This is a genomic window from Campylobacter sp. US50a, assembly GCF_004379015.1.
GTDB lineage: Bacteria > Campylobacterota > Campylobacteria > Campylobacterales > Campylobacteraceae > Campylobacter_D > Campylobacter_D jejuni.
Genome location: NZ_RYYJ01000009.1, coordinates 1 through 56,883, shown reverse-complemented (window position 1 = coordinate 56,883; position 56,883 = coordinate 1). Strand labels below are relative to the sequence as shown.

Sequence of the window (56,883 nt, the reverse complement as noted above, 5' to 3'; positions counted from 1 at the left end):
TATGCTGAGGATAATCGCAAAGAATACGCTAAAAATGAGACTATGATAGAGCTTTTTACAGGACTTAAATTTAACTATAAAAGACTTTTTTTACATTATGGATATTTTAATATTTGGCTCATTTTATTTGAGCAAATGATAGTTATAGTGCCATTTTTAATCATGGCACCAGGGCTTTTTGCTGGAGCTATAGGACTTGGTATTGTAATGCAGATTAACAATGCTTTTGATCAAGTGCGAAGCTCTTTTAGTGTTTTTATCACAAACTGGACAACTATCACTCAACTTAGAAGTATACATAAGCGTTTAAAAGAATTTGAGAAAAACATAGCTTATAAAAAACATTAGTGCCTATAAAAATATCTAAATTTAATAAAAACAAGTAAAGCAATAAAAAGCAAAGAGGCTGTGAATATACACAAAAATTCCCAGCCAAAACTTTCATAATAAAAACTTGGCAATACAGAACCTATAGCACCCCCACTGTAATAAAATGCTAAGTATAGCCCATTTGCCAATCCTTTTTTATTGGTAGATGAATTTAAAAGTCCTGAAAATATACAATGACTAATAAACATTCCGCTACAAAACACAAACATGGCAAAAAATGTGAAGTAAAAATTATTTATTAACATACAAAAACAACCTGTAATAAAAACAACAAAACCAAAAATGGCTGTGCGAATTTTTGAACCAAAAAAAGCTATAGTTTTTCCTATAAGTAGGGAGCTAATAACTCCTGTTAAAAAGCCCAAATAAACAAGTCCAATTTGTGTTTGTGTGATATTGGCTACACTTTCTTTTAAATGGAAGGGTAAAAAACTTACTATGCTTTGAAAGGAAAAAAAGATGATAAAAACACAGGATAAAATCACTATAAATTTAACCTCTTTGATAAAAGGTAAAAAATCTTTTAGTGAAATTTGCGTATTTAAATTGGTGCAGTGTTCTTTAAAAAATAAAAACAAAAAACCAGAACAAAGCATTAAAATAGCAAAAAAATTTAAAGCAAAATGCCAAGAAAAAAGATCACTTAAAAAGCTCCCAAACACTCTACCGACAAAACCTCCAAAAGTTGTAGCACCTACATAAATTGCTATATTTTTTTGTATATTTTCATTTTCTAAACGACTAAGTAAGGTAAGAAGTGCTGTAAGTATAGCAGGTATGCAAAGAGCTTGTAAAAATCTAAAGAAAAGAAAAAAATAAAAATTATTGCTTAAATTTCCGATGATTCCAAAAAATGCACACATAAACAAAGAAAAAATAAGAATTTTTTTTAAAGAAAAAATTTCAAGCAAATATCCATAAATTAAAGGAGCTACAGCCAAAGGAATGAGTGTGATACTAATCACCCAAGAAATTTGATGCAAACTCACATTAAAATAACTAGAAAGTAAAGGAGTTATAGGTTGTGGAGCATAAACGATAGCTAAGGTTAATAGGGCACAAAAAATAATTAAAATTTTTAGTATTTTCATAATTTTAATTAAACTATAACAAAAATTAAAGTTTAATTAAAAGAGTCTTTAAGCAAAAATTTTACTTTTAATTGTGTATAATAAGGTTTAATAATATTTTATTTCTTAAGGAGCTTCATTGGACCCCAGTCAGGTTTTGGATTTAAACCAAACTTCTACAGCATCTTTTGATGCAGGATATTCTATACTTATGGTTGTTGTTGCACTTGCTCTAGTGTTTTTAAATGGTTTTTTTGTTTTGTCTGAATTTAGTATTGTTAAAGTACGTCGTTCCAAGCTTGAAGAGATGGTAAAAGAAAAAAAAGCTGGTGCTAAGAAAGCTTTGGAGGTTACTTCAAGACTTGATACTTATCTTAGTGCTTGTCAATTAGGAATCACTTTAAGTTCTCTAGCTCTTGGTTGGATAGGTGAACCCGCTATTGCAAAAATGCTAGAAATTCCGCTTATTAATCTTGGTTTTAGCACTGTTATTATCCATACTATAGCTTTTATTATTGCTTTTAGCATTATTACTCTTTTACATGTGGTTTTAGGAGAACTTGTGCCAAAAAGTATAGCTATTGCAGTTGCGGATAAAGCGGTTTTATTTATAGCTAGACCGCTTCATTGGTTTTGGATACTCTTTTTGCCTTGTATTAAAATTTTCGATTTTTTAGCAGCTATAAGTTTGAAACTTTTTGGAATAAAACCTGCTAAAGAAAGCGAACTAACTCATAGCGAAGAAGAAATTAAAATCATAGCAAGTGAGAGTCAAAAAGGTGGAGTTTTAGATGAATTTGAAACAGAGATCATACGCAATGCTGTTGATTTTTCAGATACTGTTGCTAAAGAGATTATGACTCCTAGAAAAGATATGATTTGTCTAAATAAACAAAAAAGTTACGAAGAAAATATGCAAATCATTTGTGAACATAAACATACTCGCTTTCCTTATATTGACGGTTCTAAAGATACTATTTTAGGGATGATACACATACGAGATATAATACAAAATGAATTAAGCCATAAAAGTCAAAATTTAGATACTTTTGTTAAACCTTTGATTTTGGTTCCTGAAAATATCAGCATTTCAAAAGTACTTGTAATGATGAATAAAGAACGCTCTCATACTGCATTAGTAGTTGATGAGTATGGTGGAACTGCTGGAATTTTAACCATGGAAGATATCATGGAAGAAATTATTGGCGAAATTAAAAGCGAGCATGAAGAAGACAGCTATAAAAAACTTGCTGAAAATATTTATGAATTTCAAGGACGATGCGATATAGAAACTGTTGAAGAAATGCTTGTAATAAACTATGATGAGGATTTAGAACAGGTTACTATAGGTGGATATGTATTTAATCTTTTAGGACGCTTGCCTATAGTAGGAGATCGCATTGAAGATGAACTTTGTTACTATGAAGTTAAAAAAATGGATGGGAATTCTATAGAGCGTGTTAAGGTAGTTAAAAAAACAAATAAAGATGAAGAATAAGCCTCTTTAGGCTTATTTCTTTTTGTAAATTTGGTTTTTAATTTCAATACACTCAAAACCTTTTTTATCTAGTGTAACTACGCGTAAATATCCACCATCATCTATTTTACCCTCGCATAAAAATACTCTTTTGGCTATTTTCATAGGAAGTTTTTCTTTATTTCTGTGTCCAAAGATTTGATAAAGATTGTCCGAGGTGAAATTACAAAATTGATTTGCCACTTTTTGACTGTCTTCATATCCACCTACACCATAAATAAAATCATGGCTTGGTATAAAACTTATTTTTTCAGGTTTGGAGGGTATAAAATTTACTCCTCCATGTGAACAAAATATGAATTTATTTTGGAATTTGTAGTATAAACATTCTTTTAGATGAGGATAGAGTTTTCTAGCATCTCTTGGAGTAAGTTTTTCTTTTCTAAAATCCTTTAAAGTATTTTCATTAAATTCTTTGGAATTTGACAATTCTCCATTAGCCCATTTTATAAGATGTCTTTCGTGATTTCCTTCTAATAAGCATACATTTTCTTTTTCGCAAATTTTTAAAAGAAATTTTATTACTTTGCCATTTTCTATACCTCTGTTGATATAATCTCCCAAAAATATATAAAATTCATCTTCTTTGATTGTTTTAATGTATTCTTTTAAAACACTATAACAACCTTGTAAATCTCCTATATGATGAATTTTTTTATATTTACTTAAATTTGGCATTTGGTAAAGACATTTTTTCCAATCGCTCGAGTCTAAAATTGGGTATTTTTTTGGATTTTTTTTGAGCAAATCTTGAGTTTTTTCCAAAAGAGCATAAGGGATGATATATCCATTTTTTTTAGCTTCTAAAAGATTTTTTTCTTGACATTGTTTTAAAGAGCTATCAAAAACAATAACATACATTTTATAGCGATATTGTTTAGCTAAGTCTTTGTAAATTTTTAATGTTTCATTGTAAGCGTTTATGATGCAAAACTCACCTTTTTGCATACGCATTTCTAGAAGTTTAAGTAAAATTTTACTCAAATCTTCATCATTTTTAACATTTAAAATTTTATATTCACTGACTATATTTTTAACGCTTCCTGATAAAAGACGCAAAGCATTTAAATCAAGTGTATAATTTTGAAGTTTATTATTTTTGATAAATTCTTCTTGTCCTGCGTAATAATTCCCTCTTAAAACAAGTAAGATTCGCACATTTTTTGCCTAGATTTTCTTTAAAAATTCAGTTTTTAAAACAATAACGCCAAATTTATCTACTCTAGCTTCAATTTCATTTTCTTTAGAAGTGAGCTTAATATTTTTTATAGTAGTTCCACGTTTTAAAGTTGTACTTGCACCTTTAACCTTAAGATCTTTTATTACACTCACGCTATCACCTGCGTTAAGTTCTGTTCCATTAGCGTCTTTAGCCATTTTTTTCCTTTCTTTGATCTAAAATATTTAAAATTTGCACCACTAAAGCAAAAGCCATAGCAGTATAAATATATGCCTTATCAATATGAATATCAAAACTTTCAGCAACTAAAACTACGCCTATTAGCACCAAAAAAGCTAAGGCTAAAATTTTAATGCTTGGATATTTTTCAACAAAATCTGCTATAGGTTTAGAAGCAAAAAGCATCACAGCTACTGCGATAATAACAGCGATAATCATGATGGTTACATCTTGAGCAATTCCTACCGCGGTAATAACACTATCAAGTGAAAATACTATATCAATCACAGCAATTTCAGCTACAACTATCCAAAGTTTATTGCTTGCTTTAAAATGACTTTGGCTTTCTTCTTGATGAGAAATTTGCTCTTTAATTTCTTTAATAGACTTTACAATCAAGAAAAGCCCACCTAGTAAAAGAACTAGATCTCTACCTGAAATTTCATTGCCCAATACACTAAACAAAGGTGTTACAAGTTTCATCACCCAAAAAAGAGACAAAAGAAGTAAAATTCTTGTAATCATTGCAAAAGCTAAACCTAAGATACGTCCTTTATCACGATGTTCAGGGGGTAGTTTACTTACTAAAATAGCTAAAAAAATGATATTATCTATCCCTAGTACAATTTCAAGAGCACTTAAAGTAGCTAAAGTAATCCAAGCATCAATACTAAATATCCATTCAAACATAAATTTCCTTGAAAATTTTAAAATTTTTTTAAAGCGATATTTTATAGTTTTAAAGCAAATACCTTTAATTCTTTAAGAAAAAATTTCAATCACACTTAAGGGTAAAATTTCATGTTCTAGGCTATGAATTTTTTCTTCAAATTCTTCAAAACTCAAATTTCTTTTTTCAAAAGCTTTTTGAGCTATAATCATTCCACCATCAAGTTCTTCATTGACCCAATGCACACTCACGCCAGCCACTTTCATATCACTTTCATAGCTTTCTTTAATCGCATGTGCTCCTTTAAAAAGTGGCAATAAAGAAGGATGAAGGTTGATCGCTTTAATATTTTTTGTAAAAACAGGACTTAAAATTCTCATAAAACCTGCTAATACAGTAAGATTTGCTCCACTTTCTTTGATTTTTTGTACTAAAATCGTATCAAATTCTTCACGAGTATTATAAGCCTTATGATCAACAATCACAGTATCAAGACCAAATTTTTTTGCCCTTTGTATACCAAAAGCATCTTTTTTATTGCAAAGGCAAAGTACTACTTCATAGGTATTTTCTCCTATAGTTTTTTTATGAAGTTTTTCTAAAATATTTTCTAAATTACTTCCATTTCCACTAAAAAGTACAGCTAATTTTACAAGCATTTTAATCCTTTGATAAGTTTTAAAGCATCAAAGCTATTTTTATTAAATTTATATTTCTTTGCAACAAGTCCATGGGCTAAAGTAGCATTTTTTGCTGCTTCTAAAGCACTAAAACCAAAACCTAAATGCGCAGCAATCATTCCACTTAAAACATCTCCACTCCCACCTTTAGCTAAGGCTTGATTTCCTAAATTTACAACAAATAATTTTTCTTTTTGTGCAATAATAGGATTTGCTCCTTTTAAAACAAGAACACAATCATAATTTTGTGAAAATTTTCTAGCGTAGAAAAAGCGATTTTTTTGCAATGTTTCTATATTTAAATCCTCATCAAAGCATATTTTATAAAGTCTTATAAATTCTTTTGGATGAGGGGTTATAACGACATCTTTTCTGTTTAAATACCAAAGCAAAGCTTCACTTAAAAAGCAGTTTGCATCCAAGATCAAAGGAGTGTTTTGCAAAATTTCATCTTTTAGAAAATCCAAATTTTCAAGCCCCATACCTAAAGCAATAGCACTTGCATTATTTTCAATTTTTTCTTTTAATATCAAAAGGGGCGAGAAGCTTTTTTGTGCTACTAAAGAAACAAGACCTGCTCCAAAATTTAAGGCTCCAAGTCCTGCTAAAGTTCCAGCGCTTGCATTGGCAACTATATAAATATGGCCAAAATTTCCTTTATTAGCGTTGATTTTTCTATCTATAGTTTTTAAATCTTTTTTTTCAAGCAAAAAAACTTGAGAATTAGGGTAAAATTTCTTAGAGCTAATGCCTAAATTGGCTATTTTAATCCTTCCTACAAATTCCTTAGCAAAATCTTCAAGTAAAATTTCCTTTAAGGCTCCCATGCAAAGTGTAATATTAGCTTTAAAACAAGGATAAAATCCCAAATTTGTAGGCATATCACAAGCTATTTTTAAAGCCTTGCTTTGATTAACTTTTTGAATTATTAAACTTGTTTTTTCATCTAAGCAACGATTTAAGCCTGTGCCTAAAATACAATCAATGATAATATGAAATTTTTTAAAATCAGGTTCTTTTTTACAAAATTTAAAAGCATAATTTTGTAAAATTTGCTCTTGTTTTTTAAAAAGCGTATTTTCTTTAAAGCCTACTTTATAAGCTTTAGCGTGTTTTAAATTTCTTAAAGCCACCAAGCCATCTGAAGCGTTGTTACCCCCACCTAATAAAAAAAGTATTTTTACTTTTTTAATCTTGCGTTGAATGCAGATTTTTTTAGCTTCTTTTTTAATTAGTTTGGCTAAATTTAATCCCGCATTTTCCATTAAAATAAGCTCATCTAAGCCTTTATTTATAGCATTTTGTTCTAAAATGTTTATATTATCAATAATAGCTTTCATAATCTTTTTTCACCAAAAAATATATATTTTTTTCTCTTTCTTCTTCAAATTTTTTCATTTTAGGTAAAAATTTCTGGATCAAAGCACGAAAATTCTTAAAACCATAATTTTGCGGATGAAAATCCGAGTATTTGCGGTTCATATTAGTGCGTATTAGTGCGTATTCGGCACGCCCCTTTTCATCGATGAGCTGTTCGGTGATATTGATTAAAGCTCTTAAATAATCCTTACTTAAAATATCTTCTTTTTTACTCTCATCTTTATCTAAATAAAAAAATTCACTAAAGGCATTTACATAGGATTTTATAGATTTTTCAAGCCCCATTCCTATAACCTGTTTTTTATTTTCTCTTAATTTTTGAATGAGTGAAGTATAATCGCTATCGCTTGAAACAATAACAAAAATATCTATGTTTTTTTCATAAAATATGGACATGATTTCAGTGATTAAATACATATCGCTTGAGTTTTTGTTGGCTGCAAAATTAAATTGTTGCATAGCAATTAAAGAATATTCAGCAATTTGCTCTCTCCAACCTTGTATATTTTTTTGAGTCCAATCTCCATAAATGCGTTTAATGATAACCTCTCCATAATCTGAAGCGATATCAAAAATACTTTTAGCGTATTTTGCAGGGATATTTTCTGCATCTATAAAGATAGCTATACTTTTATTTTCCATTTTAATTCCTTGCTCTAAAGCTTAAAGCTTCTAAAATATGGGTTTTGTTAATATTAAGACTTTGTTCTAAATCCGCTATACTTCTTGAAACTTTTAAAATTTTATTGAGTGATCGCAAAGAAAGATTATAACGTGAAATTGCTAAATCTAGTGTATCTTTGGCATCTTTTTCCAATACACAAAAACGACTTAAATCTTCATCTTTTAATTTCCCATTAAATTCTTTTTGCCCCCGTTTTTTACCAAAAATAAAAGCTTGTAAAATTTTTTCACTCATTTCTTTAGAACTTATACTCGTTTTATCATCCTTGCTGATCTCATCCATAGCTACATAAAGATCAATCCTATCCATAATAGGAGCTGAAATGTGATTTTTGTATTTTTTAATCTCATTTTCACTACAAACACAAGAAAGATTTTTAGAAAATAAATTTCCGCAAGGACAAGGATTTTGGGCAGCTATAAAGCTAAATTTTGTTTCATAAGTGATTTTAGAATTTACTCTTGAAATATGAATTTTATGATCCTCTAAAGGCTCTCTTAAACTCTCTATGATTTGCTTGTTAAAATGTGGAAATTCATCAAAAAACAATACTCCACCATTTGCAAGTGCGACTTCTCCAATTCTAGCATTTTTTGTTCCTCCGCCAAAAATACTTGCTCTTGTAGAAGTATGATGAGGATGACGAAAAGCACGAATTTTAGTAAATTCACAATCTTTTGAATCTAAAGACATATAAGCATTTTGCATTAAAATTTCACTTAAACTTTGAGGAGGCATGATATAAACAAGGCGTTTAGCACACATACTTTTACCACTTCCTGGACTTCCTTCAAATAAGATATTGTGCATACCTAAAGCAGCTATCATACAAGCTCTTTTAGCTTTTTCCTGCCCTTTGATGTCTTTAAAATCAAGTTTAAAATCCATATTTTGTAAAAAAATTTCATTTTCTATTTGCAAAGGGTTTGTAAATAAAGGATGATTGTGCGAGAAGTGAAAATTTTCATAATTTTTTTCTTTAAAAAACTCTATTGCTTCATTTAAATTTTCAAGTCCATAAACCTCCAAATTTGGTATCATGGAAGCTTTTTGAGCTATGCTTTTTGGAACAACGATTTTAGCTTTTTTAATTTTAGCAGAGAGAAACAAAAGCAAAGAAAAAAGCTCGTTAGTGCTTTTAATACTTCCATCAAGTCCTAATTCTCCTACTACAAAAAAGTCATCTAATTCTTCATTTTGCAAAAGGATTAATAAAGCAATGGCCAAATCAAAATGAGATCCCTTTTTTGGGATGCCTGAAGGACTAAGATTGATAGTAATTTTTTTAGCAGGAAAAGCAAAATCACAACTTAAAAGCGTGGCTTTGATGCGTTCGATACTTTCCTTAATCGCTACACTTGCAAGTCCTACTATGCTTAAATTTGGCAAACCTCTTGTAAAAGTGGATTCTACCTCTATAATGTCTAAGCCTTCATGAAAGCTTATGCACTTTAGTTTTTTCATTTCTCTTTTTTATGATTTTTCTTCTTTTTCTTAAATTCTTTATCGAATTTTTGACGCTTAGCAAAAGAAATTTTTTCTATAAATAAATGTCCATTTAAATGATCATTTTCGTGTTGAATGGCCACAGCTAAAAAACCTTTTGCTTCAAGTTCTTTAAATTCTCCAAAGCGATCTTGATATTTAAGTAAGATATGATTATAGCGTTTTACTTCTTCGAAAAAATCTGGCACACTCAAACACCCTTCTGTGCAAGTGATCATTTCTTCATCTAAAGGAATAATTTCAGGATTAATAATCTCTAGCAAATCTTCTTTTTTTTGTTCATCATTTTCATCAAAAATATTCACAAGTAAAGCACGCAAAGGAATATCCACTTGAATAGCTGCTAAACCTACTCCATTACTTGCTATCATAGTTTCATACATATCATCAAGCAAGGTGTGAAGTTCTGCATCAAATTTATTTACAATTTCAGAGTTTAAAAAAAGTCTAGGATTAGGATAAGTGATAATTTTTCTAACCATTAAAAAACCTTTGTTTTAAATGATCTCCAAAGAAATCATTTAAAACTTTTTTCCAAAACCTTATCAATCAGTCCATATTCTTTAGCTTCTTGTGCTGACATGAAAAAATCTCTTTCTGTATCTTTTGCTATTTTTGTAACTTTTTGCTTAGTATTTTTTGCCAAAATATCATTAAGTATAGTTTTAAGTCTTAAAATTTCTTTAGCTTGAATTTCAATATCTGTGGCTTGACCTCTAGCTCCACCTAAAGGTTGATGAATCATAATGCGTGAATTAGGCAAAGCAAAACGCTTTCCTTCTGCGCCACAACTAAGCAAAAATGCTCCCATAGAAGCAGCTTGTCCTATGCAAATCGTACAAACATCAGGTTTGATATAGTTCATAGTATCATAAATACTAAAACCACTTGTAATGACACCACCTGGAGAATTAATATAAAGATAAATATCTTTTGTAGGATCTTCAGCTTCTAAAAAAAGAAGTTGTGCTACGATAGAAGCAGCAAGTTCATCATGAATTTCGCCACTTAGCATAATAATTCTATCTTTTAAAAGGCGTGAATAAATGTCATAACTTCTTTCACCACGACTGGATTTTTCAATAACATAAGGAATAAACATTATTTATCTTCTTTCTCTTTTTTGCTCGCTTTTTCCGATTTTTCTGTTTTTGGCATAAAAATATCATTAAAAAGTTTTTCTTCAATTAAAGCCATTTTCACAGCAGGTAAAGCTCCTTGTTTTTTATAGTTTTCTAAATGCTCTTTTGGATTCATACCATAGCGATATGCTTCAAAATAAATCGCTTGAATCAATTCTTGATCATTTACTTCAATCTTACGCAATTTTGCAAGCTCATCAATAATAAAAGTAAGTTTTACACTTTTTTGCGCTTCTTCTTTAAAAGAATCACGTTTTTCTTGGTATTTTTCTTTACTTGCTTTAAGCTCTTCGATTTCTTTTTCACTAAAAGTATTAAAAGCTGCACGCATTTGCATATCAGTTTCTTGTTCTACTATGCCTTTAGGTAAATCAAAATTATATTTTTCAATCAAAGTATCTGCAAATTTACCTTTTAATTCGTCATTTACAAGTTTAAAAAGCTTTTCATTTTTGATTTGCTCTTTTAATTTTTCATCTAAAACTTCAACACTAGCTTTTTCTTCTCCTGGTAAAAGTTTTTTAAGCATTTCTTCATCAAGTTCTGGAATTTTAAGCTCTTGAATTTCATGTAGTTTTACTTTAAATACGGCATCTTTACCCGCTAAATGCGCTGCACCGTATTCTTTAGGGAAAGTTACTTTGATATCTTTTTCTTCACCTATTTTCATTCCTACCATACCATCTTCAAAACCTGGAATAAATTGCTTAGAACCAATTTCTAAAACATAATTTTCAGCTTTACCACCTTCAAAAGCTTTATCATCTACAAAACCTTCAAAATCAAATTTTGCAAAATCACCTTCTTTTAAAGCTCTTTTTGTTTTTATAGCTTCAGGAGTAGCAAAACGCTTTAAAAGTTCATCTTTTTTCTCATCAATTTCTTTTTTACCTACTTTTGGAGTTTGGTATTCAGGAATGAGTTTTTCATAACCCTCAAGTTTGATTTCAGGTTTAAAAGAAAGTATTAACTCAGCAATAATTTCTCCATCTTTACGATCAAATTTTTCAAAATATGGCTCACCTACAAGCTCTTTACTTTCTTTTTTAAGTTCTTGTAAAGCACTATTTACAGCAGATTTAAAAAGATTTTGTTCCGCGTCTTGAGTGAGTTCTCTTTCATATCTTTTAAGTACAGCACTTACAGGAACTTTTCCTGGTCTAAACCCATCCATTTTTACACTTTTAGAAGCTTTTTTTGCTAAATTTTCTACTTCACTTTTGATCATTCCTGAAGGAATTTTTACACTAGCAGTCGCATTAACAGAATCTAGTTGCTTTGCCTTTACTTCCATAGTTTTTTTCCTTATAAAATAAAATTTGCTTTCAATGATAGCAAATTTTTCCTTATTGCTTGCATAAAATTTTAAAGTAATTTATGATAAAATTGCAATATTACATTATTATTAAAATATAAAAATATTTTTGGAGAAAAATTTGCAAAAAAAATTTGAAGATTGTGTTAAAACTATGCTTGAAATTATAGGAGAAAATCCAAATCGTGAAGGACTGATTAAAACACCAAATCGTGTTTTTAAAGCTTATGAATTTCTTACTAGTGGTTATACGCAAAATGTCAAAGAAATTTTAAATGACGCTTTATTTGAAAGCTCTAATAATGAAATGGTTTTAGTGCGTGATATAGAATTTTATAGTCTTTGCGAACATCATCTTTTACCTTTTTTTGGGCGTGCTCATGTAGCCTATATCCCTAATAAAAAAGTAGTAGGTTTAAGCAAAATTCCACGCCTTGTAGAGGTGTTTGCAAGAAGACTTCAAATTCAAGAACAACTTACCGAACAAATCGCACAAGCTTTAATGGAAAATGTCGATGCAAAAGGTGTGGGTGTAGTCATAGAAGCAAGACATATGTGTGTTGAAATGCGTGGAGTGCAAAAAGCTAATTCCACCACTACAACTTCAGCTTTGCGTGGAATTTTCTTGAAAAATGAAAAAACCAGAGAGGAATTTTTTTCTCTCATAAACTCTGCTAAACAGGTAAGATTTTAATGAATCTTGAAAAACTACGCTCCAAACTTGGTAAAGAAAATTTAAGTGCTATCTTTGGAGAGATTACAAAAATTTCTGCTACGAGTATAGAAATTCGTGGGCTTAAAACAGGGGTTGGAGATATAGTAAAGCTAGTTTCTAATGAAAATGAAAATTTAAACACTCTAGCTATGGTCGTAGAAATCAAAGAACAATTTAGCTATTTAAGCCCTTTTTCTTTTATAGAAGGTTTTAAAATAGGCGATCGTGCTTTCATAAGTGATGCAGGTATGCAAATAGGCGTTAGCGATGAACTTTTAGGCAGAGTAGTAGATCCTTTTATGCGTCCAAAAGATGGTAAAGGAGCTATAGAAGTAAGTAAATATATGCCTATAATGCGTGCACCTATTGATGCGATGAAAAGAGGGCTTATAGAAGAAGTTTTTCCCGTGGGTGTTAAAACCATAGACGCACTTTTAACTTGTGGTGTAGGGCAAAAACTTGGTATTTTTGCAGGAAGCGGGGTAGGAAAATCCACTCTTATGGGAATGATAGTTAAAAATTCCAAAGCTCCTATAAAGGTAGTGGCGCTCATAGGAGAAAGGGGGCGTGAAATTCCTGAATTTATACAAAAAAATTTAGGCGGAAAGCTCGATGATACAGTGATTATTGTTGCTACAAGTGATGATAGTGCTTTGATGCGTAAATACGGTGCTTTTTGCGCAATGAGTGTGGCAGAATACTTTAAAGAACAGGGCAAAGATGTACTTTTTATCATGGATAGTGTAACGCGTTTTGCTATGGCACAAAGAGAAATTGGACTAGCTCTTGGAGAGCCTCCTACAACCAAAGGTTATCCGCCAAGTGTTTTAAGTCTTTTGCCTCAACTCATGGAAAGAACGGGTAAAGAAGAAGGTAAAGGCACTATAACAGCCTTTTTTACCGTTTTAGTGGATGGTGATGATATGAGCGATCCAATCGCCGATCAAAGTCGTTCTATCTTAGATGGACACATTGTTTTAAGCCGTGAATTAACAGACTTTGGAATTTATCCTCCTATTAATATACAAAACTCTGCTTCAAGGGTGATGAGTGACATTATAAGTCCTGAACATAAACTTTGGGCAAGAAAATTTAAGCGTTTAAACTCGCTTTTAAAAGAAAATGAAGTATTGCTTCGCATCGGTGCTTATCAGAAAGGAAGTGATAAAGAACTTGATGAAGCTATTTCTAAAAAAGAATTTATGCAAAAATTCTTAGGACAAAATCCTGAAGAAAGCTTCGAATTTAATCAAACTTTAGAGCTTTTAAGTCAAATTGATACACCAAATACTCCTTTGCCACCAACTCAAAATATAAATGTAGGAAGTGCAAGTGCAACCTTGCCTAATCCTAATTTAAAATAAAATTATTTAATAAAATAATCTCCATCAAAACTGATTAAAGAATATTTCCTTTCATCGCCTATGCTTTGGGTTAATTCTTCTATGCTTAAAAAACTTAGCGTATCAGCTTCTACATATTCACGCACTTCTTCAGCATTTTTATTTGCACTGATAAGTTCTTCAAAAGTTGGAGTATCTATGCCATAAGTATCAGGAAATTTGATCTCAGGACAAGCTATAGCAAGATGGATTTTGCTCGCTCCTGCAGCACGCAGTAAAGAAATTATTTTTTTAGAAGTAGTGCCACGCACCAAGCTATCATCAATGACTACAATTTCTTTGCCTTCTAAAACTTTACGCATAGGGTTAAGCTTTAGTTTTACTTTTAAATTTCTAAGCTCTTGAGTTGGCTCTATAAAGGTTCTTCCTACATAATGATTTCTTACTATTGCCATTTCAAGAGGGATTTGTAAATATTGCGCAAAACCTATAGCTGCACTTACTCCACTATCTGGCACAGGCACGACAAAGTCTGCTTTATAAACAAATTTTTTAGCTAAAGCTTCGCCCATTTTTTTACGCACTTCATACACGCTTTTACCTTCTACTATGCTATCAGGTCTAGCAAAATAAATGTATTCAAAAGCACAAATTCTAGGAGTTTGAGAAAAAAGTTCTATACTTTCAAATTTATCATTTCCCTGAGTAAAAATAAGCATTTCCCCTGGTTTAACATCACGAATAAATTCAGCCTCTATAAGATCAAAAGCACAAGTTTCACTAGCAACTATATAGCCTCCATCTTTTAAACGTCCTAAAGATAAAGGACGTACTCCATGAGGATCTCTTACAACATAAAGTTTATCTTTGCTTGCTAAAACAAAACAATAAGCCCCTATACATTCTTTTAAACTCTCAATAAATCTATCTTTTAAGCTTTCTTGCTTACTTCTTGCGATAAGATGGACAACATTTTCTGTATCCATATTGGTTTGAAAAATAGCCCCATCTTGAATAAGTCTTGATCTTACTTCTTCTTTATTAACTAAATTTCCATTATGCGCTAAAGCAATATCACCTAAAACCGAAGTAGCTGCTATGGGCTGAGCATCATTTAAACTTGAATTTCCTGCTGTAGAATAGCGATTATGCCCTATAGCGATTTCACCTTCTAAAGTTTTTAGATTATCAGGATTAAAAATTTGACTCACTTCACCTTTAGCTTTAATAGTCTTAATATTTTTACCATTGCTTACACTAATACCACTTGCTTCTTGCCCACGGTGTTGCATAGCAAAAAGCGCATAATACGCATAAGTGCTAGCATTTTTTGAATTGATAACTCCTACAACTGCACACATTTTAAATTCCTAAAAAATCATTGATTGAATACATTTTTGCTTCTTGCTTACTAAGCCAAATAGCGATTTTAATCGCACCTTTAGCAAAAGTCGCCCTTGAAGTAGCGGTATGATTAAGTTCTAAAAATTCCCCATCTTCATAAAAACCTACTGTATGGCGTCCTACTATATCGCCACCCCTTAAACTCATCACAGAAATTTCATCTTTGCTTCTTTCACCTATAATGCCATCTCTTCCACTTACTCTTACTTTTTCAAGTTCTAAATTTCTAGCTTTTGCTACACTTTGGGCTAAAGTCATAGCTGTACCACTTGGTGCATCTTTTTTATGGCGATGATGCATTTCTAAAATTTCTATATCAAAATTTCTTAGCATTTGACTGGCTTTACTAGCAAGATAGTTTAAAACCGCAACACCTAAAGACATATTGGTCGCATAAAAAATCGGCATCACTTCACTAGCACTTTGCATCAAATGTAAAATTTTCTCATCAAGTCCTGTTGTACCTATTACCAAAGGTTTAGGCATAGTTCTTGCATAATTTAAAAGCTCATGAGTTCCACTTGGGGAAGAAAAATCAATAATCACATCGCTTTTTTCAAAAAGCTCTTCTAAATTTCCACCCTTATCATAAAGTATCGAAATTTGTGCTTGCGTTTCGCTTTTTAAACATTCTTCAATTTGTTTTCCCATGCGTCCTTTAGCGCCATAAATTCCTATTTTAATCATCTTTTTCCTTGAAAATAAAATATTGATTTTAGCATTTATTTTGTAAATTTTAAATAATAAAATTAAGCTTTATAATTTTTTAATTTATATAAATTATCTAACAATTTTGCTTCTTCTCCTAAGCCCTTGCTATGATAAAATTTTAAATTTTTACTAAGATATTTTTGCTCTACCCAGCCACCAAAATCATGTGGATAAAGATAGTCTTGTTTTTCTTGATGATTGTTGTTAAGATAATTAGGTATTTCTAAAGCTTCATTATTTTTTACATAGTTTAAAGCTTCATTGATAGCTTTGTAGCTTGCATTGGATTTGATTGTGCTTGCTAAATAAACTACGCATTGGGCTAGGATAATTCTTGCTTCAGGATAACCTATATTTTTAACAGCTTCCAGAGTCGAAACTGCTAAATTTAAAGCATTTGGATCGGCATTTCCGACATCTTCACTTGAAAAAATCACCAAACGCCTAGCGATAAAATCCGCACTTTCTCCTGCATCAATAAGTCTTGCAAGATAATAAATAGCTGCATCAACGTCACTTCCACGTAAACTTTTTATCATTGCACTTGCTAAGATATAATGTGTATCTTTTGAGCTAACACCCTCACTATTTATGGTGTTGCGAAGTTTTTTAAGATTTTCAAGACTGATATGTTTTTCATCTAAAACCAAGACAAATTCAAGCAAATTTAGCATAGCTCTTGCATCAGCACTTTTAAGTAGAAAATCTTTAGCTTCTTTATCAATATTAAATTTCATTTTTTCTTGTACACGCAAGAGTAAAGTTTCAAGTTCCTTTGCCCCTAAAGATTTAAATTCAAAAAGCATGGAACGGCTTCTTATACCAGAACTTAAAACAAAATAGGGATTTTCAGTGCTTGCGCCGATTAAAATTAAACGGTAATTTTCCATAGGAATTAAAAGCATTTCTTGTTGGGTTTTGCTAAGGCGGTGAATTTCATCAATAAAAATTAAAGGTTTATAAAGACTATTTTTATAATTATCTAAAATTTTTCTTAGTTCTTCGAGTTTAAAATTTCCTCCATCAAATTCATAAAAATCTAAGCCAAATTCTTTGGCTACAACTCTAGCAAAAGTTGTTTTTCCAGAACCTGCCGTTCCAAAAAAAATACTATGAGGAAGTTTTTGTAAAGCAGTAAATTTTTTGAAAATTTCTATAAGCTCATATTGTCCTAAAATATCATCAAAATTTTCAGGGCGAAAGGTCAAAGCTAGGCTCATTAATTTAAATCCATATTTGAAAATTCACTACCATTAATTTTTAGTTGAGGATTGGCTAAGCTATCATAAGATAAATTTAGAAAAAAGTTATTATTTTCTTTTAAAAAATATTGATTTAAACCTCCATAATCTTTTGTCCAAGGAAAAATTTCATCAGGCTCATCTGAACTGATAACTTGTAATTTTGCTTGATAAGAGTTGTTAATATTTAAATTGCCTTGTAGACTGATATTTTGTTTATTTTTTTCAAGAATTAAATTTTGTATTTCTAGATCAAGATTTTTTTGAATAAAATGAGAGATATTGAAATTTGAGTTAAGAAATTTATTTATGGTTATATTAAATTTTGTTTTGTCAAAATTCAAATTCTGACCCAATAAAGATTTAAGATCAATATCAATTTCATTGGATTTTCCTTGTATGTTTAAGTTTATTGCTGAATTTTCTTCATTAAAATTTACTTGGTTTTTACTATAAAAAGAATTGATTTTATTGTTGTCTAGCACAAGATAATCAAAGTTGATCTCTTGTTGGCTATCGCTAAATAAATTTAACTCATAAAATTGTACAGGATTGTTAAAAAATTGTTCGTAATTTAAATTTTGCAATATAAATTTAGTATAAAATTGAGAAAAATCAATCATATCAAAATGTATTTTAATGTTTTTAATTTCTAAATTTTTATTCATTAAAGCTTCAATATATCCGCCGTTTATTATGGTATCTCCGCCTTCATTGCTTAAATTTATATCTTTAATATTTAGAAATATTTTAGAGTTGTTATCGTGTAATTTGAGAGTAAAAGTTCCTAATTTATTGTTTTTTAACACTTCATCTAAAAAATCAAAAGGATTTGTAAAATTTCCTTTTATAATTTTATCTAAGAAAAAATAATTATTAAATTTAAGGTTGATTTTGATTGAAAGCTGTGTATGAGAGTGATTTAAAGTAAAGCTTCCTTTAGAGGTTAAAAAACCTTTTTTGAAGTAAATATCTGTAATTGTATAATCAGGATTGCTGTTTTTAATAAATTTATTAAATAAAAGTTCGTTAGTGTATCCTATATAAAATATATGAATAATAAAACCTAATATAAAACAAAAAACAATAAAAATCCATTTTTTCATTATTTGCCTTAGATGAAAATATAAGTGTTATTTTATAAATTGCTTGTTAAAAAAGAGTTTAAATTTTTATTTAAGGGTGATGAAGTAGTTTAGTAAAGAATGATTTTTATAAATCCCTTGTTAAGGGATTTATATTAATAAGCTTTTTTATAACATTGAATTTCAATTTTTCTAGCTACTGGAATAGCCTGAGTATTTGGCGTAGCAGGTGTTCCATAAGAAATTTTACTTTCTAAAAAATTTCCAACCTTTAAATCTTTAAAAGTTCCATCTTTATCTGTTCCAAAAATACCACAATCATCCATTTCTATTTCGGTATTTGGTAGAACTTTTATAGCCATTTGTCCGCCATAAATAGAGTCAATAAGCAAGGTTTTATTGTTATCATAAATTTGTGCAATAGTACCTTCAAGTTTTAGACTATCTGCAAAAAGCATTGAGCTAGCTAAAAGTGCTGATGCGAATAAAATACTTTTTTTCATAATTATTTCTCCTTCAATGTAAAGTGATAACATTATAAACTTTTTAAGTGAAGTGAATGTGAAGTTAAAATTTTGACTTTTTAGTTTTGATAATATTATGCAACTTATTATATTTTGACTATCGTTACTTCTAGTTGTAAATTTAAAAGAGTGAATACTTTATCAAAAATAATTAAAAATTATTTTTTTATTCTTGTTTAAAATGGTTACATTAAAAAATATATTTTTTCCAAAAAGCTATAAATTTAAACACATATAAGTTGGACTTAAAATATCCTATTTTATTATCGAATAAAAATGATACAAAAGGATAGGATATGGAAATTTTTTTAGCTTTATTGGGTTTTTTCTCATTAGGATTGATAGTTTGGCTTTTGCTAAAAGATTATACTACTCCGGCATTAGCTTTTATAAGTGTAAGTATTAGTGTAGCTTGTATTTTACTTATTCTTGAACAGCTTGGTTTTGGCGTGGGTGCAGCTTTAGGGGTTAAAGGAGGTGTTTTTGATATTAAAACATTGGTTGCTTTTATTAAAGATGGAGTCAAAAGCGTAACGGATACGGCAGCTTTGTTTGTTTTTTCTATACTCTTTTTTAGTGTTTTAAATGCAAGTGGTTTTTTTACTAAAATTTTAAATGCATTTTTATCAAAAATGAAAGCTAATGTATATCAAGTTTGCATTCTTACTGTTTTTATTGCTGCTACTGTACATTTAGATGGTTCAGGTGCTTCTACTTTTCTTATTGTAATACCTGCATTATTACCTATTTATGAGCGTTTAGGTATAAGAAAGACTTCAATGTTATTGATTATTACTTCGGCTATGGGGGTTATGAATGTTATTCCTTGGGGTGGTCCTACTTTAAGAGCGGCTACTAATATAGGAATGGATGCAAATTTGCTTTGGCACCATATTATACCTATTCAGATTGTAGGTTTGGTATTATCCCTTCTTTTGGCAATTTGGATTGCTAAGATAGAAATAAAAAGAGGTGCAGGCGCAGGTAACTTGTCGGGAATAAATTTAAATATAGAAAAAAGCGAACACCATAATGAAAAATGGTTTTGGTTAAATTTACTTGTAGCTATTGGGGTTATTGGGCTTTTAATTAGTGGTATTTTTCCTAGTTATATTTGCTTTATGATAGGACTTGCAATAATTTTACCGCTTAATTATCCTAATTTAAAAATAGCTAAAAAAGTTTTAGATCGTGCAAGTGCTGGTGCAATGCTTATGTATATTACTTTAATTGGTGCTGGGATATTAATAGGCGTATTTGATAAAAGTGGTATTATGGAGAAAATGGGTGTTTTGATTTTAAATTTTGTTCCAGATTATTTAGGTGCTTATATTCCTTTGATGGTAGGGGTATTGGCTGTTCCAATGGCAATTATTTTTTGTACAGATTCTTATTTTTATGGAGTGATGCCTATAGTTTTGAGTGTAACTAAGGCTTTTGGCGCTGAACCTTTGACTATAGCTATTATCATGGTGATAGCAAGAAATTGTGCGACATTTATTTCTCCTGTTGTGCCTGCAACTTTGCTAGGTTGTGGTTTAGCAGAGGTTAATATTAAAGATCATATCAAAAGAAGCTTTTTTTATATATGGGGTATAAGTATTATTTGCTTGATTTTTGCTGAGGTAGCTGGGATAATATAATTAAAATAAAAGAACTTTTGATTTTTCAATGATTGGTTCATTGTTTTATGATATTTTTGAGTCAAAAATTTATAAAAATATAAGCGTTTTTTTGTATTATTTTATTTTGCTTTAGAGAAAAATTATAAATTTAAACTTATAAGAATATTTTTTAAGTTGAAAGTAAATTTTAAAACGGAGAAATGATGTACAAAAAACAAAATTTACCAGAACTTACCTTAAGGGGTTTGATTTTGGGAAGCATTTTAACTATTATTTTTACAGCTTCAAATGTATATTTGGGGTTAAAAGTGGGACTTACTTTTTCATCATCAATTCCAGCTGTGGTCATCTCCATGGCGGTTTTGAGTCTTTTTAAGACTTCAAATATTTTAGAAAATAATATGGTTCAAACTCAAGCTTCAGCAGCAGGAACTTTATCATCAGTTATTTTTGTTATCCCAGGGCTTTTTATGTGTGGGTATTGGAGTGAATTTCCACTTTGGCAAACTTTTATGATATGTCTTTGTGGTGGCGGACTTGGAGTGCTTTTTACTATACCATTAAGAAGGGCTATGGTGGTTGAAAGCAAACTTGCTTATCCTGAGGGTAGAGCCGCAGCTGAAATTTTAAAAGTAGCCAATAAAGATCAGAGCAATAAAAAAGGAAAACAAGGTATTAAAGAAATAGCATTAGGCTCTTTTATAGCTGCTATTTTTAGTTTATTAAGCAATGGTTTTAAACTCGCTGCAAGTGAGAGTAATTTTGCTTTTATTTGGAATAAAATGGTTTTTGGTTTTTCTATGGGATATTCTTTGGCACTTTTAGGAGCGGGTTATTTAGTTGGTTTAGCAGGTGCTATAGCTCTTTTTGTAGGTATGTTTTTAGCTTGGGGTATTTTTACTCCTTATCTTTCAAATTTTGAATTCGATAGTGCAAAAAATGTCGTAGATTTAGCTTCTAGTGTATGGAGTTCTAAAGTAAGGCTTATAGGAACAGGAGCTATTGCTATAGCAGCGCTTTGGACTTTAATAGAACTTTTAAAACCCGTTATTGAAGGTATTAAAGAAATTGTTAAAAATGTTAAAATTACTAATCAAGAAAAAAATGAAAGAACAAATATAGACCTTTCTTTAAAAAGTATTTTTATACTTTTTGTTTTAATGGTTGTGGGTTTATTTATTACTTTTTATAGTTTTGTTGAAGATGCTAACTTAAGTATTTATTATCAAATGCTATTTTCATTTGTTGGAACTTTAGTTTCTGTTTTAATAGGTTTTTTTGTTGCAGCAGCTTGCGGATATATGGCAGGACTTGTAGGATCTTCTTCTAGTCCTATTTCTGGAATCGGACTTATTGGTGTTATTATTTCTTCTATTGTTTTTTTGGTTTTAGGTGTGGAACTTTTTCAAGATCCTATGCTTTCTAAATTTGCAGTAGCATTAGCTATTTTTACTACTAGTGTTATTTTGGCTACAGCTGCTATTTCGAATGATAATTTACAAGATTTAAAGACAGGGCATTTAGTCGGAGCTACTCCTTGGAAGCAACAAGTTGCTTTACTTGTAGGCTGTATTTTTGGTGCTTTGGCTATAGTTCCTGTTTTAAATTTGCTTTATCAAGCCTATGGTTTTGTTGGAGCAATGCCAAGAGAAGGTATGGATGCTTCATCGGCTTTAGCAGCACCGCAAGCGAATTTAATGAGTACTATCGCTCAAGGAATTTTTCATCACAATATAGAGTGGAGTTATATGGCTTTTGGTGTATTTGTAGGAATTTTAATGATTATTATAGATAAAATTTTAAGAAGAACACAGAAGATGTCTTTGCCACCTTTAGCCGTTGGAATAGGTATTTACCTTCCACCTGCTGTAAATATACCTTTAGTTATAGGCGGAATTTTAAAATATATTGTAATGCAATACTTAACTAAAAAATATGCAAAAAATTCTCATAAAGAAGAAAAACTTGCAAGTTGTGAGCAAAGAGGCACGCTTTTTGCTTCAGGGCTTATAGTGGGTGAAAGTATTTTTGGGGTAATTATCGCAGGAATTACTGTATTTTCAGTAAGCATGGGTGGTAGTGAAAATCCTTTAGCTTTAAATTTAACAAATTTTCATGATAGCGAGCTTTTAGCACTTATCTTTTTTGTGGGAGTTGTATTATATTTCATTAAGCGTATTGTTAAAAAAGATGCTTAATTTTTGGGGTTAAAACCCCATTTAATCCATTCTGATATAATTTTTCTTTTGCAATTATCATTCAAGGATTAAAATGGAAAATTTATATGCTTTAATACTTGGAATTATAGAAGGTCTGACTGAGTTTTTACCTGTTTCTTCAACAGGACATATGATTTTAGGTACGACTATTTTAGGTATTGATATAGATGAGTTTTGGAAAAGTTTTTTGATTATTATCCAGCTTGGTTCTATTTTGGCGGTAATTTTTGTATTTTGGCGTAAATTATTTCAAGGGCTTGATATTTGGTTAAAACTTGCAGCGGGATTTTTTCCTACTGGAGTTATAGGGCTTTTTGTGGCAAAATACTTAAATGCTTTATTTAATGGTTGGGTTGTGGTTGGAATGCTCATTTTTGGTGGTGTTGTGCTTATTCTTATAGAACTTGCGCACAAAAATAAACAATATCGTATCAATTCTTTAGAAGAAATAAGCTTTAAACAAGCTTTTTGTATAGGTATTTTTCAATCTTTAGCCATAATTCCTGGAACTTCAAGAAGTGGAGCAAGTATTATTGGTGGACTTTTGCTAGGATTTAATAGAAAAGTTGCGGCTGAGTTTAGTTTTTTGCTTGCCATTCCAACGATGATTATCGCTACAGCTTATAGTATTTATAAAGAGCCTGAATTACTGAGTAACGCAAATTCTTTAATTCCTTTAGGCATAGGTTTTATCACTGCTTTTATTGTTGCAGTTTTAGTTATAAAATTTTTCTTAAAATTTATTTCTAAATTCGACTTTATCCCTTTTGGAATTTATCGTATTATTTTAGGATTTGTTTTCTTTTATTTGTATTATAGTGGGATTTTAAATGCTGGAAGTGAATTTAAGCTATAAATAAATATTAAATTTATTCTAAGATTTTTTTAAAAATAAGCTGAATTTCAAAAATAATTAAGTCTTAGAAAGTTAAAATTAGAACTTTATAAACACTCACAGGGTAAGTGAGCGACAAAGGGTTAAAAATATGGAAAAAGAAGTTATTGCGTATTTGGACAATGAGACAATAATTGACTCTCAAAGTGTGAAAGATACAAATTTAAAAGAAATTTATTTTGATAATTCTAAAGAAAGTTTAGAAGTAATCCGCCATTCTTGTGCACACTTAATGGCGCAGGCGATTAAGAGCTTGTATCCTGAAGCTAAATTTTTCGTTGGTCCTGTTATAGAAGATGGATTTTATTATGATTTTCGTGTAGAAAGTAAGATCGGCGAAGAAGATTTAGTAAAAATTGAAAAAAAGATGAAAGAACTTGCTGAAGCAAAGATTGAAATTTCAAAATATGAAATCACAAAAAGCGAAGCTTTGGCTAAATTTCAAAATGATGATTTAAAACAAGAAGTTTTATTGCGTATTCCTGATGGAGCTGTAAGTATTTATAAACAAGGTGAATTTGAAGATTTGTGTCGTGGTCCTCATGTGCCAAATACGAAATTTTTACGCTTTTTTAAACTCACTCGTGTTGCAGGAGCGTATTTGGGTGGTGATGAAAAAAGAGAAATGCTTACTCGAATTTATGGGACTGCTTTTGCAGATAAGGAAAGTTTAAAAGAGTATTTAACCATTATCGAAGAAGCTAAAAAACGCGATCATAGAAAGCTTGGAACAGAGCTTAAGCTTTTTACTTTTGATGATGAGATCGGAGGAGGTCTTCCTATTTGGTTAAGTAATGGTGCAAGACTTAGATCTAAACTTGAACATATGCTTTATAAGATCCATCGTTTGCGTGGTTATGAGCCTGTGCGTGGGCCTGAGCTTTTAAAAGCAGATGCATGGAAAATCAGTGGACATTATGCAAACTATAAAGAAAATATGTATTTTACACAAATTGATGAACAAGAATATGGCATTAAGCCTATGAACTGTGTGGGGCATATTAAAATTTATCAAAGTGATGTAAGAAGTTATCGTGATTTGCCTTTGAAATTTTTTGAATATGGCGTGGTGCATCGTCATGAAAAAAGTGGGGTTTTGCACGGACTTTTTAGAGTGAGAGAATTCACTCAAGATGATGCACATATTTTTTGTATGCCAAGTCAGATTAAAGAGCAGGTTTTAGAAATTTTAGCTTTTGTGGATAATTTGATGAAATTATTTGATTTTAGCTATGAGATGGAAATTTCAACTAAGCCTGAAAAAGCCATAGGTAATGATGAAATTTGGGAAGTAGCAACTAAGGCTTTAAAAGAAGCTTTAGATGAACAAGGTTTAAAATACGGTATTGACGAAGGTGGTGGGGCTTTTTATGGTCCAAAGATCGATATTAAAATCACCGATGCTTTAAAAAGAAAGTGGCAATGCGGAACCATACAAGTAGATTTTAACCTGCCAAGTCGTTTTAAACTTGAATACACTGATAGTGATAATGAAAAAAAACAACCTGTAATGTTGCATCGTGCGATTTTAGGTTCTTTTGAAAGATTTATAGGAATTTTAACCGAGCATTGTGCGGGTGAGTTTCCATTTTTTATCGCACCAACTGCGGTGGGTATAGTGCCAATAGGCGAAGCACATATTGCTTACGCAAAAGAAATTCAAAAAGAATTATTAGAGCTTAATATTGATAGCGAGGTGTATGAAAAAAATGAGAGTTTAAGTAAGAAAATTCGTATCGCTGAAAAACAAAAATTACCTATGATTTTAGTTTTAGGCGATGATGAGGTGGCAAAGCGTAGCGTTGCTTTAAGAGATAGAAGAGCTAAAGAACAAAAAAATCTTAGCTTGGATGAATTTATTAAATTAGTTAAGGAGAAAATGAGTGAGGTACACTTTTGAGTAAAGAAAAAGAAGTATTGCTCAATGAAGAAATAAGAGCGGATGAAATCAGATGTGTTGGCGATGATGGCAAGGTTTATGGTATTATTAGTAGTGATGAAGCTTTAGAAATTGCAAATCGTTTAGGACTTGATCTTGTAATGATAGCTGCAGATGCTAAGCCACCTGTTTGCAAGATCATGGACTATGGTAAATTCCGTTATCAACAAGAGAAAAAACAAAAAGAAGCAAAGAAAAAACAAAAAGTGATTGATATAAAAGAAATCAAACTTTCTGTAAAAATTGCTCAAAATGATATTAACTACAAGGTAAAACATGCTTTAGAATTTTTAGAACAAGGTAAGCATGTGAGATTTCGTGTGTTCTTAAAAGGACGTGAAATGGCAACTCCTGAAGCAGGTGTAGCTTTGCTTGAAAAAATTTGGACTATGATAGAAAATGAAGCTAATCGTGACAAAGAGCCAAATTTTGAAGGTCGTTATGTAAATATGCTTGTAACTCCAAAAAAAGCTTAATCCATTTTTGTGGATAAAGCTTTTAAAGGTTTTAAATTTTGAAAGAAAATCCTTCTTTTTTAAAAGAGCAAATTATAACTTATCTTGGAAATAAAAGAGCACTTTTAAGTTTTTTAAATAAGGGCTTTAAGGTGGCTAAAAAAGAACTTGGTAAAGATAAATTTAGTTTTTGTGATATATTTAGTGGCTCAGGTGTTGTAAGTCGTTTTGCAAAAGCACACTCAAATTATATTTTAGCCAATGATTTAGAAGATTATTCAAAACTCATCAATGAGTGTTATCTTGCTAATAAAGACAAAGATTTGCTTCAAAATATAAAAAAGTATTATAAAAATTTAATCCAAAATTTAGGTTTTCAAAAAGGTTTTATCAGTGAGCTTTATGCTCCAAAAGATGATGATGATATTAAAAAAAATGAAAGGGTTTTTTATACTTTTAAAAATGCTTTATATCTTGATACTATGAGACAAAGAATTGAAAATGAAATTCCAAAAGAATTGAGACATTTCTTTATAGCCCCTTTAATTTATGAAGCTAGTGTGCATTCAAATACTAGTGGAGTTTTTAAAGGTTTTTATAAGGGTAAGGATGGTATCGGAAAATTTGGTGGCGAAGGACAAAATGCACTTAAACGCATTAAAGGAGAAATAGAGCTTAAAATGCCTATTTTTTCAAATTTTTCTTGTGAATTTGAAGTGATGCAAAAGGATGCAAGCATGCTTGCAAAAGAACTTGATTTTTTTGATGTGGTTTATCTTGATCCTCCTTATAATCAACATCCTTATAGTTCTAATTATTTTATGTTAAATTTAATCGCAAATTATAAAAAACCTGAAGAAATTTCTAAAATCAGTGGCATTCCAAAAGATTGGAATCGTAGTACTTTTAATAAGTCAAAATTTGCCCAAGACGCTTTACTTGAACTCATTAATGATTTAAAAGCAAGAGTGATTTTACTTTCTTATAATTGTGAAGGTTTTGTAAAAAAAGAAATTTTTTTAAAGCGTTTAAGTACTCTTGGAAAATGTCGGATTTTAGAACAAAAATATAATACTTTTAGAGCTTCTCGCAATCTTAAAAATCGTAATATCCATCTTCATGAACAACTTTATATTTTAGTTAAAAATTAAATTCTTGTTGCTAAAATTATTTTTTATTTTGGATGATTAAATTAATTTTATTTTTTCAGATGTTTTGATTTTCGAGCAATAAAGATAAGGTTGAAGAGAATAATAGTTAAAATTTTTAACTTTTTTTGTTTATAATACTTCCTTTTACATTTAAAGGATAAAGATGAAAATAAAAGTTGGGATTTTAGGAGCGAGTGGTTATGCAGGTAATGAGCTTGTACGCATTTTGCTTAATCATCCCAAAGTTGAAATTTCTTATTTAGGTTCGAGTTCTAGCGTGGGACAAAATTATCAAGATCTTTATCCTAATACCCCTTTAAATTTATGTTTTGAAAATAAAAATTTAGATGAACTTGAACTTGATCTTTTGTTTTTGGCTACTCCGCATGAATTTAGCGCTAAGCTTTTAAATGAGAATTTGTTAAAAAAGATGAAAATCATTGATTTAAGTGCAGATTTTCGTCTTAAAAATCCTAAAGATTATGAGCTTTGGTATAAATTCACTCATCCTAATCAAGAGCTTTTGCAAAATGCAGTTTATGGACTTTGCGAGCTTTATAAAGAAGAGATAAAAAAAGCAAGTTTAGTGGCAAATCCAGGTTGTTATACCACTTGTTCGATCTTAAGTCTTTATCCGCTTTTTAAAGAAAGAATTATCGATTTTAACTCAGTTATTATTGATGCAAAAAGTGGAGTAAGTGGAGCAGGAAGAAGTGCAAAGGTGGAAAATCTTTTTTGTGAAGTTAATGAAAATATCAAAGCTTATGGTTTGGCTTCACACCGTCATACTCCTGAAATTGAAGAACATTTAAGCTATGCAGCCAAAGAGAAAATCACTTTACAATTTACCCCTCATCTTGTACCTATGCAAAGAGGAATTTTAATCAGTGCTTATGCAAATTTAAAAGAGAATTTGCAAGAACAAGATATACGCGATATTTATACAAAATACTATCAAAATAATAAATTTATAAGGCTTTTACCGCCGCAGTCGTTTCCGCAGACTCGGTGGGTTAAATCAAGCAATTTTGCGGATATCAATGTTAGTATAGATCAACGCACAAGGCGTGTTATTGTGCTTGGTGCTATTGATAATTTAATCAAAGGTGCAGCAGGACAAGCTGTTCAAAATATGAATTTAATGTTTGATTTTGATGAAGATGAAGGACTTAAATTCTTTGCAAATTTGTAAAGGATAAAAATGTTAATACGAGCTATGCAAAAAAGCGATTATGAAGTCGTTTATAAGCTTTGGTGCGAGATAAAAGGCTTTGGGATAAGAAGTATTGATGATAGCAAAGAAAATATAGAAAATTTTTTAGATAGAAACCCAAATCTTAGCGTTGTAGCAGTGATTGATGAAGAAATTGTAGGAAGTATACTTTGCGGGCATGATGGACGTACAGGGGGATTTTATCATGTATGTGTACATAAAGATCATAGAAAAAAGGGTATAGCACACGAGATGACGAAATTTTGTCTTGAGGCTTTAAAAGCTCAAAAGATCAATAAAATCGCCTTAATCGCTTTTAAAAAGAATGATTTGGGCAATGAGTTTTGGAAACATTATGGTTTTACTTTAAGAGAAGATGCGAATTATTACGATCTTTCTTTAAATGAGTATAATCAAACTAGCTTTAATGCTTAAGGAATGATCATGCAAAAATATTTAGAAAAAGCTAATGTCTTAATCGAAGCTTTGCCTTATATACGCAAGTTTAATTCCAAGATTATACTTATAAAATACGGTGGATCAGCTATGGAAAATGAAGAGCTAAAGCATTGCGTGATGCAAGATATAGCTCTTTTAAAACTCGTGGGTTTAAAGCCTATCATCGTACATGGTGGAGGAAAAGATATTTCTGCTATGTGTGAAAAATTAGGCGTAAAGAGTGAGTTTAAAAACGGTCTTAGGGTTAGTGATAAAGCCACTACTGAAGTAGCCAGTATGGTTTTAAATCATATCAATAAAAATTTAGTCCATAGTTTACAAAATTTAGGAGTTAAAGCCATAGGGCTTTGTGGTAAAGATGGTGCACTTTTAGAATGTGTGAAAAAAGATGTAAATTTAGCTTTTGTTGGCACGATACAAAAGGTAAATTCGAAAATTTTAGAAGAGCTTTTGGAAAAAGATTTTTTACCTATCATTGCTCCTATTGGTATGGATGAGGATTTTAATACTTATAATATCAACGCTGATGACGCAGCTTGTGCGATTGCTAAAGCTTTAAGGGCTGAAAAACTTGCTTTTTTAACGGATACTGCAGGGCTTTATGAGGATTTTAATGATAAAAATTCTTTAATTTCTAAAATCAGTCTTGAACAGGCTAAAATTTTAGCTCCTAAAATAGAAGGTGGTATGCATGTAAAATTAAAATCTTGCATTGATGCTTGTGAAAATGGAGTTAAAAAGGTGCATATTTTAGATGGACGCGTGAAGCATTCTTTGTTGCTTGAGTTTTTTACCGATGAAGGTATAGGCACTTTGGTGGGTTAAAGGATGAAAATGGATTATAAAGAACAAAGTCATATTATCCCTACTTATAAGCGTTTTGATATAGTTTTAGAAAAAGGGCAAGGGGTTTATCTTTTTGATGATAAGGCTAAAAAATATCTTGATTTTTCAAGTGGTATAGGCGTTTGTGCTTTAGGATATAATCATGCTAAATTTAATGCTAAAATCAAAGCTCAAGTGGATAAACTTTTACATACTAGCAATTTATATTATAATGAAAACATAGCCGCTGCAGCTAAAAATTTAGCCAAAGCTAGTGCTTTAGAGCGTGTTTTTTTTACAAATTCTGGTACAGAAAGTATAGAAGGAGCGATGAAAACAGCTAGAAAATACGCCTTTAACAAAGGTATTAAGGGTGGACAATTTATCGCTTTTAAGCATTCTTTTCATGGGCGTACTTTAGGGGCTTTATCGCTTACTGCTAATGAAAAATATCAAAAGCCTTTTAAACCTTTAATTTCAGGGGTTAAATTTGCAAAATATAATGATATTTCAAGCGTTGAAAAACTGGTAAATGAAAAAACTTGTGCCATTATCTTAGAAAGCGTACAAGGAGAAGGTGGGATAAATCCTGCAAATAAAGATTTTTACAAAGCCTTAAGAAAGCTTTGCGATGAAAAAGATATATTATTAATCGCTGATGAAATTCAATGTGGTATGGGTAGAAGTGGAAAATTTTTTGCCTATGAGCACGCACAAATTTTGCCTGATATCATGACTTCAGCTAAGGCTTTAGGTTGTGGGCTTAGTGTGGGTGCTTTTGTAATAAATCAAAAAGTAGCAAACAATTCTTTAGAAGCAGGCGATCATGGTAGCACTTATGGGGGAAATCCTTTGGTTTGTGCAGGAGTGGATGCGGTTTTTGAAATTTTTAAAGAAGAAAAAATTTTAGAAAATGTCAATAAACTCACGCCTTATTTAGAGCAAAGTTTAGATGAGTTGATCAAAGAATTTGATTTTTGTAAAAAACGCAAAGGCTTAGGGTTTATGCAAGGGCTGAGTCTTGATAAAAGTGTAAAAGTGTCCAAGGTCATTCAAAAATGCCAAGAAAATGCACTTTTGCTGATAAGTTGCGGGGAGAATGATTTGAGATTTTTACCTCCTTTGATTTTGCAAAAAGAACATATTGATGAAATGAGTGAAAAGTTAAGAAAGGCTCTAAAGAGTTTTTAATAAATTTTGTAAAAAAAGTTTATTCTTTTCCATCTACTATAGGCACAAATAAACATTCTTCTAAAATTTCTTTTTGTAAATTTGTGCCATTTTTTCTAAGGCGTGTGATGAATTGTTTGCCATTGTGTAAAATAGGAGCGACTAAAATCCCGCCATCGCTTAATTGATCGAGTAAAATTTCAGGAATTTGTGTCGCATAAGCAGAAAATAAAATTCTATCATAAGGAGCATAATTTTTCCAGCCATTTTGTCCATCATCAAATTTTACATTGATATTAAAAAGTTCTAATTCTCTGAAAGTTTGAGCGGCTTTTTTGGCTAAATTTTCTATGCGTTCTATGGTAAAAACACGCCTTATGACTTTGCTTAAAATCGCAGCTTGATAGCCGCTTCCACAACCTATCTCTAAAATACTATCAGCATTTTTAAAATCTAAAGCCATAGTCATTTTAGCTACAGTTAAAGGTGAACTAATCCATTGAGAATTTGCCAAAGGCAAAGCATCAAGGCGATAAGCATGGGCTTTTAAAGGAGAAAAAATTTCACGCGGAATTTGACAAAAAGCATTAAAAAGCTCTTCATTGATAAAAACTTTTTGTGCAATTTCTTCAGCCATATTTTGACATCTTTTTTGTTCAAATGCGTTCATTACTTCTCCTATAAATTTAAATAAAAATTGTAACTAAAAAAGTTGAAATAGAGTTAAACTTAGCTATACTTAAATAAAAAGGAAAAAAATGCTTATAAAATTTAAAAATCATAGTCCCAAACTAGGTCAAAATGTTTTTGTTGCAGAGGGCGCTAAAATCATAGGAGAAATAGAAATAGGAGATGAAAGTAGCATTTGGTTTAATTGTGTTTTAAGAGCTGATGTTAATTTTATAAAAATTGGCAAAAGAACCAATATTCAAGATCTTAGCACGGTGCATGTTTGGCATAGGGAATTTGATGAAAAAGGAAAGTTAAAAGATGCTGGTTTTCCTACAATAATAGGAGATGATGTAACCATAGGACATAATTGCGTTATCCATGCTTGTGTGATAAAAAATCGTGTTTTAATCGGAATGAATGCTGTTGTCATGGATAATGCTTTGATAGAAGAAGATAGCATAGTGGGTGCTGGAAGCGTTGTAACAAAGGGTAAAAAATTTCCGCCACGCTCTTTGATACTTGGAAATCCTGCAAAATTTGTGCGTGAATTAAACGATGAAGAAATAAGCTTTCTAAAACAATCCGCTTTAAATTATGTGGATTTTAAAAACGAGTTTTTAAAAGATCTTCAGTGATATTTTGAAGTTTAGGCGAGAGTTTTACTTCAAATTTCACAAAACGATCAAGATCTAAAAAACTCTCATCGAGTTTTGAGATTTGCTCTTTTGTATAATCTTGAATAGTATTTAAAGATGACTTTTTAAGAAGTCTTTTTTCTTTGTAGACTAATTCTAAAAGTTCTTTGCGTTCTAAATTTTCATCTTGATTTGGGTTTTCGTCAAAAACATAAAGCTCATCAAAAAGGATTTTTTGCGTGTTTTTATCATAAACTCTAAAAAGTTTTTTAAAATGAGGTAGGGTTGATTTTTCGTTATTTTCACTGATTTTTATTTTAGGTTTTATACCTTGATCTTCTAAGGCTACGAGTTTATAAACACAACTAAAAATAGGATCGCTTGAAGCAGTGATCAATCTTTCGCCTACACCAAAGATATCAATAGGTGCGTTTTGTTCTTTGAGTTTTTTAATGCTCCATTCATCAAGGGCGTTAGAAACTATGATTTTACATTTTTGAAGTCCTGCTTGATCAAGTTCTTGTCTGATTTTCAAACTCAACTCAAGTAAATTTCCAGAATCTATTCTCACACCGCCTTCTTGGATACCAAATTCTTTAAAAACTTTAATTGCATTTTTAAGTCCGCTATTTAGACAATCATAAGTATCAATCAAAAAAACAGGATTTTTTGGATAAATTTTCACATAAGCTTTAAAAGCTTCAAGTTCATTTTCAAACATTTGCACCCAAGAATGTGCCATAGTTCCATTGATAGGGATATTATAAATTTTTCCTGCTAAAGTACAAGCACTTCCTATGCAACCTCCTATAAAAGCTGCTCTTGCCCCTTTTAAGGCCGCTTCACTTCCTTGTGCTCTGCGTGAGCCAAATTCTAAAATTTTACTGTTTTTAGCTGCACGCACGATACGATTGGTTTTGGTAGCAATAAGGCTTTGGTGGTTTAAACTTAAAAGTAAAAAAGTTTCTAAAAGCTGTGCTTCTATGGTTGTAGCTTTAATACATAGCAAAGGTTCGTTTGGAAAAATCACTTCTCCTTCACGCATAGCATAAATTTCACCTTTAAATTTAAAGTTAGCTAAAAAATCTAAAAATTCTGTATCAAAAATACCTTGTTTTCTTAAAAATTCTATATCTTCTGCATCAAAACTCAAATTTTCAACAAAGTCTAAAATATCTTCAAGACCTGCAAAAATAGCAAAAGATCCTGAATCTGGAATTTTTCTAAAAAATATATCAAAATAACAAATTTGATCTTTTTTATTGTTTTTGAAATAGCCTTGAGACATTGTAAATTCATAAAAATCACAAAGTAAGGCTAAAGAAGTTTTAGAAGTCATCAAAGCTTATACTACCCTTAGAATAATTCGTTACTTTACTTTCAAAGAAATTGCTCTTTTGATCGTTAAATTTTGAAAAATCATCTACCCATTTAATAGGATGTTTTGCATTGTATAGCTTGTCTAAATTGATTGCGCTTAATCTTTGATCTACAAGATAATGGATATATTCTTCTATGATATCATCAGTAAAGCCCATGATTTGATTTTGAGTGATGTATTTACCCCATTTGATCTCAAGATCTCCAGCTTTTTTAAACATATCATAAATTTTATTGATATTTTCATCATGGAACAAATCAGGTCTTTCTTTGCGTACTGAATTGATCATATTTTGAAATAATAAAAGATGTGTGATTTCATCTCTTTGGATAAAGCGGATCATTTGTGCTGAACCTAGCATTTTTCCTGCACGTGCAAGTGCGTAAATAGCAGTAAAACCACTATAAAAATATACTCCTTCTAAAATTTGATTTGCCACCATAGCCAAAAGAAGTTTATTATCATCTACATCGCCTGCTAATTCTTCATAAATGCTTGAAATAAAGTCATTTTTTTCACGCAAAGTTTCATCATGCTTTTCCATTTCATAAATCAAATCTGTATTATCGCAAATCGCTTCTACCATAACAGCGTAAGATTTTGAATGGTTTGCCTCTTCATAAGCTTGGCGTGCTAAAACCGCATTGATTTCAGGAGCTGTGATATAAGGGTTGATATTATCTGCTAAATTATTGGTTTGAAAACTATCCATAGAAATAAGCTGACTCCAAACCAAATCATACATTCTTTTTTCACCTGCAGTTAAATTACAGCGATAATCAAGTGCATCTTTAGTTGTATCCACTTCTTTTGGAAACCAAGTATTTGCTTCCATTAAATCCCAAAGTTTTAAAGCCCAAGTATATTTTGCCTTAGTGAAATTTAAAATTCCATGTGGGTTACCATCAAAAACTTTACGATCTCCTAGGGTTTCGTTTGAACTTGGATTGTAAATTCTTTTTCTTTGCATTTTTAACCTTTCTTTATGCTTTAGTAGCTATACAACTTTGAGTTAAAATATCGTGTAAATTTAAACGATCTTTTCTTACAAAACTGACAAATAAACCAAAGAGTAAGCCAAAACTTATAATAAATATCACATATCTTAGTAAAATTCTAAGAAAACTTAGTTTCTTTCCCGTTTTTATATCAATAAGATATAAATCATATGCTTTAAGACCTGGGCTTTGTGCCTTTTTTGTTAAAAAAATAGCTTGAATCAAACCAAATAAAAAAGTACATAAAGTTGTGATAAAATGGTTGTTTAAAAAAGCTTCTTTAGAGCCTAATAGAAAATAAAATAAATACAAAATAGGAACATAAATAAGAAAAATATCTATAAGCAAAGCTCTAAATCTTAGCCATCTAGAGCTAATTTTTGCTTTAGTTTTCATTTAATTTCCACGACTTCCTGGTTTTATAGCTTTACTCCCTTTTTTACAAAGTGGACAATTTGTTTCATCATAAATTTCAAATTCAAAATTTCCTAGAGTAAAGAGTGGTAAATTTTCAGGTAATTTCGCATTATCTTTTCTTGGAGATTTTAAATTTTCTACTGCACAAAAACCACGATTTGCCAATGCTGCAAAACCTACGACAATGCCACCTAAACTTTCAATGATTTTTGCACTCTCTAAAGCACTACCACCTGTAGTAATGATATCTTCACAAATTATAAATTTTTCACCCTTTTTTACTTCAAAACCACGTCTTAAAGTCATTTCTTTATTTACTCTTTCAGTGAAGATAAAACGTTTGCTACAAGCTCTTGCAAGCTCATAACCTGCTAAAATTCCACCTAAAGCAGGAGAACAAATGCTGTCAAATTCTATCTTATAGCTTGCAATAATCTTTGCAAGTTCATCACAAAGTTTTGCTGCTAATTTTGGATCCTCTAAAACTTTTGCACTTTGAAGATAAAATTGCGAATGTTTACCTGAACTTAGTAAAAAATGCCCTTCTAAATAAGCACCACAATCTTTATAAATTTGTTCTAAATTCATTGTTAAACCTTTAAAAGTTCACTTTCTTTGCTTTTTACACTCTCATCAATTTTTGTTGTATAGGTGTCGGTAAGTTTTTGCACTTCATCATAAGCTTTTTTTGCTTCATCTTCGCTTATTGCCTTATCTTTTTCTAGTTTTTTAACTGCATCGTTGGCATCTTTGCGTATATTTCTTATAGAAACTTTTGCCTTTTCACCCATAGCTTTAGCTTGTTTTACATTTTCTTCTCTTTGCTCTCTAGTCATCGGAGGGAAAAATAATTTTACACTTTCGCCGTCATTGTTTGGATTTACACCGATATTTGCAGCTGCAATAGCGCTTTCTATGGTTTTTAGTAAAGGTTTTTCCCAAGGAGTAATACTAATAGTTGAAGCATCACTTGCTAAAACAGTTGCTACTTGATTTAAAGGAGTTTGAGTTCCATAATAATCCACTGTAATATGATCTAAAATATGGGTATTAACTTTTCCAGTTCTTAAAGTGGTGAAGTCTTTTTTTAAGGCTTCTAAAGATTTTTCACTTTGGGTTTTTTGTTTGTTAAAAATTTCACTTAGCATTATCATTTCCTTTAATTATTTACTTGAATTAACATCGCTTGGAAGTTGTGGTGCACTTGGAGCGATAGAATTTGTGTTTGGGGTAGCAGGCACAATAGGAGCACTTGGAATAGTAGTATTGTTGTTTTCTACTTTAATTTTCTCTGCTAGAGAGTCTTTGCTAGCTTTATTGTATAAATAACCAAGACCAATAGTATTTGCAATAAGTAAAATTCCCATAACAAAGGTAAATTTTGCCAAAAATCCAGCTGGTCCTTTGGCGCCAAATAAACTTTCATTGCTTCCACTATAAGCTCCAAGTCCTATACTTGAACTTTTTTGAAGTAAAACTGCTATACAAATAACTACAACGATGATAAATTGTAAAATGATTAAAAGAGTGATCATTGAAAATTCCTAAAAGTTAATTTTTAAATGATTATTTTAGCTAAATAAAACTTGAAAAGTTTTGAAACTTGAAAAGTTTTTGTGAGAAAAATCCCACAAAAATTTATCTGCTATTGAAGCTTCTTAAGATATTAAGTAAAGATACGAAAAGATTAACAAAATCAAGATAAAGTGCTACTGCACCTTCGATTGGAGTTTCATAATTTCCGCGGATAATATTTTGCGTATCATAAAGAATGTAAAATGAAAATAATATTGCAGCTACTGCTGAAATAGCTAGATTAACTATACTGCTTTGGAAGAAAAGGTTTAGTAAAGATGCTGCTACAATAACGATTAATACTATAAATAAAGCTTTGCCCATAACAGTAAAATCTTTTTTTGTATTCATAGCAAATACACTAAGTCCTGCAAAAGCAACCGTTGTTAAAGCAAAAGCTTGAGCGATGATAATTCCTCCAGCTGGTAGAGCTAAAACTGAAATAAGCAAAGGTGTAAGAGTTAAACCTGAGCAGAAAGTAAAACCAAAAAGTAAAACAAGATTTAATGGAGCCTCTCTTTTTTTCCATTGCAAAGCAAATAAAAGTCCGATTTCAACAGCAAAAAGGATCCAAAAAGTTACTTGTGATTGTATAAAAAATGATGCTAAAGCAAAAATTCCTACATACGCACCTACTGTTGCAGCTAATAATGAAGCAGCAAAAAGTTGATAAGTTTGTTTAATAAAAATACTTAATTCGCTTGAGCGTGTATTTTCAAATTCTTTTGATCTTGAGTAGTCTCTATCATAAAGACTCATAAAATTCTCCTTGCAAAATTGTTAGATTTTTTAAAATCTTGAGTGAAATCTAACATATTAGACTAAATAAAAAGTTAATTTATATAATATCTATATGATTAAATGAAATCTTTGCTGAAATTTTGTTATAATTTCAAGATTTTAGTTTCAGGTTGGTTTTATGGAAAATCTTATTAGCGGTGCGATTAAGTTTATGCAAGAAGACTTTAAGGAGCATGAAGAACTTTTTGAAAGTCTAAAAAATAAGCAAAATCCCCATACTCTTTTTATAGGTTGTTCTGATTCTAGAGTAATTCCAAATTTGATCACCAATACGGGTCCAGGTGAGCTTTTTGTAATACGAAATATTGCAAATATAGTTCCACCTTATCGCATTGGGGAAGATTACTTAGCGACAACTTCAGCAATAGAGTATGCTTTAAATTCATTGCATATTAAAAATATCGTCGTTTGTGGCCATAGCAATTGTGGAGGTTGCAATGCTCTTTATTATTCTGATGAAGAGTTAAATAAAATTCCTAACGTGAAAAAATGGCTTACTATGTTAGATCCGATAAAAAAAGATGTAATGATTTTTGCAAGAGACGATTTGGCTATGCGTTCATGGCTTACAGAAAAATTAAATTTAGTAAATTCTTTGCAAAATATACTTACTTATCCAGGCGTGCAAGAAGCTTTAGATGAAGGAAAAATAGAAGTACATGCTTGGTATTATATTATAGAGACAGGTGAAATTTATGAGTATGATTTTAAAGCAAAAATTTTTACTTTAATACAGGATAGGAAAGTTCAATGAAGAAAATTATTTTTAGTTTATGTTTTTTTATTTTATACCTTGGAGCACAAGAATTTAAATTTATTGATGCGAATATTAGTAAAGAAGATGAAGGAATTTATGCTTTAGTTGAAAAATATGTTGATCTTAACAATCAAATTAAAGAATTTAAGAAAAACAATGATGAAAATTCAAGCACTTTTAATGGTATTTTAAGTGAATTTGAAAAAGACAAAAAGACTATTTTAGCAAAAATACCCGATATGATAGTAGGACAAAAGATTAATGAAGAGGCAGTGACTAGATTTTTAAAAGCAAAAGAAAAATTACTAGATGTTCAAAAAAAGAATATTAATAAGCCTTACATTTATACAGATGCCACTCTTAATCTAGTTTATTTTAACATTGTGGAAAGTTTTTATTCTTCTTTGTTTGAAGTGGAAAAACTTTTTAAAAATACAGCAAGTAGTGAAGATTTAATTGCTACTGTTGATAAGGCAATGGAAAATTTACAAAATTCTTCTAGTGTAAATTTAGATAGTTTTAAAAGTAAAATTACAAATCCAGAAGAATTGGAAAAAATTACCCTAAAAGAAAGATATATTGGTAACGCTCTAGATTCTTATTCTGAAATTCTTAAGTATTTGCGATCGAATGCAGATTTGCTTGAAAGTAATTATATTTTTTCATTACTCGAGCTTCAAGTTTGGATAGATCGTATAAATGAGGCAATTGGGGTAGGTTTTATTAATATCGGAAAAATAGTAATTTCTGCTTTGGTTTTAGTATTTTTTATATCTTTAAGACGTTTTTTTGCAAATATAGTATATTTTTTCCTTGTTCGGCTTTTTTATAGAAATAAAAATGATGTAGATGATATTAAAGTTATTTTTATTGAGAATATTAAAAAACCAGTGAGTTTTTTTCTCATCGTTTATGCTATTTCGATTTGTCTTACTATAGCAACTTATCCTGCGCCTTTAAGCATTAATTTGAGTAATTTTTTCCACATAATTTATGCGGTTTTGATTGCATGGCTTATTTTAAAAATGCTTGATGGTTATGGAATGGTGCTAGTTTCTAAGCTTGCTCAAAAAAGTGGAAAAAAAGAAGTTGTAAATTTAATTATTAAAATTTTATATTTTGTTATTATTATCATAGCTTTATTATATATCCTTGCTCAGCTTGGTTTTAATATTTCAGCTATTATTGCATCTTTGGGAATTGGTGGTTTAGCTGTTGCTTTAGCAGCGAAAGATATAATTGCAAATTTCTTTGCTTCTATACTCTTACTTTTTGATAATAGTTTTAATCAAGGAGATTGGGTAGAGGTTTCAGGTATAGAAGGAACAGTAGTTGAAATAGGACTTAGAAAAACTACTATTAGAACTTTTGATAATTGTCTCGTATTTTTACCAAATTCAACTATTATGGGGGCTAATATCAAAAATTGGAGTAAAAGACGCATGGGTCGCCATGTTAGAATGTATTTGGGTGTTGGTTATGATGCTACTCCTGAAAAATTAGATCAATGTGTAAAAGATTTGAAAGAATTTTTGGATACAAGTAATTTGGTAGCTCACGATGAGGATAGTGCATTAAAATATGGTGATCATACGACAAAATATCGTCAAAATCTTGTATCTATTAACGATTTAGAAGGCTATAAAAATGCTTGTTATGTGGCTTTAAGCGAATTTGCAGATAGTAGTATTAATATAGAGCTTTATTTTTATACCAAAAAAATAGGCGCAAAAGATTTTAGGGAAGCTAGACAAAGCTTAATGCTTGAGTTTATGCGTATAATCGAAAAAAATGGTTTAACTTTTGCTTTCCCAAGTCGCAGTATTTATATAGAAAATTTACCACCTCTTGATTTGCAAGCAAAAGCTATAAAATAGCAAGATTTTATCTTGCTATTTTTTAAACCGGCATAACGCGTATATTTGGACTTAATTCTTCTTGTAAAATCGTTTCAATAGCATAAAGTGTCGCACCACTTCCACTAGAACAACCACTACAAGCACCAAGATAACGAATATAAACGTCAATTGCTGCACCTTCAGCCTTTTGTATATCAATCACTTCCAAATCTCCACCATCATTATGAAGCATAGGGCGAATTTCAGCATCTAAAACACTTTCAACTGCTTTTAATTGTCCTACTACGGTCATTTCATCAAAAGCCACATCACTTTTCATTGTATTTTTGAGTTTTTCTCTATCCATCTCGGCTCTGGTTTCAGCTAAAATATCTACAAGGTAATAATCTCTTTTTTCATGTCCGCCTGGTTTGATACAGGACTTGCAAAAAGCACCTGCTTTAGTATATTGTGTGATTTCTTCTACACTATGCAAATCATTAAGTTTAATCACTTCTTTAATGGTTCCAAGACTTACTCTAGCGCACTCACAAACTATAATTTGATCTTCAAAATCTTCAGGACTTATACCTTTATAATGAGCTGCTGCTTGTTTGATTACATCATAAGCCATAACCGAACAGTGCATTTTTTGAGGTGGAACAGCTGGAGTTTCTGGATTATCACGCATAGCAAATTCCACATCTAAATTTGTGATTTTTACTGCTTCATCTACAGTTTTTCCTATGCAAAGATCTACCATAGTATCACTACTTGCTATAGCTGTACCACAACCAAAACTTTTAAATTTTGCATCGATAATTTTATCAGTTTTTTCATCTACAAGCCAAAAAAGTCTTACTGCATCGCCGCAACTTTCTGCGCCAAAATCAGCTACGATCAATTTTGCATTGCGTGCTTTAGCATCTTCTTCGCTAAATTCTCCCATATGTTGAGGATTATTCATTCTATCTTGAACTTTTTGTGAATACTCATCCCAAATGGATCCACCAATTAAACTATTTTTTCCCATTTTTCATCCTTATTTGTAATTATTTGGATTATAAGCATAAGTACAAGAAATTGCTCTTAATCTCTGTGTTGCATTTTTAATTTGTTTTGCTGCATAATCAATTTCTTCTTCAGTGTTAAAACGTGACAAAGAAAGTCTTAAAGCTGTATGCGCTAAATCATGCTCCGCACCGATAGCTTCCATAATAGGATTGCTTTCTAAAGCTTCACTTGCACAGGCTGAGCCCGTACTTGCAGCTATACCATTTTTATTTAAATCCCAAAGCATTGCTTCGCCTTCAACACCTTTAATACTTGCTAAGATTGTATTAGGCACACGGTGTTCCCTTTTTCCAACCACTGTTGTATCAGGCAAGGCTAAAATTTGATCTTCTAGTTTATCTCTTAAACGGCGTATATGAGAATCTTCAAAATCAAGCATAGTATTTGCAATACGCAAAGCCTCGCCCATAGCCACTATATAAGGCACATTTAAAGTTCCACTTCTACGACCACCCATGTGTTCTCCACCGTGTAAAAGTGGAGTAAGTTTAAGTCCTTTTTTTATAAAAAGTCCACCCACACCCTTTGGTCCATGAAATTTATGAGCCGAAAATGAAGCAAAATCAACTCCTACTTGAGTTAAATTAACCTTTATTTTACCTACTGCTTGAGTAGCATCTGTATGAAAAAGAGCGCCAAATTCATGTGCAAGTTCCGCCATCGCTTTAATATCAAAAATCATACCTGTTTCATTATTTGCCCACATAACACTTACAAGTGCTGTTTTATCGCTAATCACTTTACGTAAATCTTCTACAGTAGAAACCCCTTCTTCATTTACAGGGAGTTCTATGACTTTTACTCCAAGATTTTTTAAAAAATAAGCAGCAGCAGTAACAGCAGGGTGTTCTACGCTAGAAATAATCACTTCGTTGCGTTCCTTATCTAAAATATGATCAAAATACACACCCTTAAGCACCCAGTTAATGCTTTCTGTTGCACAGGATGTTACAACTATATCATCTAAGTCATTTGCTCCAAGCCCTGCATAAAGTTTGTCCAAAGCTTCTCTTAAAGCAGGATGTGTTGTGCTTCCATATTGATGAAGGCTATTTGGATTTCCATACATATCCTTTAAAAAAGGTAGCATCAACTCATAAGCATTAGGATCAAGCATCGTCGTTGCATTGTTATCTAAATATACTTTCACTTTAAAATCCTTAATTTATCCTTAACTTTAATTAGGATATTTTTTATCTTTATTCGAAAACGGATAATAACAAAAATTTATAAAAATTAGGTTAAAAATTATAACAAAAATAAAATGTTAAAGTAAAATTTTAAAGTGAAATATTTTGGAATTTTATATAGTAAAAATGAGAAATACTATTTCTTAAATTTTTCTTCGTAATACTTTACTATTTTTGAATCTTCTTTGACTGTATGATTAAAGATAAAATCATGAACAACGAGATCTAGCTTTTCAATCATTATATTTACAAATTTAGCTTCACTGATGATAATTTCTTCAATTTCTAAGATAATTTTTCTGTGAATTCTTGTATGATGGTTGATATAAGGATATTCTATTTCTCTCATAAAGGCTTCTTCATCTGAAAAATGTCTATTAATCATTATCAACAACTCTCTTAAGACAATTTTTAATTCTTTTGTTTCAACATGACGTTGGCTCATTAAAGAGAGTTTTTTAGAAATTTCAAAAAGTTCTTTATGTTGATGATCTAAAAGATCATTATTCATTGAAATAATTTTTTCATTATAAATCATGGTTTTGAGTGCTTTTATATTTATATTTTTTCGGGAGCGAATTATAATGTTATTATACTTAAAATTTTATTAATTACTCATATAAAAATTATTATTATTGGAATATTTATAATTTGTATATTTTTTATAAAAATTATTTTAAATCATCACAGACATATAAGAGTTTAGAATTTTATTTATATTTGCTTGTTTTTGGCGACGATCTAGAAAATTTTCTATAGAGCTAGAACGTAGTTGATTTACTTCTTCTAATCTTTGTGTGTCTTGACCTTGGTTTTGATATTGTTTTTTAATAGTATCAAAATCATTGCGATTTTGATCGATATAAATTTGAAATATTGAGCTTGAATTTGCAAATTCTCTTAAATCCATATCTTTTTGGTAGTTAATATATTGTTGAAAAAATACAGATAGTTTGTCTTGAGTACTTGTTTTTTTATCTATACCATTAACATAAAGATAAAGATCAAAACTCATCTTTTTTTCATTTTCTTTTTTGATGTAATCTTCTATATCCATCTCGCCTTTAAGAATTTTTTGTAAATTTTGATGAGAGCTCAGTTCTAGAGTGATAGGTTTCATAAAAAAGTTAAATTCTTTTTCATTTTGGGTTTTTATATCATGGTATATAAAATTCATTAAAAGACCAGATTTTGATACTTCTGCGTTTTTAGTTAAATAAGGTTTTAAAATTTCATTAGAAGAAGTATTCTCTATGGCTTTATTAAAATGAAAATTAGTTATTTTGTTATCTAACATTAAGGTATTTAAATTTGTAATATTGCTTAATGCTAAATCAATTTCTTCTTGATTGTTATAAATTCTTGAAATTTGGCCCAAAAATTCTCCATTATCTGTTGAAAAACCTGATGATAGTTTTGAAATAAAATCGCGACTTAAATAAGCATTATCATCTTGTAAAAATTCTGAATTTATAGATTTTAATGAACTATAATAGCTATTTAAAAGATAAGGTAGATCAATTTTATTATAATTTAAAATTTCATCTTGTTTCGCGAGTTCTTTTGCTATGCTTCTAACGCTTTTAATATTGATATCATAAGATTCTGGTATATTGGCAATTTTATTTAAATCTTTATCAAAAAAACCTTCTTTATTGATTCTAAATCCAAATTCACTAGCATAAGTGGTATTATTAAAAATATAACTTAATTGTTCTAAGCTATTTTCATTTCCTTCTTGTTCTAAAGCTTTGCTATCTTTAATCAAATTTAAAGCAGAGCTATTCTGTAAAGGATTAGATAAGGTTAAATTTTGATACGGATTTGCCGAATTTATAGTCATTTTAAATCTTTCCAAAATATTGCTGATTTTTTTTATAAGCAAAAGGTGTGCCAAGTTTTTTAAAAATTAAATTCAGTCAAAAATTAGAAAAAATTTGATAGTATTTAGCTTTTCTTTTAATTTGAAAAATAAAAATTTATCTAAATAAGGAAAGCGTATGCCAAAGATGAAAAGCGTTAAAAGCGCAGTTAAACGCTTCAAAGTAGGTAAAAATAAAATCAAAAGAGGCTCAGCTTTTAGAAGTCATATTTTGACTAAAAAACCTGCAAAAAGAATGCGTGATCTTCGCACAGCTAAATATGTGCATAGCACAAATGTAAAAGCTGTTGAAAAAATGCTAGGAATTTAAGTTTTTGACTAAAAGTCATTCAAACTCCCCTTTGAAATAAAATTTCAAGGGCAAGCTCCAAATTTGGACGCCACTTTATGAAAGGAAATAAAAATGGCAAGAGTAAAAATAGGTGTTGTTAGACGCCGTAGACATAAAAAAGTTTTAAAATTAGCGCGTGGTTTTTATAGTGGACGCCGCAAACATTTTAGAAAAGCAAAAGAACAATTAGAAAGAAGTCTAGTCTATGCTTATCGTGATAGACGCCGCAAAAAAAGAGACTTCCGTCGTCTTTGGATTGTGCGTATCAATGCTGCTTGTAGGCTTAATGATTTAAGTTATTCAAGATTTATCAATGGTCTTAAAAAAGCAGGCATTGAACTTGATAGAAAAATTCTAGCAGATTTAGCTATGAATGATTCTGCTGCTTTTGCAAAAATTGCAGAGGCTGTAAAAAAAGCACTTTAATTTTTTTAGTGTAAGAATTTCAAGATTTTTGATTTCTTGAAATTCTTAATTTTTTAGTATTGATTTAATTTAGCTAGAACATCTTCATAACATTTGAGTTGATTTACATTTTTTTCAAAATCTTTGCCGACATTGCTTCTTTGTTTTAATTTATCTGAAATTTCTTTACCTGAATTTATAAGATTTGAAATGATTTTGGAAAATTCATTGGATTTATCCCTTATAAAATTCATTTCTTGAGTACTAGAATTGGAACTTTTTGCAATGGATTGTATGGTCTGAATAACTAATTTAATGGCTCCTTCCATTTCACCTAGACCCATTTGGGTATTTTCTGAAAGTTTTCTAACTTCATCAGCTACAACTGCAAATCCACGACCAAGTTTTCCAGCTCTAGCAGCTTCTATACCTGCATTTAAAGATAAAAGGCTAGTTTGTTCAGCAATCCCTGAAATAAGATCTAAAATACTATTTAATTGATCTATATTTTTCAAAGAAGATTGCACTTCTTTTTCTAAATTCATTTTTTCTTCACTTTGGTAAAGGTTGTATTCTAGGTAGTTAGTGAAATTGGTAAAACTTTCACTAATGGTTGTAAGACTTCTTCTTATATTTTCAAGTTCTTCAAAAATTTCTTTAAATATACTTGTATTTTTATCAATTTCTGATGTATTTTGTTTGAGTTGATTTAAAATTATTTTATTAATCTCATTTGTCATTTCTAGTTTTTGAGCTCTTATATTAAGATAATAGTATTTAAAATCGCTGTATTTTTGTATGAAAGTTTTTAAATATCTAGGTTTGAAATCATTAAAATTTTCAACTTCATAAAAAAATATTGCCACTAAACTTTTTGCAATTCCCACTCCATAAATTTCCCCAAAACTAGAAAAACCAACTATAGGAAAATCATTAAAATGGATTTGATTTAAATGTTCTTTGTTGTGAAGTCTTCTTAAGATACAATCATTAAAAATTGCTCCTAGTGGTTTTGGTTTATTAAAAGAAAATTTTTCGTAATCTTTTTTTATGGCTTCAATAAAATTTGTTTTTTTAAGCAAGCTTAATTCTTGAGCGCTTTCTATATCACAATAACTAAATAATGTTTTATCTGGGTTGATTTCCATGGGGGAAATAAGATAGTCTTCTCCAATTTTTAAAGCAAAAGTATATTCTTGCATTTTATTTTTAAGTTCTTCAAAAGTACAGTTAAAATAATTGCATAAAGCTTCAACCGCGTTGATGGATTGAAAGGTTTTTTTATCAATAAATTCACGTACCGTCCTATCATATAAGCTTGCGTCAAGTATGGTAAAGGTAATGTTGCTTTGAGGATTGAAATTTTGAGACTTCATTAAATCAAAACGATATTTAGATTTAAATTGGACATGTATGCTTAAAGCTTGATTTTTTAATATTTCTCCATTATAAAATATAAATGTTCCGCTAAAGTCCATATTTCCACTAGATCCACCTCCTACTAAAGCACAAGGATAGGGGTTGTGTTTGTATAAAAGTTCTAAAAGAGAACTTTCGCTTTGACTTAAACCATCATAAATTAAATAATGCAAAGTATTTGTGCAGTGTGCTTCAAAAGGTATATTTATAGATAAAACTTCTTTTTCTATCAGTTTTTTTCTTTCTGTATAATCTTTTATATTGCTAAAAAGCTTGATTTTATTTGTGCAGAGATTTTCTATCATATCTTCGCTAAAAAGCATCAAACTTATTCCTTGGATATTTTGTTTATAAGGGCTGTTTTCAATGTTTGAGTTAGAATCAAGATTGCATAATAAATCAGTAGCACTGCTTAAGATGATATCACATTGTTCATTTATAGAATTTTGAATCTTATTTCCTATGATTGCTAGGTTAAGTTGATACGACACAAAACCTATGATTAACTTTGGCTTGATATTTATTTTTTTTAATTTTTCTTCAAGTTCATTTTCTTGAAGAAATAGAGCTTCTAAAACTTTTTTACTCTCTTCTTTTTGCGCTGAGCTTTTATTTTTAAAATTAAAAAACATTGATTAAACTCCGTTAAAATTATTTTAATTTGTTAGTTAATTAAAAATAATATAAAATTTTAGTATTTATAATTTTTATTATATCTTAAAGTAACAAAAAATGTAATAAGTAAATTAAAATTTAGATATAATCATAAATTATAATAATACTAACTTCAAGGATAAATCAAATATGATTGGAGATATGAATGAGCTTTTATTAAAAAGCGTTGAAGTATTGCCACCTTTACCCGATACTGTAAGTAAGTTAAGAAAATATGTGAGCGAGGCTAATTCAAATATAGAAACCATGAAAGTTGCTGAAATCATTTCAACTGATCCATTGATGACGGCTAAGCTTTTGCAATTAGCAAATTCTCCTTATTATGGTTTTACAAGGGAAATTACAACCATAAATCAAGTGATTACTTTATTAGGCGTTGGTAATATCATCAATATAGTTACGGCTGATTCCATTAGAGATAGTTTTAAAATAGATGTTTCACCTTATGGTTTAAATACTCAAAATTTTTTAAAAACATGCAATGAAGAGGCAACTTTTATTACAAATTGGCTTAATGATGAAGATAAAAAACTTTCTCATCTTTTAGTTCCTTGTGCAATGCTTTTAAGGCTTGGAATTGTTATTTTTTCAAATTTTCTTATACAAAATCATAAGGATAAGGATTTTTTAGCTTTTTTAAATAAAAATGAAAATCTTGCTTTAGCGGAGAATGAATTTTTAGGCGTAGATCATATTTCTTTTTTGGGATTTTTATTACATCGTTGGAATTTTGATGATGTTTTGATTGAAAGCATATGTTTTGTTCGCACTCCTCATGCTGCTCGTGAAGAAGTGAAAAAATCCGCTTATGCTTTAGCAATAACAGATCATCTTTTTGCTCCGCATGATGGTTCTTCTCCATTTAACGTAAAAGCTGCAGTTGCTTTACTTGAAGAGGCAAAAACTCAAGGAATTAATTTTGATTTAAACAATCTTTTATCTAAGCTTCCTAGCAAAGCTAAGGAAAATTTAAACAAAGAAGATTAAAGAGCCTTTTTAAGGCTCTAAATTGTAGTGATGAAAAGTTTAATCTTGCCACCTAATGAATTTTTAGATCACTATATTTTAAACGCTGAATTTCATCGTTTTGCTGGAATTTCAAAAAATGCTTATAAATTTTGGAAAAATGTAGAAATAGGTAGATATCAAGGAACAAGAATTATATTTTTGCATAGAAATTGCATTTTAGAAAAACATCAGCAAGCTTTAAGGCAATGTAGTGGTTTAAATGGTTTTGTATTGGCAAGTGCTTTTTGTTCTTTTACTGGATTAGCCCCTTCTCATTTAGTGGAAAAAAATAATTCTTCTATTTATAAACTTTTAGAGCTTAAGGAGATTTGCGGGATTAAATTTGTTAATCTAAAAAAATTTTATGATTTTTTAGGGCTAAATTATCATCAGCATATTTATATAGAAAAATGCCATTTTTTTAGCCCAGCTCCTTTTGAAAAGCGTATTAAAATCACTGAGAGTATGTGCGTTGGGTATTATTAAGATAAGAAAAAATAAATGTACATAGCAAAGCTACAATAGCCAAAAAGAAAACATAAACTCCCAAAGAAAAACGCCAAAAATTACTTAAATTATTTAAGGCAAAACTATGCAAGAAAAAAGCAAGTTGCGGAGTTAAACCTCCAGCTATAGCATAAGCAATATTATATGAAAAAGAAAGTCCTGAAAATTTAATTTTTGCATCAAATACTTCACTCATTATTAAAGGGCAAAAATTCATCACTCCGCTAAAAAAACATACAAGTAAATATAAGCAAGCTACTAGGTTAAAATCAGCATTATGTCTATATAGAGTATTAAAATAAAGCAAGCTTGCAATTCCAAAAAAAACACTAAAAAATACACAAGATTTGATAATGCCTATTTTATCCGCTAAAATTCCACTTATAATACACCCTAGGCAAATAAGTAAAATTCCACCTATTTGAAGATAAGTTTGTATAGAAGTGTTAATTTGAAGTATTTTTGCCATATAGCTAGGCATAAGCAAAATCATTACAACAATGCAACCTGTCAAAACCCAAGTAATCATCATGGAAAGAATAATTCCCATTTTAGCTTTTTTAAACACTTCTTTTAAAGGAAATTTTTCTAAAGACTTGTCTTTTTTCATTTGTTCAAAAACAGGAGTTTCTCTTAAAAATTTTCTCAAATAAGCAGAAATAATCCCAAAAATTCCACCTAAAAAGAATGGAATTCTCCAAGCCCATTCATGAAGTTCTTCTTGGGTATAAATTTTATTCATAATTAAAAAAACTAAACTACCTAATAAAATTCCACCCACAACCGAAGCGGTTAAAATTCCCAAATAAGTTCTTTTTTGACCTTGTGGTGCGTGTTCGTATACAAAAACCCAAGCTCCAGGGAGTTCCCCGCCTATAGCTATACCTTGGCAAATGCGTATAAAAACTAAAAGCACAATACAAAGAAAACCTATGCTTTCATAATTTGGAATAAAAGCTAGAGTAAAAGTTGGAATAACCATTAACAAAATACTAATCATAAACATTCTTTTGCGTCCAAATTTATCTCCAAAATGTGCCAGTATCACACCCCCTAAAGGACGCGCTAAATATCCAGCTGCAAATACTCCATAAGTATTAAACATTTGCCAAAAACTACTTAAATCTTTTGGAAAAAAGTTTGTTGAAATATAATTTGCAAAAAATACAAAAATAATAAAATCATAAAATTCTAAAGTTCCACCTAATGATGAAAGTCCTAAAACTTTTATATCTTTTTGGCTAAGGGTTTTGCTCATTCTTAATCCATCTCATAAAAATCATCATCATTGTTATCATCATCGTATTCATAATCATCATCATCGTAATTATAATTTTTATGGTGATTTTGTGGATATTCTTCATCTTCGTTTTCATAATCATCATAATTTAAATCTTCTTCATCTTCATAAGCCATTGTTTTCTCCTTAAATAAAAATACAAAGCTTATTTTATCTTAAATTTGTTTGGTTTTGCTATAATTTTTATAATTTTTTTAAAGGTGAATTTATGAAATTAAGTCATTTAGATGAAAAAAATCATCCTAAAATGGTAGATGTAAGCGATAAAAATATTACTTTAAGAATAGCTACAGCTAGTGGTATGATATATATGAGTCAAGAAGCTTTTGATGTAATTAAAAACAATACTGCAAAAAAAGGTCCTGTTCTTCAAACAGCTATTGTTGCGGCTATAATGGGGGCTAAAAAAACAAGTGAAATTATTCCTATGTGCCATCCTTTGATGCTTTCTAAAGTTGAAACTGATATTGTGGAATTTGTTAAAGAATGTGCATTTAAGCTTATTGTAACAGTTAAGTGTGAAGGTAAAACAGGGGTTGAAATGGAAGCTTTAAGTGGGGTTAGTACAGGACTTTTAACTATATATGATATGATCAAGGCTGTAGATAAATCAATGAGGATTACGGATATAGTGCTTGAAAGCAAAGAAGGAGGCAAAAGTGGTAAATTTGTGCGATCTTAAAAAAGAACCTCAGATCAATTATCCTACTTTTTGGGACTATAAGGTGATTTTTGAGGTGCATGTTAAGGCAAGTGAAATTTTTCAAGAAATTTTAGGTCAAAGAGAATATAAATTTGAACATTCGAATTCAAGTGCGAGCGGAAAATATCAAAGTTATTTATTAAATGTTTATGTTGATAGCAAAAAAGATCGTTTGGATATATTTGATAGATTAAAAGCTAAAGCAAAATTTGTACTTTAAGAAAGAAGGAAAAATGAAAAATACTTTAATTATTTTTGAAAATTCTTTATCAAATCTCGGTAAAGATGAAGCAAGTGATTTACTTGAAGACTTGAGTTTTAATCTTGCATATAAGCAAATTTCACATAATCCTCATGAAACAAAAAAAGTTTTGAATTCTCTTTTGGTTGAATTTTTAACTATTTTAAAAAAACTTGATTTTTGTGACGATGAAAATGTTTCAAAGGTTATTAAGGCTCTCGTAAAAGCAAGTGTCGCAGATGCTCAAAATTCGCTTTATGAGTATATTAGTGAAGCTGAATTATTAAACAAACAGATTGAAAATCAAAAGAATTTGATTAAAAATCAAATCAGTGATAATTTTTTTGAATTCGAGAGTATTTTACAAGAATGTTCTTTTTGTAATGAATTTAGCGGTGGTTTAAATGATGCTATTTTATTTGATATAGAAATGCTTGGAATTTTAAAAGAAACCGCTGAAAGTGCTTTTTTAACTACATTAGAAAAGGCTGAAGATATAGAACTTACAAGTAGTGAAATAGCTAAAAATCTCGTATATAATGCTATTTGTGAAGCTCATTTTGAAAAAGAAAGAATTTTAAAAATTTCAAGTATTATTTTAAATACCGCTTTTGAAATAGCTAATGAATCTATGGCTTATGCAAAAGATCTTTGTTTAGGCGTGATTAAAGGCACAAGAGATGGTATTGTTTTAGCAATGGAAAAATTTAAAGCTTCATTAACTTATGCAAATTTTGAAGAAGATGTTAGTTTAAAAAGCAAAGAACTAATAGGTATAGAAGATGATTTTATTGCTCTTTTAAAAAAAGAGATTCAACTACAAAATGATCCTTGTAAGAGTATAGTTGAGAATTTGCTAGAACATGAGCTTGATAATCTTTTTGCTAAATTTAGACGTCTTGCAGGTGAAAGCAGAGAGCAATTAATATTAGTTTTAAATGATATTAAGAAAAATCCAAAGATTAATGATTTTAATAAACTTACTCAAAGAAAATTAAATCATTTTAAACAAGAAATTTTTGAATTAGAAAAAATTGCTAGTGAAAAATACAAAGATTTAAATTCTAAAAAAGCTAAAAAGCTCGGTGTAAGACTTTGGGAAAAAGCAAAAAAATTTGTTAAAAAATAATATCCCATTTTTGGGATATTAAATATCTATTTCTATACCTACAGGTGCGTGATCAGAGCCAAAAATATCATCTCTTATGAAAGCGTTTTTAAGTTTATCTTTTAAACCCTTTGAAATGAAAAAATAATCGATCCTCCAACCCACATTTCTTTCTCTTGCTTTCATTCTATAGCTCCACCACGAGTATTTTTCTTTGATTTCGCCATTAATTTCTCTAAAAGTATCTATAAAACCAAGTTTTAGCAAATCATCAATCCAAGCTCTTTCTATAGGTAAAAAACCTGAAGTATTGGCATTGGCTTTTGGATGGGTAAGATCGATTTCTTTATGAGCGGTATTAACATCACCACAAATGATAATTTCAAACCCATCTTTTAAAAGCTTATCTAAATACACTAAAAAATCTGCATAAAATTTCATCTTAAAATTTAAACGCTCTTCATCTTTTTGACCATTTGGAAAATAGATATTAAAAAGTGCGATATTTTTAAAGCGGTGTTCTAAAACCCTGCCTTCTTCATCATCAAAAAATTCACATTTTTTTACTTCGCTATCAAAATTACAAAGACTCATTACCCCAGAATATCCCGCTCTTTTGGCAGAATTAAAATACATGTGTTTAAAAGGATATTCATAAATTTTTTTAGGAAATTTATCTTCATGTGCTTTGATTTCTTGAAAACCTATAAAATCAATCTTTTCTTGTGCTATCCAATCAAGTGCATTTTTATCACAAATGGCTCTTAAGCCATTGACATTCCATGAAAGTAGTTTCATTATTTTCCTTAAAATTGTCATTAAAAGTGTAAATCATAACATAAAAAGATTTAAAACTACAATCCATTTAAAAAAATTCAATAAAATTAAAACCTTAAATTTGAAGGTGGGATTTATATGCTTAGATTAACTTGGTTTCAGTTTACTTTTTTTAATTCTTTGATGATTGTATTATTGAATTTTAATTTATTTGAGTTTGTGTATGAAAAAAACAATCAAAATTGGTTTATAACTTTTGTTTTTATTGTGGCCTATTTTGCCCTTGTTCACGTGGTTTGCTCTTTACTTTTTATAAAGTTTTTTACTAAATTTTTTTCTATACTGTTTATAATATCATCTTTTTTAAGTGTTTATTTCATTAGTTTTTATGGAGTGCTTATAGACTCTGATATGATACAAAATGTTGTTCAAACAGATATCAAAGAAGTAAAGGATTTGTTAAATTTAAAATTGATCTTATTTATTGTTTTGGCTTTGTTGTTGGCTTTTTATGTTGTTAAAGTAAAAATTGATTATGGTAGTTTTAAATCCCATATGAAAATTAAAATTATCAATATAATATCAGGTTTGATTGTGGTTAGTGTAGTTTTAATCCCTTTAAGTAAAACTTTCTTGCCTTTTTTTAGAAACTATAATGAAATAAGAATGTATAATACTCCTTTTTATCAATTTTATGCCGTATATCGCTATTATGTTCGTTTTGTAAAAGCTAAACCAGAATTTAAAACTATAGCTAATGATGCTTATAGAGAAAACAATCACACTAAAAAACTTTTAGTTTTGGTAGTGGGGGAAACTGCTAGAGCGGCAAATTATTCTTTGGGTGGATATACTAAAAATGATACCAATTTTTATACCAAAAAAGATAATGTAGTCTTTTTTGATAATTTTTCATCATGTGGAACAGCAACAGCGGTAAGTTTACCTTGTATGTTTTCTATATCCAAGCGTAGAGATTATTCGAGTTCAGAATTTCAAGAAAATGCCATGGATATACTTTATAAAACAGGTGTAGATGCTGCATGGTTTGATAATAATTCTGGTGGTTGTAAAGGGGTTTGTGATAGATTAGCTTATAAGCAAAAACTTTCTAGTGATTTGGATGAAAATTTACTCACTCCTTTTAAAGAAAAATTAAATCATTTAAGTGATCAAAATATAATAGTCCTTCATTTGCAAGGTTCTCATGGACCAACTTATTATAAACGCTATCCAAATGAATTTAAAAAATTTACTCCAACTTGTGATACTAATGAACTTTCAAAATGTGATAACAAGGCTTTAATCAACACTTATGACAATACTTTACTTTACACAGACTATCTTTTAAGTGAGATTATAAAACTGTTAAAAGAGCAAAAAGATTATGAAAGTTCTTTATTTTATCTTTCAGATCATGGTGAAAGTTTGGGTGAAAACGGTATTTATCTTCATGGTATGCCTTATGCTATAGCGCCAAGTTATCAAACTCATATTCCTGCTATTTTTTGGAGCAATGATGAAAAATTAATGAATTTAGCTAAAGAGCATAAAGGTTTAAAACTTTCTCAAGATAATCTTTTTAGTACTCTTTTAGGATATTTTGATGTAAAAACAAGTGTTTATGAACCAGAATATGATTTATTAAATCCTAAACTTAAGGCAAATCCATGAAGCCTAAATATCATTTTTTAAATAACGCAAGATATGCTTTAGAAGGGGTTTTTGCTTTATTTAAAAATGAAATGGCGTTTAGAATTGAACTTTGCATTATTATCCCTGCGATAGTTTTTAGTTTTTTCTTAAAAGTTAGTTTTTTGGAGCATTTGTTATTGGTAAGTGTCTTAATGCTTATCTTAATTATAGAAGCTTTAAATTCGGCTATTGAAGCTTGTGTTGATTTAGTTACTAATGAATGGCATGAAAAGGCAAAAATCGCTAAAGATTGTGCGAGTGCGGCAGTGTTTTTTAGTGTGCTTTTAGCTCTTTTTGTTTGGGGCTTTATTTTATATAGCATTTACTTATGAAATTTGAAAATTTAATACGAGAAATTTTAGGAAAAAAACGTTTTGAATTGTTAAAATTTTTATGTGAAAATGCTGATGAAAATGGTTTTATTATGATTAAAATCAGTGAGCTTGAAGAAAAATTACATCAAAGCAAACCCACTATCATCGCTACTTTTAAGTTTTTAGAAGAAAAAAAGCTTTTTAAGCGCCTTAAGAATGGATTTTATCAGCTAAATATAGGAGGTAAAAATGATACTTAAAAATCCTTTAGATATGCATTTGCATTTAAGAGATAATCAAATGTTAGAACTTATTGCACCTTTGAGTGCAAGAGATTTTTGTGCAGCTGTGATTATGCCAAATTTAATCCCTCCACTTTGCAATTTAGAAGATCTAAAAGCTTATAAAATGCGTATCATTAAGGCTTGTAAAGATAAAAATTTCACTCCTTTAATGACACTTTTTTTTAAAAATTATGATGAGAAATTTCTTCAAAGCGCCAAAGATGAAATTTTTGGCATTAAGCTTTATCCAGCAGGAATTACAACAAATTCAAATGGCGGAGTTTCAAATTTCGATATAGAGTATTTAAAACCTACTTTAGAGGCTATGAGTGATTTAAATATTCCTTTGCTAGTGCATGGTGAAACAAATGATTTTGTAATGGATAGAGAAGCAAATTTTGCTAAAATCTATGAAAAATTAGCAAAAAACTTTCCAAAATTAAAAATTGTAATGGAGCATATTACCACTAAGGTTTTGTGTGATTTGCTAAAAGATTATGAAAATTTACACGCAACTATTACTTTGCATCATTTGATGATAACGCTTGATGATGTAATAGGAGGTAAGATGGATCCACATTTATTTTGCAAGCCTATTGCAAAACGCTATGAAGATAAAGACGCTTTATGTGAGCTTGCTTTTAGTGGTTATGAAAAAGTTATGTTTGGAAGCGATAGTGCACCTCATCCAAAAGATACTAAAGAGTGTTGCGGTTGTGCGGCTGGAGTTTTTAGCGCACCGGTGATTTTACCTGTATTAGCTGAATTATTTGAAAAACATTCAAATGAAACAAATTTACAAAAATTTATTTCAGATAATGCTTGTAAAATCCATAATCTTAAATTTGAAAATGACAAAATTATCACTTTAGAAAAACAAGAATGGCAAGTGCCAAATGTTTATGAAGATAAATACAATCAAGTCGTGCCTTATATGGCCGGAGAAATTTTAAAATTTCAATTAAAACATTGATTTCCACCTTTAAGGTGGAAAATTTAAGCTTTATTTACAAGAGTATCTCTGATATCTATAACAAGATAGATTACAAAAAAACTTAGAAATAAAGCAATAAAACTGACTATCAGCGACAATAAACCAGCTAGAAATCCAATACTAAACATCATAAAAAGAGAATAAAGCAAAGCTACAACAAAACTTATTGCTGCAATTGCATCAAGAATCAAGCGTCCAAATTTGATGATTAAATTTTTAACCATTAAAAACTCCTTTGAAATAATCGGTGAAATTGTAATAAATATAAGCTTAATGTTTTTATAAGTTATTTATAATTAAAAGTTTTATTTTAGATTCTATGGTTTCAATAATATCATTTTCAACAAAAGAACTTACAGTTTCTTTGGAAACTGTGATTTTGTTCATGCTTAAATGCCATAGAGCATTTTCTATAGCCTCTTCTTTCGTTCTTTGAACTTTGCGTGTTTCATCAAAAACAATCTTATGAAAAAATATATTTTTTTCTAGCAAATAACTTTCTAAATCTTTTTTATAAAAACCTTTGAATTCGGTATTAAAATATTTAAAAATCGGATCTAAAAAATCACTTTTTCTATAATCAGCCCAACCAAGATAAATTTTTATTTTAGCTAGATTTAAGAAATTTGCATAATCTTTTTCATTTTGCAAAGCAGGAGACATGCTTAAAAATGCAAGATCAAATTTAGCATTAGGATTGTTTTGCATCCAAGTTTCAAAGCTCAAATTTTCGCATTTTATATTGTTAAGATTTAGTTTTTTAGCATCTTCTTGTAAAATTTCAAGCATAGCATTTGCACTATCTAGAGCTAAAATTTCTTTAGCTTCTTTAGCTAAGTGTAAAGTCCAAACTCCAGTTCCACATCCTATATCTATAATGCTTTTATTTTGAAAAGAAATCTTTAAATTTTGGAAATATTCAAAAGTTTGCTTTTGTATGGTGTTTAAAGTGTTTTGATATCTTGTGTAAGTTTTGGCTTTTTTATCCCATAAATTCATATATTTCCCTTGATAAAATATATAAAATCATAGCATAAATTTTTAAAATTCAAGCCCTTTTTTGGGCTTGAATGACTAATTAAAACCTCTTCTTCTTAACATCTTCTAAGATATTATTAGCTATATCACTTACTGTACTAGAAATAATAGCTGAT

The 56,883-nt window shown here is 29.9% G+C and carries 61 protein-coding genes and 2 pseudogenes (1 of these 63 only partly in view); 28 read left to right on the top strand and 35 right to left on the bottom strand.

The genetic code is table 11. The features are described 5' to 3' along the window. Positions 1-348 carry the end of a putative transporter gene (locus ELQ11_RS07010; RefSeq protein WP_002870683.1) on the top strand. Its footprint begins 855 nt before the window's first position, so only the last 348 of its 1,203 coding nucleotides appear in the window; its start codon lies beyond the left edge, outside the window; its stop codon occupies positions 346-348. On the opposite strand, the gene ELQ11_RS07005 is transcribed toward ELQ11_RS07010, so the two are convergent. Continuing rightward, positions 345-1,475: an MFS transporter gene (locus ELQ11_RS07005; RefSeq protein ID WP_072223585.1), complete on the bottom strand. Its 1,131-nt coding sequence runs from the start codon at positions 1,473-1,475 to the stop codon at positions 345-347. The two genes, ELQ11_RS07010 and ELQ11_RS07005, sit on opposite strands and share 4 nt — an antisense overlap. A gap of 124 nt (positions 1,476-1,599) precedes the next feature. Here ELQ11_RS07005 and ELQ11_RS07000 point away from each other — a divergent pair, with 124 nt between their 5' ends. After that, the gene (locus ELQ11_RS07000) at positions 1,600-2,958 is read left to right on the top strand and encodes a hemolysin family protein (protein WP_002860995.1); all 1,359 of its coding nucleotides are present in this window, start codon (positions 1,600-1,602) and stop codon (positions 2,956-2,958) included. A gap of 12 nt (positions 2,959-2,970) precedes the next feature. On the opposite strand, the gene ELQ11_RS06995 is transcribed toward ELQ11_RS07000, so the two are convergent. The 10 genes from ELQ11_RS06995 to tig form a co-directional block, all read right to left on the bottom strand. Next, positions 2,971-4,155 (bottom strand): metallophosphoesterase, encoded by a 1,185-nt coding sequence (locus tag ELQ11_RS06995; protein WP_002892648.1) that lies wholly within the window; start codon positions 4,153-4,155, stop codon positions 2,971-2,973. Between the two features lie 9 nt (positions 4,156-4,164). Then, a complete protein-coding gene (locus ELQ11_RS06990; protein ID WP_002870680.1) occupies positions 4,165-4,374 on the bottom strand; it encodes an alkylphosphonate utilization protein in 210 nt (69 codons plus the stop codon). Beyond that, positions 4,367-5,086: a TerC family protein gene (locus tag ELQ11_RS06985; protein WP_002851673.1), complete on the bottom strand. Its 720-nt coding sequence runs from the start codon at positions 5,084-5,086 to the stop codon at positions 4,367-4,369. The genes ELQ11_RS06990 and ELQ11_RS06985 overlap by 8 nt, the downstream gene beginning before the upstream one ends. 72 nt (positions 5,087-5,158) lie before the next feature. Further along, complete coding sequence (purN, locus tag ELQ11_RS06980) at positions 5,159-5,725, bottom strand: phosphoribosylglycinamide formyltransferase (RefSeq protein WP_002870679.1); 567 nt, start codon at positions 5,723-5,725, stop codon at positions 5,159-5,161. After that, positions 5,716-7,086 carry an NAD(P)H-hydrate dehydratase gene (locus ELQ11_RS06975; RefSeq protein WP_126264560.1) on the bottom strand — a complete coding sequence of 457 codons (1,371 nt, stop codon included), beginning with the start codon at positions 7,084-7,086 and terminating at the stop codon, positions 5,716-5,718. The genes purN and ELQ11_RS06975 overlap by 10 nt, the downstream gene beginning before the upstream one ends. Next, positions 7,070-7,768 carry an NYN domain-containing protein gene (locus ELQ11_RS06970; protein ID WP_052949937.1) on the bottom strand — a complete coding sequence of 233 codons (699 nt, stop codon included), beginning with the start codon at positions 7,766-7,768 and terminating at the stop codon, positions 7,070-7,072. The genes ELQ11_RS06975 and ELQ11_RS06970 overlap by 17 nt, the downstream gene beginning before the upstream one ends. Position 7,769: 1 nt before the next feature. Beyond that, complete coding sequence (locus tag ELQ11_RS06965; RefSeq protein ID WP_052949939.1) at positions 7,770-9,275, bottom strand: YifB family Mg chelatase-like AAA ATPase; 1,506 nt, start codon at positions 9,273-9,275, stop codon at positions 7,770-7,772. Beyond that, a complete protein-coding gene (gene def / locus ELQ11_RS06960; RefSeq protein WP_002870676.1) occupies positions 9,272-9,799 on the bottom strand; it encodes a peptide deformylase in 528 nt (175 codons plus the stop codon). Before def ends, ELQ11_RS06965 begins: the two co-directional genes overlap by 4 nt. 35 nt (positions 9,800-9,834) lie before the next feature. Further along, positions 9,835-10,419 (bottom strand): ATP-dependent Clp endopeptidase proteolytic subunit ClpP, encoded by a 585-nt coding sequence (gene clpP, locus ELQ11_RS06955; RefSeq protein WP_002861003.1) that lies wholly within the window; start codon positions 10,417-10,419, stop codon positions 9,835-9,837. Next, the gene (gene tig, locus ELQ11_RS06950; protein ID WP_126253974.1) at positions 10,419-11,753 is read right to left on the bottom strand and encodes a trigger factor; all 1,335 of its coding nucleotides are present in this window, start codon (positions 11,751-11,753) and stop codon (positions 10,419-10,421) included. The genes clpP and tig overlap by 1 nt, the downstream gene beginning before the upstream one ends. A gap of 142 nt (positions 11,754-11,895) precedes the next feature. Between tig and folE the strand changes: the two genes are divergently transcribed. Continuing rightward, the gene (folE, locus tag ELQ11_RS06945) at positions 11,896-12,468 is read left to right on the top strand and encodes a GTP cyclohydrolase I FolE (protein WP_002851990.1); all 573 of its coding nucleotides are present in this window, start codon (positions 11,896-11,898) and stop codon (positions 12,466-12,468) included. Then, on the top strand, positions 12,468-13,853 hold the full coding sequence (gene fliI, locus ELQ11_RS06940) for a flagellar protein export ATPase FliI (RefSeq protein WP_002854283.1): 1,386 nt from the start codon (positions 12,468-12,470) through the stop codon (positions 13,851-13,853). The genes folE and fliI overlap by 1 nt, the downstream gene beginning before the upstream one ends. 2 nt (positions 13,854-13,855) lie before the next feature. On the opposite strand, the gene purF is transcribed toward fliI, so the two are convergent. From purF to ELQ11_RS06915, 5 genes are all read right to left on the bottom strand, one after another. Continuing rightward, positions 13,856-15,193, bottom strand: coding sequence for an amidophosphoribosyltransferase (purF, locus tag ELQ11_RS06935; protein ID WP_002870672.1), 1,338 nt, complete (start codon positions 15,191-15,193; stop codon positions 13,856-13,858). 1 nt (position 15,194) lies between these two features. Beyond that, positions 15,195-15,923, bottom strand: a complete 729-nt coding sequence (gene dapB / locus ELQ11_RS06930; protein ID WP_002870671.1) for a 4-hydroxy-tetrahydrodipicolinate reductase — start codon at positions 15,921-15,923, stop codon at positions 15,195-15,197. A 62-nt stretch (positions 15,924-15,985) separates the two neighbouring features. Continuing rightward, positions 15,986-17,167: an AAA family ATPase gene (locus tag ELQ11_RS06925; RefSeq protein WP_002870670.1), complete on the bottom strand. Its 1,182-nt coding sequence runs from the start codon at positions 17,165-17,167 to the stop codon at positions 15,986-15,988. Next, positions 17,167-18,294: a hypothetical protein gene (locus ELQ11_RS06920; protein ID WP_126264559.1), complete on the bottom strand. Its 1,128-nt coding sequence runs from the start codon at positions 18,292-18,294 to the stop codon at positions 17,167-17,169. The genes ELQ11_RS06925 and ELQ11_RS06920 overlap by 1 nt, the downstream gene beginning before the upstream one ends. A 134-nt stretch (positions 18,295-18,428) precedes the next feature. Further along, positions 18,429-18,776: a hypothetical protein gene (locus tag ELQ11_RS06915; RefSeq protein ID WP_002915799.1), complete on the bottom strand. Its 348-nt coding sequence runs from the start codon at positions 18,774-18,776 to the stop codon at positions 18,429-18,431. Between the two features lie 317 nt (positions 18,777-19,093). Here ELQ11_RS06915 and ELQ11_RS06910 point away from each other — a divergent pair, with 317 nt between their 5' ends. From ELQ11_RS06910 to ELQ11_RS06865, 10 genes are all read left to right on the top strand, one after another. Continuing rightward, positions 19,094-20,440 carry an SLC13 family permease gene (locus ELQ11_RS06910; protein WP_072223572.1) on the top strand — a complete coding sequence of 449 codons (1,347 nt, stop codon included), beginning with the start codon at positions 19,094-19,096 and terminating at the stop codon, positions 20,438-20,440. Between the two features lie 182 nt (positions 20,441-20,622). After that, on the top strand, positions 20,623-22,620 hold the full coding sequence (locus ELQ11_RS06905) for an oligopeptide transporter, OPT family (RefSeq protein ID WP_134225219.1): 1,998 nt from the start codon (positions 20,623-20,625) through the stop codon (positions 22,618-22,620). 73 nt (positions 22,621-22,693) lie between these two features. Continuing rightward, positions 22,694-23,497 (top strand): undecaprenyl-diphosphate phosphatase, encoded by an 804-nt coding sequence (locus tag ELQ11_RS06900; RefSeq protein WP_134225218.1) that lies wholly within the window; start codon positions 22,694-22,696, stop codon positions 23,495-23,497. A 130-nt stretch (positions 23,498-23,627) separates the two neighbouring features. Next, complete coding sequence (gene thrS, locus ELQ11_RS06895; protein ID WP_126214933.1) at positions 23,628-25,436, top strand: threonine--tRNA ligase; 1,809 nt, start codon at positions 23,628-23,630, stop codon at positions 25,434-25,436. Further along, positions 25,433-25,951, top strand: coding sequence for a translation initiation factor IF-3 (infC, locus tag ELQ11_RS06890; RefSeq protein WP_002851726.1), 519 nt, complete (start codon positions 25,433-25,435; stop codon positions 25,949-25,951). The genes thrS and infC overlap by 4 nt, the downstream gene beginning before the upstream one ends. 38 nt (positions 25,952-25,989) lie before the next feature. After that, entirely contained in the window at positions 25,990-27,081 is a 1,092-nt protein-coding gene (locus ELQ11_RS06885; protein WP_126231844.1) for a DNA adenine methylase, read from the top strand. Positions 27,082-27,244: 163 nt separating this feature from the next. Then, positions 27,245-28,273: an N-acetyl-gamma-glutamyl-phosphate reductase gene (gene argC, locus ELQ11_RS06880; RefSeq protein WP_044778733.1), complete on the top strand. Its 1,029-nt coding sequence runs from the start codon at positions 27,245-27,247 to the stop codon at positions 28,271-28,273. A 9-nt stretch (positions 28,274-28,282) separates the two neighbouring features. Next, on the top strand, positions 28,283-28,729 hold the full coding sequence (locus ELQ11_RS06875) for an N-acetyltransferase (RefSeq protein WP_134225217.1): 447 nt from the start codon (positions 28,283-28,285) through the stop codon (positions 28,727-28,729). Positions 28,730-28,732: 3 nt separating this feature from the next. Next, positions 28,733-29,578, top strand: a complete 846-nt coding sequence (gene argB / locus ELQ11_RS06870) for an acetylglutamate kinase (protein WP_072223576.1) — start codon at positions 28,733-28,735, stop codon at positions 29,576-29,578. Between the two features lie 3 nt (positions 29,579-29,581). After that, positions 29,582-30,769: an aspartate aminotransferase family protein gene (locus tag ELQ11_RS06865; protein ID WP_072223577.1), complete on the top strand. Its 1,188-nt coding sequence runs from the start codon at positions 29,582-29,584 to the stop codon at positions 30,767-30,769. 19 nt (positions 30,770-30,788) lie between these two features. On the opposite strand, the gene ELQ11_RS06860 is transcribed toward ELQ11_RS06865, so the two are convergent. Next, positions 30,789-31,418, bottom strand: a complete 630-nt coding sequence (locus ELQ11_RS06860) for a protein-L-isoaspartate(D-aspartate) O-methyltransferase (RefSeq protein WP_002861021.1) — start codon at positions 31,416-31,418, stop codon at positions 30,789-30,791. Between the two features lie 88 nt (positions 31,419-31,506). Between ELQ11_RS06860 and ELQ11_RS06855 the strand changes: the two genes are divergently transcribed. Continuing rightward, on the top strand, positions 31,507-32,055 hold the full coding sequence (locus ELQ11_RS06855; protein WP_002861022.1) for a gamma carbonic anhydrase family protein: 549 nt from the start codon (positions 31,507-31,509) through the stop codon (positions 32,053-32,055). Here ELQ11_RS06855 and ELQ11_RS06850 read toward each other — a convergent pair. The 7 genes from ELQ11_RS06850 to ELQ11_RS06820 form a co-directional block, all read right to left on the bottom strand. Further along, positions 32,024-33,397: a nicotinate phosphoribosyltransferase gene (locus ELQ11_RS06850; RefSeq protein WP_079860557.1), complete on the bottom strand. Its 1,374-nt coding sequence runs from the start codon at positions 33,395-33,397 to the stop codon at positions 32,024-32,026. The genes ELQ11_RS06855 and ELQ11_RS06850 overlap by 32 nt on opposite strands. Next, complete coding sequence (locus tag ELQ11_RS06845) at positions 33,384-34,406, bottom strand: ribonucleotide-diphosphate reductase subunit beta (RefSeq protein WP_002851758.1); 1,023 nt, start codon at positions 34,404-34,406, stop codon at positions 33,384-33,386. The genes ELQ11_RS06850 and ELQ11_RS06845 overlap by 14 nt, the downstream gene beginning before the upstream one ends. A gap of 13 nt (positions 34,407-34,419) precedes the next feature. Beyond that, positions 34,420-34,830 (bottom strand): RDD family protein, encoded by a 411-nt coding sequence (locus ELQ11_RS06840; RefSeq protein WP_002851998.1) that lies wholly within the window; start codon positions 34,828-34,830, stop codon positions 34,420-34,422. Beyond that, a complete protein-coding gene (gene pyrE, locus ELQ11_RS06835) occupies positions 34,831-35,439 on the bottom strand; it encodes an orotate phosphoribosyltransferase (protein ID WP_002854423.1) in 609 nt (202 codons plus the stop codon). 2 nt (positions 35,440-35,441) lie between these two features. Further along, positions 35,442-36,005 carry a ribosome recycling factor gene (frr, locus tag ELQ11_RS06830; RefSeq protein ID WP_079460285.1) on the bottom strand — a complete coding sequence of 188 codons (564 nt, stop codon included), beginning with the start codon at positions 36,003-36,005 and terminating at the stop codon, positions 35,442-35,444. Between the two features lie 9 nt (positions 36,006-36,014). After that, positions 36,015-36,386, bottom strand: coding sequence for a preprotein translocase subunit SecG (gene secG, locus ELQ11_RS06825; RefSeq protein WP_002854650.1), 372 nt, complete (start codon positions 36,384-36,386; stop codon positions 36,015-36,017). A gap of 103 nt (positions 36,387-36,489) precedes the next feature. Next, positions 36,490-37,185: a Bax inhibitor-1/YccA family protein gene (locus tag ELQ11_RS06820; protein WP_002851668.1), complete on the bottom strand. Its 696-nt coding sequence runs from the start codon at positions 37,183-37,185 to the stop codon at positions 36,490-36,492. Positions 37,186-37,345: 160 nt separating this feature from the next. Between ELQ11_RS06820 and ELQ11_RS06815 the strand changes: the two genes are divergently transcribed. Together ELQ11_RS06815 and ELQ11_RS06810 are read left to right on the top strand one after the other, a co-directional pair. Then, positions 37,346-37,981 carry a carbonic anhydrase gene (locus ELQ11_RS06815; protein ID WP_002859401.1) on the top strand — a complete coding sequence of 212 codons (636 nt, stop codon included), beginning with the start codon at positions 37,346-37,348 and terminating at the stop codon, positions 37,979-37,981. Then, positions 37,978-39,861, top strand: coding sequence for a mechanosensitive ion channel family protein (locus tag ELQ11_RS06810; RefSeq protein WP_134225216.1), 1,884 nt, complete (start codon positions 37,978-37,980; stop codon positions 39,859-39,861). Before ELQ11_RS06815 ends, ELQ11_RS06810 begins: the two co-directional genes overlap by 4 nt. 22 nt (positions 39,862-39,883) lie before the next feature. Here the strand turns inward: ELQ11_RS06810 and ELQ11_RS06805 are convergent, their stop codons facing one another. The 4 genes from ELQ11_RS06805 to ELQ11_RS06790 form a co-directional block, all read right to left on the bottom strand. After that, a complete protein-coding gene (locus tag ELQ11_RS06805) occupies positions 39,884-40,855 on the bottom strand; it encodes an iron-sulfur cluster assembly scaffold protein NifU (RefSeq protein ID WP_002861028.1) in 972 nt (323 codons plus the stop codon). 9 nt (positions 40,856-40,864) lie between these two features. Beyond that, positions 40,865-42,046, bottom strand: a complete 1,182-nt coding sequence (locus ELQ11_RS06800; protein WP_070252103.1) for a NifS family cysteine desulfurase — start codon at positions 42,044-42,046, stop codon at positions 40,865-40,867. Between the two features lie 176 nt (positions 42,047-42,222). Further along, positions 42,223-42,624: a hemerythrin domain-containing protein gene (locus ELQ11_RS06795; protein WP_070252102.1), complete on the bottom strand. Its 402-nt coding sequence runs from the start codon at positions 42,622-42,624 to the stop codon at positions 42,223-42,225. Between the two features lie 138 nt (positions 42,625-42,762). Continuing rightward, positions 42,763-43,929, bottom strand: a complete 1,167-nt coding sequence (locus tag ELQ11_RS06790) for a hypothetical protein (protein ID WP_002870651.1) — start codon at positions 43,927-43,929, stop codon at positions 42,763-42,765. Between the two features lie 157 nt (positions 43,930-44,086). On the opposite strand from ELQ11_RS06790, the gene rpmI reads away from it, so the two are divergent. Both rpmI and rplT read left to right on the top strand, forming a co-directional pair. Then, positions 44,087-44,278, top strand: coding sequence for a 50S ribosomal protein L35 (gene rpmI, locus ELQ11_RS06785; protein WP_002777995.1), 192 nt, complete (start codon positions 44,087-44,089; stop codon positions 44,276-44,278). Positions 44,279-44,371: 93 nt separating this feature from the next. After that, entirely contained in the window at positions 44,372-44,725 is a 354-nt protein-coding gene (rplT, locus tag ELQ11_RS06780; RefSeq protein ID WP_134225215.1) for a 50S ribosomal protein L20, read from the top strand. Between the two features lie 53 nt (positions 44,726-44,778). On the opposite strand, the gene ELQ11_RS10320 is transcribed toward rplT, so the two are convergent. Then, positions 44,779-45,906: a methyl-accepting chemotaxis protein gene (locus tag ELQ11_RS10320; RefSeq protein ID WP_052859091.1), complete on the bottom strand. Its 1,128-nt coding sequence runs from the start codon at positions 45,904-45,906 to the stop codon at positions 44,779-44,781. Then, positions 45,882-46,755 (bottom strand): annotated as a pseudogene (locus tag ELQ11_RS10315) (FIST N-terminal domain-containing protein). Before ELQ11_RS10315 ends, ELQ11_RS10320 begins: the two are co-directional and overlap by 25 nt. Before the next feature lie 172 nt (positions 46,756-46,927). On the opposite strand from ELQ11_RS10315, the gene cheP reads away from it, so the two are divergent. After that, positions 46,928-47,785 carry a cheVAW transcriptional regulator CheP gene (gene cheP / locus ELQ11_RS06770; RefSeq protein ID WP_070274900.1) on the top strand — a complete coding sequence of 286 codons (858 nt, stop codon included), beginning with the start codon at positions 46,928-46,930 and terminating at the stop codon, positions 47,783-47,785. A 27-nt stretch (positions 47,786-47,812) separates the two neighbouring features. After that, positions 47,813-48,292: a cheVAW transcriptional regulator CheQ gene (gene cheQ / locus ELQ11_RS06765; protein ID WP_002854628.1), complete on the top strand. Its 480-nt coding sequence runs from the start codon at positions 47,813-47,815 to the stop codon at positions 48,290-48,292. Here the strand turns inward: cheQ and ELQ11_RS06760 are convergent. After that, positions 48,261-49,571 carry an MFS transporter gene (locus ELQ11_RS06760; protein ID WP_052949962.1) on the bottom strand — a complete coding sequence of 437 codons (1,311 nt, stop codon included), beginning with the start codon at positions 49,569-49,571 and terminating at the stop codon, positions 48,261-48,263. The two genes, cheQ and ELQ11_RS06760, sit on opposite strands and share 32 nt — an antisense overlap. 2 nt (positions 49,572-49,573) lie before the next feature. Next, a complete protein-coding gene (locus ELQ11_RS06755; RefSeq protein ID WP_002851965.1) occupies positions 49,574-49,729 on the bottom strand; it encodes a highly acidic protein in 156 nt (51 codons plus the stop codon). A 92-nt stretch (positions 49,730-49,821) separates the two neighbouring features. Between ELQ11_RS06755 and moaC the strand changes: the two genes are divergently transcribed. From moaC to ELQ11_RS06740, 3 genes are read left to right on the top strand one after another with little or no spacing between them, the layout of a single operon-like run. Then, positions 49,822-50,295 carry a cyclic pyranopterin monophosphate synthase MoaC gene (moaC, locus tag ELQ11_RS06750; protein WP_134225214.1) on the top strand — a complete coding sequence of 158 codons (474 nt, stop codon included), beginning with the start codon at positions 49,822-49,824 and terminating at the stop codon, positions 50,293-50,295. After that, positions 50,273-50,536 (top strand): DUF493 family protein, encoded by a 264-nt coding sequence (locus ELQ11_RS06745; RefSeq protein WP_002870647.1) that lies wholly within the window; start codon positions 50,273-50,275, stop codon positions 50,534-50,536. The genes moaC and ELQ11_RS06745 overlap by 23 nt, the downstream gene beginning before the upstream one ends. Next, a complete protein-coding gene (locus tag ELQ11_RS06740) occupies positions 50,526-51,686 on the top strand; it encodes a hypothetical protein (RefSeq protein WP_072223581.1) in 1,161 nt (386 codons plus the stop codon). Before ELQ11_RS06745 ends, ELQ11_RS06740 begins: the two co-directional genes overlap by 11 nt. 18 nt (positions 51,687-51,704) lie before the next feature. Here ELQ11_RS06740 and ELQ11_RS06735 read toward each other — a convergent pair whose 3' ends face one another. Then, complete coding sequence (locus ELQ11_RS06735; RefSeq protein ID WP_002869154.1) at positions 51,705-52,463, bottom strand: exodeoxyribonuclease III; 759 nt, start codon at positions 52,461-52,463, stop codon at positions 51,705-51,707. Positions 52,464-52,580: 117 nt separating this feature from the next. On the opposite strand from ELQ11_RS06735, the gene eptC reads away from it, so the two are divergent. From eptC to pyrC, 4 genes are read left to right on the top strand one after another with little or no spacing between them, the layout of a single operon-like run. After that, on the top strand, positions 52,581-54,116 hold the full coding sequence (eptC, locus tag ELQ11_RS06730; RefSeq protein ID WP_126222803.1) for a lipid A/FlgG phosphoethanolamine transferase EptC: 1,536 nt from the start codon (positions 52,581-52,583) through the stop codon (positions 54,114-54,116). After that, complete coding sequence (locus tag ELQ11_RS06725; RefSeq protein ID WP_052949968.1) at positions 54,113-54,469, top strand: diacylglycerol kinase; 357 nt, start codon at positions 54,113-54,115, stop codon at positions 54,467-54,469. Before eptC ends, ELQ11_RS06725 begins: the two co-directional genes overlap by 4 nt. After that, entirely contained in the window at positions 54,466-54,711 is a 246-nt protein-coding gene (locus ELQ11_RS06720) for a replication/maintenance protein RepL (protein WP_002870642.1), read from the top strand. The genes ELQ11_RS06725 and ELQ11_RS06720 overlap by 4 nt, the downstream gene beginning before the upstream one ends. Continuing rightward, complete coding sequence (gene pyrC, locus ELQ11_RS06715) at positions 54,701-55,708, top strand: dihydroorotase (protein WP_134225213.1); 1,008 nt, start codon at positions 54,701-54,703, stop codon at positions 55,706-55,708. The genes ELQ11_RS06720 and pyrC overlap by 11 nt, the downstream gene beginning before the upstream one ends. Positions 55,709-55,738: 30 nt before the next feature. Here pyrC and ELQ11_RS06710 read toward each other — a convergent pair. Beyond that, positions 55,739-55,953 (bottom strand): annotated as a pseudogene (locus tag ELQ11_RS06710) (hypothetical protein). Between the two features lie 55 nt (positions 55,954-56,008). Then, positions 56,009-56,728, bottom strand: a complete 720-nt coding sequence (locus ELQ11_RS06705; protein ID WP_126233336.1) for a class I SAM-dependent methyltransferase — start codon at positions 56,726-56,728, stop codon at positions 56,009-56,011. Positions 56,729-56,883 lie beyond the last annotated feature (155 nt).

What these genes read in the sequence shown, in the direction of transcription:
- ELQ11_RS06735 (WP_002869154.1), bottom strand. Translation starts at nt 52,463, where the DNA reads ATGAAACTACTTTCATGGAATGTCAATGGCTTAAGAGCCATTTGTGAT.
- moaC (WP_134225214.1), top strand. Translation starts at nt 49,822, where the DNA reads ATGAAATTAAGTCATTTAGATGAAAAAAATCATCCTAAAATGGTAGAT.
- cheP (WP_070274900.1), top strand. Translation starts at nt 46,928, where the DNA reads ATGATTGGAGATATGAATGAGCTTTTATTAAAAAGCGTTGAAGTATTG.
- purN (WP_002870679.1), bottom strand. Translation starts at nt 5,725, where the DNA reads ATGCTTGTAAAATTAGCTGTACTTTTTAGTGGAAATGGAAGTAATTTA.
- ELQ11_RS06925 (WP_002870670.1), bottom strand. Translation starts at nt 17,167, where the DNA reads ATGAGCCTAGCTTTGACCTTTCGCCCTGAAAATTTTGATGATATTTTA.
- ELQ11_RS06875 (WP_134225217.1), top strand. Translation starts at nt 28,283, where the DNA reads ATGTTAATACGAGCTATGCAAAAAAGCGATTATGAAGTCGTTTATAAG.
- ELQ11_RS06845 (WP_002851758.1), bottom strand. Translation starts at nt 34,406, where the DNA reads ATGCAAAGAAAAAGAATTTACAATCCAAGTTCAAACGAAACCCTAGGA.
- pyrC (WP_134225213.1), top strand. Translation starts at nt 54,701, where the DNA reads ATGATACTTAAAAATCCTTTAGATATGCATTTGCATTTAAGAGATAAT.
- frr (WP_079460285.1), bottom strand. Translation starts at nt 36,005, where the DNA reads ATGATAATGCTAAGTGAAATTTTTAACAAACAAAAAACCCAAAGTGAA.
- ELQ11_RS06970 (WP_052949937.1), bottom strand. Translation starts at nt 7,768, where the DNA reads ATGGAAAATAAAAGTATAGCTATCTTTATAGATGCAGAAAATATCCCT.
- ELQ11_RS06795 (WP_070252102.1), bottom strand. Translation starts at nt 42,624, where the DNA reads ATGATTTATAATGAAAAAATTATTTCAATGAATAATGATCTTTTAGAT.
- ELQ11_RS06975 (WP_126264560.1), bottom strand. Translation starts at nt 7,086, where the DNA reads ATGAAAGCTATTATTGATAATATAAACATTTTAGAACAAAATGCTATA.
- ELQ11_RS06815 (WP_002859401.1), top strand. Translation starts at nt 37,346, where the DNA reads ATGGAAAATCTTATTAGCGGTGCGATTAAGTTTATGCAAGAAGACTTT.
- ELQ11_RS06810 (WP_134225216.1), top strand. Translation starts at nt 37,978, where the DNA reads ATGAAGAAAATTATTTTTAGTTTATGTTTTTTTATTTTATACCTTGGA.
- ELQ11_RS06760 (WP_052949962.1), bottom strand. Translation starts at nt 49,571, where the DNA reads ATGAGCAAAACCCTTAGCCAAAAAGATATAAAAGTTTTAGGACTTTCA.
- ELQ11_RS06990 (WP_002870680.1), bottom strand. Translation starts at nt 4,374, where the DNA reads ATGGCTAAAGACGCTAATGGAACAGAACTTAACGCAGGTGATAGCGTG.
- ELQ11_RS06790 (WP_002870651.1), bottom strand. Translation starts at nt 43,929, where the DNA reads ATGACTATAAATTCGGCAAATCCGTATCAAAATTTAACCTTATCTAAT.
- thrS (WP_126214933.1), top strand. Translation starts at nt 23,628, where the DNA reads ATGGAAAAAGAAGTTATTGCGTATTTGGACAATGAGACAATAATTGAC.
- ELQ11_RS06920 (WP_126264559.1), bottom strand. Translation starts at nt 18,294, where the DNA reads ATGAAAAAATGGATTTTTATTGTTTTTTGTTTTATATTAGGTTTTATT.
- argB (WP_072223576.1), top strand. Translation starts at nt 28,733, where the DNA reads ATGATCATGCAAAAATATTTAGAAAAAGCTAATGTCTTAATCGAAGCT.
- ELQ11_RS06915 (WP_002915799.1), bottom strand. Translation starts at nt 18,776, where the DNA reads ATGAAAAAAAGTATTTTATTCGCATCAGCACTTTTAGCTAGCTCAATG.
- ELQ11_RS06805 (WP_002861028.1), bottom strand. Translation starts at nt 40,855, where the DNA reads ATGGGAAAAAATAGTTTAATTGGTGGATCCATTTGGGATGAGTATTCA.
- ELQ11_RS06705 (WP_126233336.1), bottom strand. Translation starts at nt 56,728, where the DNA reads ATGAATTTATGGGATAAAAAAGCCAAAACTTACACAAGATATCAAAAC.
- clpP (WP_002861003.1), bottom strand. Translation starts at nt 10,419, where the DNA reads ATGTTTATTCCTTATGTTATTGAAAAATCCAGTCGTGGTGAAAGAAGT.
- pyrE (WP_002854423.1), bottom strand. Translation starts at nt 35,439, where the DNA reads ATGAATTTAGAACAAATTTATAAAGATTGTGGTGCTTATTTAGAAGGG.
- ELQ11_RS06965 (WP_052949939.1), bottom strand. Translation starts at nt 9,275, where the DNA reads ATGAAAAAACTAAAGTGCATAAGCTTTCATGAAGGCTTAGACATTATA.
- ELQ11_RS06900 (WP_134225218.1), top strand. Translation starts at nt 22,694, where the DNA reads ATGGAAAATTTATATGCTTTAATACTTGGAATTATAGAAGGTCTGACT.
- tig (WP_126253974.1), bottom strand. Translation starts at nt 11,753, where the DNA reads ATGGAAGTAAAGGCAAAGCAACTAGATTCTGTTAATGCGACTGCTAGT.
- rpmI (WP_002777995.1), top strand. Translation starts at nt 44,087, where the DNA reads ATGCCAAAGATGAAAAGCGTTAAAAGCGCAGTTAAACGCTTCAAAGTA.
- ELQ11_RS10320 (WP_052859091.1), bottom strand. Translation starts at nt 45,906, where the DNA reads ATGCAAGAATATACTTTTGCTTTAAAAATTGGAGAAGACTATCTTATT.
- ELQ11_RS06725 (WP_052949968.1), top strand. Translation starts at nt 54,113, where the DNA reads ATGAAGCCTAAATATCATTTTTTAAATAACGCAAGATATGCTTTAGAA.
- ELQ11_RS06755 (WP_002851965.1), bottom strand. Translation starts at nt 49,729, where the DNA reads ATGGCTTATGAAGATGAAGAAGATTTAAATTATGATGATTATGAAAAC.
- ELQ11_RS06865 (WP_072223577.1), top strand. Translation starts at nt 29,582, where the DNA reads ATGAAAATGGATTATAAAGAACAAAGTCATATTATCCCTACTTATAAG.
- ELQ11_RS06840 (WP_002851998.1), bottom strand. Translation starts at nt 34,830, where the DNA reads ATGAAAACTAAAGCAAAAATTAGCTCTAGATGGCTAAGATTTAGAGCT.
- ELQ11_RS06860 (WP_002861021.1), bottom strand. Translation starts at nt 31,418, where the DNA reads ATGAACGCATTTGAACAAAAAAGATGTCAAAATATGGCTGAAGAAATT.
- fliI (WP_002854283.1), top strand. Translation starts at nt 12,468, where the DNA reads ATGAATCTTGAAAAACTACGCTCCAAACTTGGTAAAGAAAATTTAAGT.
- ELQ11_RS06985 (WP_002851673.1), bottom strand. Translation starts at nt 5,086, where the DNA reads ATGTTTGAATGGATATTTAGTATTGATGCTTGGATTACTTTAGCTACT.
- ELQ11_RS06905 (WP_134225219.1), top strand. Translation starts at nt 20,623, where the DNA reads ATGATGTACAAAAAACAAAATTTACCAGAACTTACCTTAAGGGGTTTG.
- ELQ11_RS06820 (WP_002851668.1), bottom strand. Translation starts at nt 37,185, where the DNA reads ATGAGTCTTTATGATAGAGACTACTCAAGATCAAAAGAATTTGAAAAT.
- def (WP_002870676.1), bottom strand. Translation starts at nt 9,799, where the DNA reads ATGGTTAGAAAAATTATCACTTATCCTAATCCTAGACTTTTTTTAAAC.
- secG (WP_002854650.1), bottom strand. Translation starts at nt 36,386, where the DNA reads ATGATCACTCTTTTAATCATTTTACAATTTATCATCGTTGTAGTTATT.
- rplT (WP_134225215.1), top strand. Translation starts at nt 44,372, where the DNA reads ATGGCAAGAGTAAAAATAGGTGTTGTTAGACGCCGTAGACATAAAAAA.
- dapB (WP_002870671.1), bottom strand. Translation starts at nt 15,923, where the DNA reads ATGATTAAAATAGGAATTTATGGCGCTAAAGGACGCATGGGAAAACAA.
- ELQ11_RS06910 (WP_072223572.1), top strand. Translation starts at nt 19,094, where the DNA reads ATGGAAATTTTTTTAGCTTTATTGGGTTTTTTCTCATTAGGATTGATA.
- argC (WP_044778733.1), top strand. Translation starts at nt 27,245, where the DNA reads ATGAAAATAAAAGTTGGGATTTTAGGAGCGAGTGGTTATGCAGGTAAT.
- purF (WP_002870672.1), bottom strand. Translation starts at nt 15,193, where the DNA reads ATGTGTGCAGTTGTAGGAGTTATCAATTCAAAAAATGCTAGCACTTAT.
- ELQ11_RS06855 (WP_002861022.1), top strand. Translation starts at nt 31,507, where the DNA reads ATGCTTATAAAATTTAAAAATCATAGTCCCAAACTAGGTCAAAATGTT.
- eptC (WP_126222803.1), top strand. Translation starts at nt 52,581, where the DNA reads ATGCTTAGATTAACTTGGTTTCAGTTTACTTTTTTTAATTCTTTGATG.
- ELQ11_RS06720 (WP_002870642.1), top strand. Translation starts at nt 54,466, where the DNA reads ATGAAATTTGAAAATTTAATACGAGAAATTTTAGGAAAAAAACGTTTT.